Origin of the sequence: Mycobacterium conspicuum, from assembly GCF_010730195.1 — a bacterium.
GTDB lineage: Bacteria > Actinomycetota > Actinomycetes > Mycobacteriales > Mycobacteriaceae > Mycobacterium > Mycobacterium conspicuum.
Genome location: NZ_AP022613.1, coordinates 114,403 through 169,767, shown reverse-complemented (window position 1 = coordinate 169,767; position 55,365 = coordinate 114,403). Strand labels below are relative to the sequence as shown.

General features: G+C 66.6%; 60 protein-coding genes (1 of these 60 only partly in view). 19 read left to right on the top strand and 41 right to left on the bottom strand.

Annotated elements, in window-relative coordinates; genetic code table 11:
- Positions 1 to 625, top strand: the 3' portion of a protein-coding gene (locus G6N66_RS00780; protein ID WP_085233765.1) for a DUF2971 domain-containing protein. Its footprint begins 287 nt before the window's first position; the window shows 625 of its 912 coding nt (coding positions 288-912); the start codon falls outside the window, past its left edge; the stop codon is at positions 623 to 625.
- A gap of 25 nt (positions 626 to 650) precedes the next feature.
- On the opposite strand, the gene G6N66_RS00775 is transcribed toward G6N66_RS00780, so the two are convergent.
- From G6N66_RS00775 to G6N66_RS00760, 4 genes are all read right to left on the bottom strand, one after another.
- Positions 651 to 1,190 (bottom strand): hypothetical protein, encoded by a 540-nt coding sequence (locus G6N66_RS00775; protein WP_085233764.1) that lies wholly within the window; start codon positions 1,188 to 1,190, stop codon positions 651 to 653.
- Positions 1,187 to 1,834 carry a DUF5343 domain-containing protein gene (locus G6N66_RS00770; RefSeq protein WP_085233763.1) on the bottom strand — a complete coding sequence of 216 codons (648 nt, stop codon included), beginning with the start codon at positions 1,832 to 1,834 and terminating at the stop codon, positions 1,187 to 1,189. Before G6N66_RS00770 ends, G6N66_RS00775 begins: the two co-directional genes overlap by 4 nt.
- 149 nt (positions 1,835 to 1,983) lie before the next feature.
- The gene (locus G6N66_RS00765) at positions 1,984 to 2,325 is read right to left on the bottom strand and encodes a hypothetical protein (protein WP_139825285.1); all 342 of its coding nucleotides are present in this window, start codon (positions 2,323 to 2,325) and stop codon (positions 1,984 to 1,986) included.
- A gap of 59 nt (positions 2,326 to 2,384) precedes the next feature.
- Entirely contained in the window at positions 2,385 to 2,615 is a 231-nt protein-coding gene (locus tag G6N66_RS00760; RefSeq protein WP_085233761.1) for a hypothetical protein, read from the bottom strand.
- A 589-nt stretch (positions 2,616 to 3,204) separates the two neighbouring features.
- On the opposite strand from G6N66_RS00760, the gene G6N66_RS00755 reads away from it, so the two are divergent.
- A complete protein-coding gene (locus G6N66_RS00755; RefSeq protein ID WP_232079170.1) occupies positions 3,205 to 4,299 on the top strand; it encodes a Fic family protein in 1,095 nt (364 codons plus the stop codon).
- Positions 4,300 to 4,374: 75 nt separating this feature from the next.
- On the opposite strand, the gene G6N66_RS00750 is transcribed toward G6N66_RS00755, so the two are convergent.
- A complete protein-coding gene (locus G6N66_RS00750) occupies positions 4,375 to 5,217 on the bottom strand; it encodes a carotenoid biosynthesis protein (RefSeq protein WP_232079169.1) in 843 nt (280 codons plus the stop codon).
- Positions 5,218 to 5,672: 455 nt separating this feature from the next.
- Between G6N66_RS00750 and G6N66_RS00745 the strand changes: the two genes are divergently transcribed.
- Positions 5,673 to 5,852 (top strand): hypothetical protein, encoded by a 180-nt coding sequence (locus tag G6N66_RS00745; RefSeq protein WP_085233759.1) that lies wholly within the window; start codon positions 5,673 to 5,675, stop codon positions 5,850 to 5,852.
- 314 nt (positions 5,853 to 6,166) lie between these two features.
- Positions 6,167 to 6,805, top strand: a complete 639-nt coding sequence (locus tag G6N66_RS00740; protein ID WP_085233758.1) for a DUF732 domain-containing protein — start codon at positions 6,167 to 6,169, stop codon at positions 6,803 to 6,805.
- An 18-nt stretch (positions 6,806 to 6,823) separates the two neighbouring features.
- On the opposite strand, the gene G6N66_RS00735 is transcribed toward G6N66_RS00740, so the two are convergent.
- Together G6N66_RS00735 and G6N66_RS00730 are read right to left on the bottom strand one after the other, a co-directional pair.
- A complete protein-coding gene (locus tag G6N66_RS00735) occupies positions 6,824 to 7,441 on the bottom strand; it encodes a dihydrofolate reductase family protein (RefSeq protein ID WP_085233757.1) in 618 nt (205 codons plus the stop codon).
- Between the two features lie 46 nt (positions 7,442 to 7,487).
- The gene (locus G6N66_RS00730) at positions 7,488 to 7,970 is read right to left on the bottom strand and encodes a hypothetical protein (protein WP_085233756.1); all 483 of its coding nucleotides are present in this window, start codon (positions 7,968 to 7,970) and stop codon (positions 7,488 to 7,490) included.
- A gap of 43 nt (positions 7,971 to 8,013) precedes the next feature.
- Here G6N66_RS00730 and G6N66_RS00725 point away from each other — a divergent pair, with 43 nt between their 5' ends.
- Positions 8,014 to 8,559: a M15 family metallopeptidase gene (locus tag G6N66_RS00725; protein ID WP_139825284.1), complete on the top strand. Its 546-nt coding sequence runs from the start codon at positions 8,014 to 8,016 to the stop codon at positions 8,557 to 8,559.
- A gap of 62 nt (positions 8,560 to 8,621) precedes the next feature.
- Here the strand turns inward: G6N66_RS00725 and G6N66_RS00720 are convergent, their stop codons facing one another.
- The 13 genes from G6N66_RS00720 to G6N66_RS00660 all read right to left on the bottom strand — a co-directional run bounded on the left by G6N66_RS00720 (position 8,622) and on the right by G6N66_RS00660 (position 18,429).
- The gene (locus G6N66_RS00720) at positions 8,622 to 9,074 is read right to left on the bottom strand and encodes a cupin domain-containing protein (RefSeq protein WP_085233755.1); all 453 of its coding nucleotides are present in this window, start codon (positions 9,072 to 9,074) and stop codon (positions 8,622 to 8,624) included.
- Between the two features lie 12 nt (positions 9,075 to 9,086).
- On the bottom strand, positions 9,087 to 9,845 hold the full coding sequence (locus G6N66_RS00715; protein ID WP_085233754.1) for an SDR family oxidoreductase: 759 nt from the start codon (positions 9,843 to 9,845) through the stop codon (positions 9,087 to 9,089).
- A 49-nt stretch (positions 9,846 to 9,894) separates the two neighbouring features.
- Positions 9,895 to 10,464: a cupin domain-containing protein gene (locus tag G6N66_RS00710; RefSeq protein ID WP_232079168.1), complete on the bottom strand. Its 570-nt coding sequence runs from the start codon at positions 10,462 to 10,464 to the stop codon at positions 9,895 to 9,897.
- Between the two features lie 31 nt (positions 10,465 to 10,495).
- Complete coding sequence (locus tag G6N66_RS00705) at positions 10,496 to 11,266, bottom strand: SDR family NAD(P)-dependent oxidoreductase (protein WP_085233778.1); 771 nt, start codon at positions 11,264 to 11,266, stop codon at positions 10,496 to 10,498.
- A gap of 49 nt (positions 11,267 to 11,315) precedes the next feature.
- Complete coding sequence (locus tag G6N66_RS00700) at positions 11,316 to 11,696, bottom strand: nuclear transport factor 2 family protein (protein WP_085233753.1); 381 nt, start codon at positions 11,694 to 11,696, stop codon at positions 11,316 to 11,318.
- Positions 11,697 to 11,821: 125 nt separating this feature from the next.
- Entirely contained in the window at positions 11,822 to 13,291 is a 1,470-nt protein-coding gene (locus tag G6N66_RS00695; protein WP_085233752.1) for an MFS transporter, read from the bottom strand.
- A gap of 25 nt (positions 13,292 to 13,316) precedes the next feature.
- Positions 13,317 to 13,982, bottom strand: coding sequence for a nitroreductase family protein (locus G6N66_RS00690; RefSeq protein WP_085233751.1), 666 nt, complete (start codon positions 13,980 to 13,982; stop codon positions 13,317 to 13,319).
- On the bottom strand, positions 13,979 to 14,368 hold the full coding sequence (locus G6N66_RS00685) for a Rid family hydrolase (protein ID WP_085233750.1): 390 nt from the start codon (positions 14,366 to 14,368) through the stop codon (positions 13,979 to 13,981). The genes G6N66_RS00690 and G6N66_RS00685 overlap by 4 nt, the downstream gene beginning before the upstream one ends.
- Entirely contained in the window at positions 14,365 to 15,321 is a 957-nt protein-coding gene (locus G6N66_RS00680) for an NADP-dependent oxidoreductase (protein ID WP_232079440.1), read from the bottom strand. The genes G6N66_RS00685 and G6N66_RS00680 overlap by 4 nt, the downstream gene beginning before the upstream one ends.
- Before the next feature lie 2 nt (positions 15,322 to 15,323).
- Entirely contained in the window at positions 15,324 to 16,814 is a 1,491-nt protein-coding gene (locus tag G6N66_RS00675; RefSeq protein ID WP_085233748.1) for a dihydrolipoyl dehydrogenase family protein, read from the bottom strand.
- Positions 16,811 to 17,245, bottom strand: a complete 435-nt coding sequence (locus tag G6N66_RS00670; RefSeq protein ID WP_085233747.1) for a cupin domain-containing protein — start codon at positions 17,243 to 17,245, stop codon at positions 16,811 to 16,813. Before G6N66_RS00670 ends, G6N66_RS00675 begins: the two co-directional genes overlap by 4 nt.
- An 18-nt stretch (positions 17,246 to 17,263) precedes the next feature.
- The gene (locus tag G6N66_RS00665; RefSeq protein ID WP_085233746.1) at positions 17,264 to 18,184 is read right to left on the bottom strand and encodes an NADP-dependent oxidoreductase; all 921 of its coding nucleotides are present in this window, start codon (positions 18,182 to 18,184) and stop codon (positions 17,264 to 17,266) included.
- On the bottom strand, positions 18,184 to 18,429 hold the full coding sequence (locus G6N66_RS00660; RefSeq protein ID WP_085233745.1) for a hypothetical protein: 246 nt from the start codon (positions 18,427 to 18,429) through the stop codon (positions 18,184 to 18,186). Before G6N66_RS00660 ends, G6N66_RS00665 begins: the two co-directional genes overlap by 1 nt.
- Positions 18,430 to 18,680: 251 nt before the next feature.
- Between G6N66_RS00660 and pdxR the strand changes: the two genes are divergently transcribed.
- Together pdxR and G6N66_RS00650 are read left to right on the top strand one after the other, a co-directional pair.
- Positions 18,681 to 20,093, top strand: a complete 1,413-nt coding sequence (gene pdxR / locus G6N66_RS00655) for a MocR-like pyridoxine biosynthesis transcription factor PdxR (protein ID WP_085233744.1) — start codon at positions 18,681 to 18,683, stop codon at positions 20,091 to 20,093.
- Between the two features lie 81 nt (positions 20,094 to 20,174).
- Positions 20,175 to 21,698 (top strand): LuxR C-terminal-related transcriptional regulator, encoded by a 1,524-nt coding sequence (locus tag G6N66_RS00650; RefSeq protein ID WP_085233777.1) that lies wholly within the window; start codon positions 20,175 to 20,177, stop codon positions 21,696 to 21,698.
- Between the two features lie 60 nt (positions 21,699 to 21,758).
- Here the strand turns inward: G6N66_RS00650 and mtnA are convergent, their stop codons facing one another.
- Entirely contained in the window at positions 21,759 to 22,727 is a 969-nt protein-coding gene (gene mtnA / locus G6N66_RS00645; protein ID WP_085233743.1) for an S-methyl-5-thioribose-1-phosphate isomerase, read from the bottom strand.
- On the bottom strand, positions 22,727 to 24,598 hold the full coding sequence (locus tag G6N66_RS00640) for a propionyl-CoA synthetase (RefSeq protein ID WP_085233742.1): 1,872 nt from the start codon (positions 24,596 to 24,598) through the stop codon (positions 22,727 to 22,729). Before G6N66_RS00640 ends, mtnA begins: the two co-directional genes overlap by 1 nt.
- Positions 24,599 to 24,667: 69 nt before the next feature.
- Here G6N66_RS00640 and G6N66_RS00635 point away from each other — a divergent pair, with 69 nt between their 5' ends.
- The 3 genes from G6N66_RS00635 to G6N66_RS00625 all read left to right on the top strand — a co-directional run bounded on the left by G6N66_RS00635 (position 24,668) and on the right by G6N66_RS00625 (position 28,959).
- Entirely contained in the window at positions 24,668 to 26,014 is a 1,347-nt protein-coding gene (locus tag G6N66_RS00635) for an adenylate/guanylate cyclase domain-containing protein (protein WP_085233741.1), read from the top strand.
- A 55-nt stretch (positions 26,015 to 26,069) separates the two neighbouring features.
- Positions 26,070 to 27,728 carry a DUF7159 family protein gene (locus G6N66_RS00630; RefSeq protein ID WP_085233740.1) on the top strand — a complete coding sequence of 553 codons (1,659 nt, stop codon included), beginning with the start codon at positions 26,070 to 26,072 and terminating at the stop codon, positions 27,726 to 27,728.
- A gap of 142 nt (positions 27,729 to 27,870) precedes the next feature.
- Entirely contained in the window at positions 27,871 to 28,959 is a 1,089-nt protein-coding gene (locus G6N66_RS00625; protein ID WP_085233739.1) for an NAD(P)-dependent alcohol dehydrogenase, read from the top strand.
- Positions 28,960 to 29,028: 69 nt separating this feature from the next.
- Here G6N66_RS00625 and G6N66_RS00620 read toward each other — a convergent pair whose 3' ends face one another.
- The 5 genes from G6N66_RS00620 to G6N66_RS00600 all read right to left on the bottom strand — a co-directional run bounded on the left by G6N66_RS00620 (position 29,029) and on the right by G6N66_RS00600 (position 32,514).
- Positions 29,029 to 29,823, bottom strand: a complete 795-nt coding sequence (locus G6N66_RS00620) for a hypothetical protein (RefSeq protein ID WP_085233738.1) — start codon at positions 29,821 to 29,823, stop codon at positions 29,029 to 29,031.
- 178 nt (positions 29,824 to 30,001) lie between these two features.
- Positions 30,002 to 30,673, bottom strand: coding sequence for a GAP family protein (locus G6N66_RS00615; protein ID WP_085233737.1), 672 nt, complete (start codon positions 30,671 to 30,673; stop codon positions 30,002 to 30,004).
- Between the two features lie 26 nt (positions 30,674 to 30,699).
- Positions 30,700 to 31,371, bottom strand: coding sequence for a GAP family protein (locus G6N66_RS00610; RefSeq protein ID WP_085233736.1), 672 nt, complete (start codon positions 31,369 to 31,371; stop codon positions 30,700 to 30,702).
- 14 nt (positions 31,372 to 31,385) lie between these two features.
- The gene (locus G6N66_RS00605; RefSeq protein ID WP_085233735.1) at positions 31,386 to 31,697 is read right to left on the bottom strand and encodes a hypothetical protein; all 312 of its coding nucleotides are present in this window, start codon (positions 31,695 to 31,697) and stop codon (positions 31,386 to 31,388) included.
- A gap of 7 nt (positions 31,698 to 31,704) precedes the next feature.
- Positions 31,705 to 32,514 (bottom strand): DUF3159 domain-containing protein, encoded by an 810-nt coding sequence (locus G6N66_RS00600; protein ID WP_139825283.1) that lies wholly within the window; start codon positions 32,512 to 32,514, stop codon positions 31,705 to 31,707.
- 114 nt (positions 32,515 to 32,628) lie between these two features.
- On the opposite strand from G6N66_RS00600, the gene G6N66_RS00595 reads away from it, so the two are divergent.
- Positions 32,629 to 34,116: a glycosyltransferase family 39 protein gene (locus tag G6N66_RS00595; protein ID WP_179968239.1), complete on the top strand. Its 1,488-nt coding sequence runs from the start codon at positions 32,629 to 32,631 to the stop codon at positions 34,114 to 34,116.
- On the opposite strand, the gene G6N66_RS00590 is transcribed toward G6N66_RS00595, so the two are convergent.
- Entirely contained in the window at positions 34,117 to 34,905 is a 789-nt protein-coding gene (locus G6N66_RS00590) for a glycoside hydrolase family 16 protein (RefSeq protein WP_085233733.1), read from the bottom strand.
- Between the two features lie 234 nt (positions 34,906 to 35,139).
- Between G6N66_RS00590 and G6N66_RS00585 the strand changes: the two genes are divergently transcribed.
- Positions 35,140 to 35,691 (top strand): hypothetical protein, encoded by a 552-nt coding sequence (locus G6N66_RS00585; RefSeq protein WP_085233732.1) that lies wholly within the window; start codon positions 35,140 to 35,142, stop codon positions 35,689 to 35,691.
- On the opposite strand, the gene G6N66_RS00580 is transcribed toward G6N66_RS00585, so the two are convergent.
- Positions 35,688 to 36,695: an NADP-dependent oxidoreductase gene (locus G6N66_RS00580; protein ID WP_139825282.1), complete on the bottom strand. Its 1,008-nt coding sequence runs from the start codon at positions 36,693 to 36,695 to the stop codon at positions 35,688 to 35,690. The two genes, G6N66_RS00585 and G6N66_RS00580, sit on opposite strands and share 4 nt — an antisense overlap.
- Before the next feature lie 47 nt (positions 36,696 to 36,742).
- Between G6N66_RS00580 and G6N66_RS00575 the strand changes: the two genes are divergently transcribed.
- Positions 36,743 to 37,474 (top strand): DUF3060 domain-containing protein, encoded by a 732-nt coding sequence (locus G6N66_RS00575; protein ID WP_085233775.1) that lies wholly within the window; start codon positions 36,743 to 36,745, stop codon positions 37,472 to 37,474.
- Here the strand turns inward: G6N66_RS00575 and G6N66_RS00570 are convergent, their stop codons facing one another.
- The 4 genes from G6N66_RS00570 to G6N66_RS00555 form a co-directional block, all read right to left on the bottom strand.
- Positions 37,475 to 37,858, bottom strand: coding sequence for a hypothetical protein (locus tag G6N66_RS00570; RefSeq protein ID WP_085233730.1), 384 nt, complete (start codon positions 37,856 to 37,858; stop codon positions 37,475 to 37,477).
- Between the two features lie 79 nt (positions 37,859 to 37,937).
- Positions 37,938 to 39,308 (bottom strand): DUF7159 family protein, encoded by a 1,371-nt coding sequence (locus G6N66_RS00565; protein ID WP_163645752.1) that lies wholly within the window; start codon positions 39,306 to 39,308, stop codon positions 37,938 to 37,940.
- An 83-nt stretch (positions 39,309 to 39,391) separates the two neighbouring features.
- The gene (locus G6N66_RS00560) at positions 39,392 to 41,323 is read right to left on the bottom strand and encodes an Hsp70 family protein (protein ID WP_163645751.1); all 1,932 of its coding nucleotides are present in this window, start codon (positions 41,321 to 41,323) and stop codon (positions 39,392 to 39,394) included.
- A 176-nt stretch (positions 41,324 to 41,499) separates the two neighbouring features.
- The gene (locus tag G6N66_RS00555; protein WP_085231728.1) at positions 41,500 to 42,726 is read right to left on the bottom strand and encodes a hypothetical protein; all 1,227 of its coding nucleotides are present in this window, start codon (positions 42,724 to 42,726) and stop codon (positions 41,500 to 41,502) included.
- Between the two features lie 38 nt (positions 42,727 to 42,764).
- Between G6N66_RS00555 and G6N66_RS00550 the strand changes: the two genes are divergently transcribed.
- Both G6N66_RS00550 and G6N66_RS00545 read left to right on the top strand, forming a co-directional pair.
- Complete coding sequence (locus G6N66_RS00550; RefSeq protein ID WP_085231729.1) at positions 42,765 to 43,367, top strand: TetR/AcrR family transcriptional regulator; 603 nt, start codon at positions 42,765 to 42,767, stop codon at positions 43,365 to 43,367.
- Positions 43,368 to 43,481: 114 nt separating this feature from the next.
- The gene (locus G6N66_RS00545; protein WP_179968238.1) at positions 43,482 to 43,958 is read left to right on the top strand and encodes a nuclear transport factor 2 family protein; all 477 of its coding nucleotides are present in this window, start codon (positions 43,482 to 43,484) and stop codon (positions 43,956 to 43,958) included.
- Here G6N66_RS00545 and G6N66_RS00540 read toward each other — a convergent pair.
- Entirely contained in the window at positions 43,948 to 44,598 is a 651-nt protein-coding gene (locus tag G6N66_RS00540) for a L,D-transpeptidase family protein (RefSeq protein ID WP_085231730.1), read from the bottom strand. The two genes, G6N66_RS00545 and G6N66_RS00540, sit on opposite strands and share 11 nt — an antisense overlap.
- 95 nt (positions 44,599 to 44,693) lie before the next feature.
- On the opposite strand from G6N66_RS00540, the gene G6N66_RS00535 reads away from it, so the two are divergent.
- Positions 44,694 to 45,176, top strand: coding sequence for a mitochondrial porin family protein (locus tag G6N66_RS00535; protein ID WP_085231731.1), 483 nt, complete (start codon positions 44,694 to 44,696; stop codon positions 45,174 to 45,176).
- 94 nt (positions 45,177 to 45,270) lie between these two features.
- The gene (gene bluB, locus G6N66_RS00530; protein WP_139825089.1) at positions 45,271 to 45,975 is read left to right on the top strand and encodes a 5,6-dimethylbenzimidazole synthase; all 705 of its coding nucleotides are present in this window, start codon (positions 45,271 to 45,273) and stop codon (positions 45,973 to 45,975) included.
- On the opposite strand, the gene G6N66_RS00525 is transcribed toward bluB, so the two are convergent.
- A complete protein-coding gene (locus G6N66_RS00525) occupies positions 45,900 to 46,769 on the bottom strand; it encodes an SMP-30/gluconolactonase/LRE family protein (protein ID WP_139825087.1) in 870 nt (289 codons plus the stop codon). The two genes, bluB and G6N66_RS00525, sit on opposite strands and share 76 nt — an antisense overlap.
- A 56-nt stretch (positions 46,770 to 46,825) precedes the next feature.
- Here G6N66_RS00525 and G6N66_RS00520 point away from each other — a divergent pair, with 56 nt between their 5' ends.
- The gene (locus G6N66_RS00520) at positions 46,826 to 48,223 is read left to right on the top strand and encodes a sulfatase family protein (RefSeq protein ID WP_085231734.1); all 1,398 of its coding nucleotides are present in this window, start codon (positions 46,826 to 46,828) and stop codon (positions 48,221 to 48,223) included.
- A gap of 92 nt (positions 48,224 to 48,315) precedes the next feature.
- Here the strand turns inward: G6N66_RS00520 and G6N66_RS00515 are convergent, their stop codons facing one another.
- A complete protein-coding gene (locus G6N66_RS00515; protein ID WP_085231735.1) occupies positions 48,316 to 49,098 on the bottom strand; it encodes a trans-aconitate 2-methyltransferase in 783 nt (260 codons plus the stop codon).
- Positions 49,099 to 49,188: 90 nt separating this feature from the next.
- On the opposite strand from G6N66_RS00515, the gene G6N66_RS00510 reads away from it, so the two are divergent.
- A complete protein-coding gene (locus tag G6N66_RS00510; RefSeq protein WP_085231736.1) occupies positions 49,189 to 50,358 on the top strand; it encodes an alpha/beta hydrolase in 1,170 nt (389 codons plus the stop codon).
- Here the strand turns inward: G6N66_RS00510 and eccE are convergent.
- Genes eccE through G6N66_RS00485 form a run of 5 tightly spaced genes read right to left on the bottom strand, consistent with a single transcriptional unit; the run spans position 50,355 to position 55,365 of the window.
- Complete coding sequence (gene eccE / locus G6N66_RS00505; RefSeq protein ID WP_085231737.1) at positions 50,355 to 51,323, bottom strand: type VII secretion protein EccE; 969 nt, start codon at positions 51,321 to 51,323, stop codon at positions 50,355 to 50,357. The genes G6N66_RS00510 and eccE overlap by 4 nt on opposite strands.
- Entirely contained in the window at positions 51,320 to 52,726 is a 1,407-nt protein-coding gene (gene mycP, locus G6N66_RS00500) for a type VII secretion-associated serine protease mycosin (RefSeq protein WP_085231738.1), read from the bottom strand. Before mycP ends, eccE begins: the two co-directional genes overlap by 4 nt.
- Entirely contained in the window at positions 52,723 to 54,132 is a 1,410-nt protein-coding gene (gene eccD, locus G6N66_RS00495; protein WP_139825090.1) for a type VII secretion integral membrane protein EccD, read from the bottom strand. The genes mycP and eccD overlap by 4 nt, the downstream gene beginning before the upstream one ends.
- A gap of 60 nt (positions 54,133 to 54,192) precedes the next feature.
- Positions 54,193 to 55,053 carry an ESX secretion-associated protein EspG gene (locus G6N66_RS00490; RefSeq protein ID WP_085231740.1) on the bottom strand — a complete coding sequence of 287 codons (861 nt, stop codon included), beginning with the start codon at positions 55,051 to 55,053 and terminating at the stop codon, positions 54,193 to 54,195.
- A gap of 21 nt (positions 55,054 to 55,074) precedes the next feature.
- A complete protein-coding gene (locus tag G6N66_RS00485) occupies positions 55,075 to 55,365 on the bottom strand; it encodes a WXG100 family type VII secretion target (RefSeq protein WP_085231741.1) in 291 nt (96 codons plus the stop codon).

The window sequence follows — 55,365 nt, the reverse complement described above, 5'->3', positions numbered from 1 at the left end:
CTATGTCTCTTGCTTGTCGGCAATGGGTGACCAACTGAGCCAGTGGCAAGGCTACGCAGGTCAAGGTGGATATGCAATCCATTTCGATGCCAGAACTCTGCGCAACTCTGTGCGATTACACGGGCTAGAATCTGATGAGATTAAGCTCGATCGAACCCGATATGCACTATCGCAGATAGCGTACACCTCTGAAGATGCGGGCAGTTACGTTGCTGAATTACTTGACCGGCTGGTCATCGCAATTCGCGACCAATTCGAGGGGGACCCTGAACGCGGTGACTACGACCTCGGCCTTTCTTATGAGTTTGCGCTGATCGAACTTGAAGAAGCAGTTGCGAAGATGAAAAATTCAGCATTTGAAGGCGAACACGAATACCGCATAGTCGCCTATGTGCCGGAGAAAGCGTGGGACAATCGAAACAGCTTTCACGAGCCGTCGAGCATTGGTCTCATCCCGCGCATAAAGCTTGACTTTGAACCGAGTTGCATCACGGGGGTGACAGTGGGTCCGGGCGAAAATATGGGGATCCGACAAAATTCGCTTGAGCACTATTTCGATATGCACTGGGATAAATTTGGATACACGGAGGTCATACCTTCTGATGTATCACTCAGGCCGCTTTAGAAGCTTGGCGCCGGATCCAAATTCGTCACTTCGGGGTCTTCTGATTGATGCTCGGTATGCGATTGAGAAGCTCGGAGACGTAGCCGAGCGCCTCATTGAGCGTGGGTACGTATCCGCTCGGATGGGCGCATTCGTTGCGTTTGGACAAAAGTCCGTGAAGCGCCTTCATCTCGGACTTCTTCAACAGCTTGACTTTGTTTGAGGCCGCGACCAACTGATGCTCTGTAACGTTTTCTTTCAGATCGTCAACGGTTGTCCACGGCGACCAGGCGGGATACGCCGCATGAATGGCTACCAGATTGTCGGACGCCAGTTTCTCAATGAGGAAGTCCATGAACGCAGCCCAGCCCATGACTATCGCCGCCCTATACAGCTCGGCTTCCATCGCGCGGATCGACTCGTTCAACAGCACCGTCTGGTTCAGGTTGAGGATTGTAATCTGCTTGCGCGTCTCAGAGAGCGTGACGATGCGTGACGGCGCAGCCTCTTGCGTTGCCAGGAGGACGTGCGCAGCTCGCTCGAAGTTCGAGGCGCGGCGCCGAAAATCCTCAACCCCCAGGGTCACTCGGGGTCCGGAAAGAGATGAGTCTTCATGGCTTTGAAAAACGCCTCGAACGTCTGCTCGTCTGCGCCTTCAGGAAGCGTCAGCTGGACGTTGATATTGACCGTTAGCCCACCTGCGGTCGTGCTCGGCCTGGTTACGACCGTGGTGCCGCTCGATTCCGCAGGAGTTTGTTGGGTCGCGGTCTGGCCGGCCTCCCCCGTTGACGTTGCCCCGCTGTCAGCGCGCGAAAACTCGGCTTCACCCGCGAGGGCTTTGAATGTAGACACCATCTTGTCGACGGTCTGTTTTCCGGAGGTCGTTTGCGAGCTGAATACATGCGATAGATCAGCATTCGGCCGTTCATGAGCATCGGGATAAACGGCATACAGGCTTTCGTAACCGCTCTTCACCGCGCGACCGAGGATTTCCTTATAGTCGCGGCCCCGGTATTCCTTCCACACGGGCGTAGGCACTCCAGGCGAGTCGATGAAACCGATAGAGCGGAGCACGTTGAGCAACGACCCGTCGTTGCTGGAGGTGAATCCGATCGTCTTCAGCCATGCTTTTGTAGCCTTCGGCGGGACGCCAGTTTCTCGCATCTTCTTCAGTAGCGGTGCCAGCTTTCCGGGCACTGTGGTGTAAGTCGGATCGCTGTCTGCTGCCATTACTGCTCCCTGAGCTGCGTCAAATGAGGCTGTGGAGCTTACCTCACTTTGTGCTGCGGATTTGCTAACGACAGGCGGTCGGTCTCAGGGCATGCCGAATTACCAACCAGCCCCCACACCCCGAGGACGGGACGCAGGGCTGACTCGGTCTAGTTTCCCTCAAGTCGCTCCATGATGGCTTTACCGCACGTCTTGACATATCCAGGTGACGCGACCATTTGACCAACGACCCGGTGCACGATGGTGTCGGCGTGCATCGGGTTGCCGCTTTTGGTGCCGACGTAGCCAGGCATGTTCGAGCGGATCACGTTGACCCGCGCGGTGAGCTGCTTGTTGTCGATTCCCAGCGCGTTGCGCGCCCGGATGTACTCCGCGTCGTCCTCCGGCACGCCACGATTGGGGTCACCATCGTTGACCAGCAGTATCAACCGAGCGGCGACAAGGTTGTCATCCTCTTGCCACTTTTTTTGCGCCATTCGCCGTTGCGCCATTCGCTGACCCTAGCGAGGAGGGCCATCGCTTGGCATGCACGCTGACGCCGTTCTGGCTACTACGCCACCGGCGAAGGCGAGGAAGCTGGCCCCCGCTCGGCGGCCCATTTCGCGAAGCGAGCCTTGAGGGTGGGCACGTCCTTGCTGATAAACGAGTAGCGCGACCCCGACCCGACGGCCTGGTAGTCGTCAGAGGCGCGCAAGAACACGCGCAAAGTCTTGGGGTCGGTCCCGACCTTCTCGGCGACGTCCTTGGTCGACAGAGCCTCCGTGCTCTTGGGTGTGGTCATTGTCGTGCTCCTTTCGGTTGGGTCAGAGCACGATAAGAGACTTCGAGCGCGAACCTAACGCCTACCGGCGGTCAGGTTTTCGACGTGCGAGATTGTTGCACTCGATGTTGCAAGTCGACGTGAACGGCGTCGAATCGATCCGGACGCTGTCGGACGATACATGCAGGTAGCGAGTGTTTTCGCGAACTTGTTCGGATGTCGCCGAACGACCTCAGCCACCTTCCCAAGCTGAATACGCGGGTTCGATTCCCGTCATCGGCTCCACAACGACCTGCGGTGATAGTGTCGAACGCCGGTCCGGTCGTCACGGCGGTCCCGTAGGGGTCCCGTACTCCCCCAGCCTCGGCGTCGCCCCTTTAGCAGGTCGACCGCGCGTGCGGCCCATGGACGGTTGCTCTCGTAACCCGGACTAATGCGCTTCAAAGTCCGATTTATCGCCCTAAGTCGGACTAACGCTATAGTTAGTCCGAGTTAGGAGACAGCTATGCCACCCGGAGATCCGTGGCCCAGCCATAGGGCAGAGCGACGCCCGTGGGCACAGACCCGAAGGGGTGGCACCCGCGAGGACAGGACACTTCGTTCCGTCACGGTGTCGCTTCCCCCCTACATCGCCAAAATCGACGCCAACATCGACGCGGATATCGCTGTAGAACTCGAAGCCGCCATGAGCGAGATTTCTCGACTCGACAGCACGCACGGAACCCACCTCGCAGCGCTCAGCACCCTCCTACTGCGAACAGAATCGGTGGCGTCTTCGAAAATTGAGCGCGTTGAAGCGAGCTTGGACGACTACGCGCGCGCGTTGCACGGCGGAAGGGGCAATTCGAGCGCGGTCTCGATGGTGGCGGCGACCACCGCCCTAAACGAAATGATCGTGAGCGTCGATCGAGATGCCCCCGTACAGATGTCCGCGATTCTGCGCGCACATGAGGCGCTGATGCGAGAAGATCCGACAGAGGGGCAGCATGCTGGTCAAATAAGGACTGTCCAGAATTGGATCGGCGGAAGCGACTACTCGCCGCGAAACGCGCTGTACGTTCCGCCACCGCCAGACACGGTGCCCGCGTATATGGACGACCTGATGGAGTTCGCGAACCGAACCGACATTCCCGTTCTGATTCAGGCGGCCATCGCGCATGCACAGTTCGAATCAATCCACCCCTTCACCGACGGCAACGGCCGCATCGGCCGGGCACTCGTCAACACCATCTTTAGGCGGAGGGGAGCAACAACGCGCCTCGTTGTCCCTCTGGCATCGGCGCTTGTTGCTCACCGAGAGCGCTACTTCGGCGCGCTCAACACATACCGCGCCGGCGACCTTCGCCCACTGATCGTCACATTCGCGACCGCATCAAAGACTGCTGCCGCCGAATCACGCACTACTGCAGAGCGTCTGGCTGAGATACCAGTTGAATGGCGAAACGTGGTCGGACCGATTAGGCGTCACAGCGCGACCGAAAAAATACTCCTGCTATTGCCGTCGACGCCGATCGTTTCGTCCGACGACGTCGCATCACTTGTCGATGCACCTCGAAGCAGCGTGTTCGCCGCAATCAAACGACTACACGACACCGGCGTTCTACGCCCATTGACGGACCGCAAACGAGACCAGGTATGGGGAGCAAGCCTTGTACTCGACGAACTCGACGACTTGGGGCACAGGATCGAGCGAGCGAGCACTTGACTCGGTCCCGGACAACTTGGCGATCGAACGCACCGCCAAATGTGAAATGTGGGACGGCCGCCGCGGCAAGGGAAATCAGCGCACCGTCGGCTGACGGCTGTACAGGCGGACCAGCGCCATGATCCCGGTGAGCAGAATGGTGAATAGCGCTGCCGACGCGCCTGATTCGTACACGTCGGCGATCTGGATGGTTTTGCCGCCGCGGACCGCGACGCCGTCGGGCGGATGGATCAGGCTGGTGAAGACCTGGCTGGTGGTGGACAGCCAGAACAGGCACGGCAGCAGCCAGTAACCGCGGGTTCCGGTGGCGGGGCCTGCGGGGAATCGCGCTTCGACGAGCGCGACGAGCTGAAAGATCAACCAGCCCGTTAGCAGCCAGCCGAGAAAGTTGGTCAGCGGAACTCCCAGCGCGCCGGTCGGGTGGTCATAGGAATACCAGTCGTGCGCCGTCGCCCCGATGGGGTCGAATACGAGGTCATAACCGCCAAGAATGAAGGTCGCCACGAGGGGCGTGGTAAAGCGTTCGGCGCCCCCGACCGCCACACCGGGAACGGGTCGCAGGATCACCCGGGCCAGCGCCCAGGCCAGCCAGCCGAAGATGATCCAGCTGACGACGGCCACTGGGGGGACGCCCAGGGGTTTCGGACCGGGCAGGTGATGGGCGTAGGAGCCGAACGGGAAACCGGTCGCGACACCGATTGCCTCCAATGCGAACGCAACAACGCCGGCGATGACGACGAACGCGGCCATGCCCCGGGCGGAGTAGCCCAGCCACGCATGGACCGCGACAAACAGAATGAGAAAGCCCAATTGGGCGGCCCCGGCCTGAGCAGCCAGCGACGGACGCACCGCCATCACCACCGCGGCGAGCAGCGTGAGGACGAGCAAGACCCAGCATGACGCTTTGAGAATCCGCAACCGCGCCTCCGTTGGCCAGGCAATCGCGTCAGCGTAACCGCTGCTATGCGGCCTGTCGAGCGGGTGGTGACCGGCGAGTCGCTGGTCCGTGCTGACCCTGACCACTGGCTTAAGACTTACTGACAATTCTCGCCGGGACCCCCACCCGAGGGTAAACTTGCCGTTACGCAAAGATTGCGTAGAGATGGACAAGTTGGGGAGGCCGAGTGCGGCACTCCATAACTTTTAGGCTTTTGCGCGCCGGTATCGCCGCTGGCGTGGCGACATTAACCGCGTTCGCCGCGGCTCGCCGGTCATCAATTCACACCGAGACACTTCGGGCTACCGCCCCGCCGCGACGACGCCTTCGAGACTGGACGCGTTCGTGATGGCAGCCATTGGCCACGAGGGAACAAGGCGCCCCGCGATGACGACATCGCTGATGGAAATCCCTAGGCGCGATAGGAGGTGTTGCGATGAGTGAACAGCTGACCGCCGAGGTCAACCAATTGCGAAACCGGATGTATCGACAGGTCAACCAGGCGGGTAACTCGCCACTGAGCGTGCGGGACGAGGTGGCGATCGTCGACCTTCTCGCCAAAATCGCCGCCGAGCTGGAAGTGCTGGAAGGCAAGCCGGACCACATGTTGGCCTGATGAGCCGTGCGGAACCGGGCACTGATCCCGAGGGTGGAGTGCTTCCCGGAGCCCCGGCGCCATTGGAGGGCAGGCATCGCCAGTTCCCGTGGCGGCATGGGTGATTGCGAGTCATCGCATCATCTGACCGTCGACCACGACGTCCGCGACGGGCACCCGGCTCGAGGTACTGAAGACCGCGAATTCTTCGGACGTCACCAACCCATCGAAGGAGGTAACACGATGCGCAGAAAGCCAATTCGACCGCCGCGCAGTTGGCCAGATCGCTATCCACGCCCCGTCGGGCGCGGCCTAGCAGAAAGGAGACCCATGCCATGTCCACCGGCATCACCATCCACACCGGCTCCAGGGTCACCGCCATCGTGGCGCTAACCGGCGCCGCAATTCTTCAGGGCGGCACGGCATCAGCCGACCCAAACCAGGACGACCAGTTCCTGGCGCTGCTCAATCAACAAGGCGTCCCAGCCATTTCGGGCGTACCGGACCTCATCAAGACAGCCCATGAGGTTTGCGGCGAGCTCAACAGTGGTGTTCCCACGGGGGCCGTAGTGCAGCAATTTGAAGACTTCGCCGACACCGTCACCCCTGGTCGCGACCCTGGTCGTGTTCACCGGTCAGCGATCGGATTCGTCAGGGCATCAGCGGGAGCCTATTGCCCGAACCATCGGGTCGGCTTCACCAAGCGCAACGATTCACCACGGCGGGTGAAGCTGACCGCCTTTGTCGAAGGTGCCGATGTCACCGATCCGGTTCCGCCGCTGCCGCAGGTGCCGCACGCCCAACTGCTCCGACCGCCACAGGCGGTCGCGCCCTCCGCCCCGCCGAAGAAGGCACCTCCCGTTGTTGGTCCTCCGCCAGGCGGCGGCAACGGCGGGGGCGGCCATGGTGGTGGCACCGGCGGGGTGGCCCCGCCACCGCCCACGGAACCCGGCATCATCGCCCTCGCGCCATAACCGTCCGAGCCAGCCGCTTCAGCCGCCCATGTTGCCAGTCGCGGGCACGCCGTCGGCGAGCCCGTAGCGCAGGAACACGATGCCGGCCGGTCCCGCTACCGGCGCTTCGAGCAGCGTGACGTTCGTCGGGACCGCGCCACCGTCGAACACCTTCTTCCCGACGCCCAGCATCACCGGGTGCACCCAGAGATCGAGCCGGTCAAACAGCCGCTCGCGCAGCAGGGTCTGCACCAGGTTCAGGCTCCCGACGACCTTGACGTGCTCGTGGCGGTCACGAACCTCGCGCACCGCGCTCACCAGATCCGGGCCGAGCTGCGATGAGCCGGCCCACGACAGGTCGGGCCGACCGCGGGACGCCACGTATTTCGGGACGCTGTTGAAAAGCGTTGCGATTGAATCGTCTTCGCCGCCCTGCTGGTGCGGCCAGTAGCCGGCGAAGATGTCGTAGGTTCGTCGCCCGAGCAACAGGGCATCGGTGCCCTGGTAGGCGGCGCCGACCTGTGCGCCGGAGACCTCGTCGAACAGCGGCGCCTGCCAGCCGCCGAACGGGAACCCGATCGGATCCTCGTCCGGGCCCCCGGGCGCCTGCCCGACGAGGTCCAGGGTGGCGAACAATGCGATGTGAATGAGTCCCATGGCCTAGGTAGACCCACGGACCCACGCAAACTCATCGCCGCGGAGATCAGGCTGTCGTAGACGTCCCGGCGCGCGACGCCGTCCGGTAACCGGCGACTGCGACGGCCACGGCCGCGACGACCATCCCGAACGCCAGCACCACGTTCTGCGGCCGGGCGGCCATCAGGAACGCGGCGGCCAACGTGACGGCCGGAACACCCCATTGCACGGCGCCGAGAACACCGGCGCGACCGGGCGCTCCTCGGCGCAATCGGAGCCGCAGCCAGGCCGAGGCGAGCGCGATAATCAGCGTGGACAGCACTCCCGCGCCGACCCACGGGCCACGCCTGCTGCCGTCGGCGATCACGGCGATGCCGGTGATGAAGGTCAGCAGCGCCAGTATCGGCACCGACCACAGCGTTGCCCGCAGCGCCGGCGGGAAGGCCCCGCTGACTCGTAGGCGGGCCACCTCGGCGCTTTGTACTCCGACGACGATGGTCAGCGCGATCGCGATGGTGATGTGAGTGGCGAGCAGCAATGCGTTCGGCATGAATCTAGGACGAGGCGCGAAGCGCAAAAGTTACGGTGGTCGCATGCGATGGGTTGGGGCCGCTGTTGCGGTGGCGATGACGCTCTCCGTGTCGCCGGGCCCGTCGGTCAGCCTGGCAGACCACAGCGTTCCGCTGGCGCCGCCCGACGACGCCGGCGACGGCTCCGCGCCGCCCGACGGGCGCACGCTGACGCCGTTCGACGTGCAGTACGCGGCGGTCGGGCGCCTGAACCCCGCGCTATTGGCCGCGATTCAAAATGCCGCGACGGCAGCCACGGCGGACGGCATCACCATGACCGTCACGTCGGGCTGGCGGTCACCGGAGTTTCAGCAACGGTTGCTGGACAACGCAATTCAGACCTACGGAAGCTACGCGGCGGCGCGACAGTACGTGCAAACCCCGGAGGCCTCCAAACACGTCACCGGCGATGCGGTCGACATCGGAGGGCAGGGCGCCGATCAGTGGCTCATCGCCAACGGATCCCGCTTCGGGCTGTGCCAGATTTACGCCAACGAGCTCTGGCACTTCGAGTTGGCCACTGATGCCGAAGGCAGATGCCCGGCATTGCTCCCCAACGCGGCGGGTTAACGCGGCCGGTAGCGGCCGTGCTCGGTGACGACGGCGGAGATCAGCCCACATCAAAGGCGAGGTTATGGGAAATGTCCGCTTCCGGCGTCGGTGATCTCGGCGCCGGTACTGTTGACGCGCAATCCCTTTCGCTCTTCGAGCTCCTCTTCGCTAACCCGCTCGAGCATCGGTAGCCCTGGCGCGCACAACAACGTGAGGACGAAGCTGCAAGGAATGTCGGTGCGGTTGTTAGCGTCCTGATAGTGGATCACGTCGCCGCCGGGTCCCCAGAACGCGTCTCCAGCGCGAAGGACGCGTGGCGGCGCACCCTCGAGCTCGAACAACATCTCGCCGTCAATCATGTAGCCGAATCCCGGGCCACCGGGAAGGCGATGTGGCGGGTAGCCCGGAGCGCCCGGTGGATGGTTGATGAGAACGGTCATCACGTAGGCATCGTCAGGGATCAACGCCGACCGTACTTCCTGCACCACGGTTATTGTTGATCCTGATTCGGAGTCAGTCGTGTCGTGCAACATTCGTTATCCCTCTTATGGTTGCGAAACGGAGTGTGCGTCGATCCAGTCGGAGTATCGAGTAGTGAAGATGGTGGCGTTCTCGTCGGGCGCAAGGGTGTGATCGTCAATGACCGCACCAAAATACGGTGCCTGGGCGTCACTGACGACGCGACGTCGATCACCAATGGCGGCAAGACCCGCACGGACGAAATCATCCATCCCCATGGCGTCGGGTCCAGCGATCTCCGTTTCTCCGTTGATAGGCCGCCCGACGGCGGCGTGGGCCACGGCGGTGGCGACGTCGTCGGCCGCGATAGGACGGAACAACGCGTGCGGCAATCTGACAACGTCTCCGTCTGTCGCGGAATCGGCCAAGCCGACCGCGAATTCGTAGAACGGGGTTGCTCGCACGATCGAATACGGCCGGCCCGAATCCCTGATCAGGTTTTCCTGAGCTGCCTTCGCGGTGTTGTAGCCACTATCTGGCATAACCTGCGCACCCACCACGGACAACGCGACATGGTGTTTGACTCCCGCTTCCTGTTCAGCGGCAAGCAGATTCGTGGTCGTCGTGGTGAAGAAGCGCATCACAGGTTCGTCGTCGAACAACGGTGAATCGGCGACGTCGACGAGGACATCCGCACCGGCGACGGCGTCGGCGAGGCCTTCCCCGGTGAGCGTATCGACACCTGATCGCCGTGAGGCGACGATCACGTTGTGTCCTTGCGCACCGAGCTTGGCCGCTACCTTCGAGCCGATCAGCCCACGGCCGCCAATGACCACGATCTTCATGATGAACCTTTCAGAGTTGCGCTTGACCGGTCACCGCGGCCGTCAATTATCAAATTGGTTCACCGGGGAATCTCAACCCGAAGCGTTTGCATAGTTCGGGGACACTGTCGACATCCATCTCCAGGTCGTACCGCGCACAGAGTTCGTCTAGGTTCTCTGTCGATATCTTGTCCACACCGCCGAGGTCAGACAGTTCGTCGAAGAACTGCTCAAATCCTGCGGGGGAAATGATTTCAAGGATGCGGGCGGGCTCATCGTCCGCGTTCCAGAACGTATGCCATTGGCCTCGTGGCTTGAAAATGAAGTCGCCAGGGCCGCCGTAGATCACTTCATCACCAAGCAAAGCGCCCACGCGTCCCTCGATGATCCAGCTGTACTCGTCTTCGTTGTGGTGGCGATGAAGCGCCGAGGCCAGCGCTCGCGGCGACATCGGATGCTCGAGTACGGAGAAGCGCCCTTCCGCCTGAACCTTGTCGACGATGTGGCGGACACCGATACTGCCGAGGAACACAGACTTGCCTTCGGTGCGGCCGACGGATTTAGCCGGCGGGCCGCCTGGCCTCAAGATGTCGTCTGTCGCACCGACCGCGGCCGGGTTCTGGTTGTATTCGTGTGACACGGATGCTCCTTGGCTGAGTGTGCGATCCGGGTTAATTGCGGCCGGCCATGAAGCCACCGTCGACGTTGAGAATCGCGCCGGTGACCCAGCTGGCCGCATCCGAGAGCAGATAGGTGACGGCGTTCGCGACGTCGGCGGGGGTGCCCACTCGTCCCAGGGGATGAAGCGGCGCGAAAGTGTCAAGCGTGGCGTCGATCTCGTCCTTCGGGATCCACCGCTCGAGGGCGGGGGTCTTGACGGCGGCCGGTGCCACCGCGTTGACTCGAATCTGATGCTCGGCAAGCTCGATGGCCAGGTTATGGGTGAGCGCATGCAGCCCGGCTTTTTGCATCGAGTGCCCACACGATGGGGTCGCACCGATCGCCTGATGTGCCCACATGCTGCCGATGTTGACGATGGAGCCGCCCTCCCCGCGGGCGATCATGCCCTCAACGACGGTCTGCGTCAGGAAGAACAGGGCATAGTTGAGTTCCATGAACGAGTCGTAGAACTGGTCGTCGTACTCGAGAAACGGCCTAGGGATGAAGATTCCGGCCGAGTTGACCAACAGGGTCGCATCGCCGTGTTGCTCGGAAAGCGCGCGCTGGACATCGGCGATAGCGGCGCGATCCGTCAGCTCGGCGGCGATGCCCCAGGCTTCGCCGCGCCGGCTCTCCAGCTCAGCGACGGTGTCGTCGACACGGGCTTTCGAGCGTCCGACGATCACCGCGCCGCCGCCGTGATCGACGACGTCGATCGCGACCTGCCGACCGATGCCGGCACTGCCGCCGATGACAATGACCTTCTTGTCCTGAAAATGCATATTCGGGATCCTTTCGAAGAATTCGCGCTTGGACATGCGGGTGCGCGGGTTACGCCCCGGGAGCGATTGCGCAGGCCGCGACGCAGACCCAGGTGCCCTCCCGCTTCTGATATGTGTCCGTGCACAGGGCTTCTTGGTCCACTCCATCGGCGAGCGTGGTGTATGTGGCGCGGGCGTGGATCAGGGCAACGTCACTCAGGATTCGGATGTTGACGTCGTGCACAGCAAGATCCTTGAAGGGACGCGGCTTAGCGATGTAGTCGAGGAACTCTTCACGATTCCGGGTGACGCCCGGGGTCTGCACGATGAAGTCTTCGGCGAGGAACTCGCTGAAGCGCTTGACATCGTTGAACTGGTCGGAGTGGACGTAGTCGTTGTTGAGCTGTTCGAGGATTGTCAGATCTTCGGTGGACTGCTTGGTGTCGATCACTTTCGTGTTCCGTTCGCTGCAGGTTCTGTTCGCATCGAGACTGCCGCCAGGCGGGGTGAGCTGTCATCACCCGACCACCTATTCACCCGGGTGAGTCACGCGAGTTACGTTGAACGAGTGCATGATTACTCCGGAAAGGACGGTTCAGCCGCGGCCGATGGGCTGCTGGCCACAGCGGGCTGCACACCGGGCCGGTCGCGGCACAAGGCCGCGACGTCGCAGGGCACAGGTTGGCATCCGCCGGGGGGGTTCTTTATCAACAGCGCGGCGCACAACGCGCCCAGGCCGAATAGCGCGGCGCTGACCTCTAACACGTGCGCGAATCCGGTGGCGCTCGCTGTGCCAACACTGATCATGCCCATGGACCCGATCGATATCAGCGCGGCGAGCCGCGAGACGGCGTTGTTGATCGCCGACGCCAGGCCGCTGTGTTCGGTTGGCACCGAGGCCAGCGTCAGCGACACAAGCGGTGTGACAGTCGCGACCAGCCCGATGGCCAGCACCGTCATCCCGGGGACCAGGTCGGTGATCGCGTGAAATCCCTTAGGTTTCGGGCGGACCAGGAGCAGCCCGATTCCCGCCAGGGCGGGGCCGGCGATCAGGAAGACGCGCGGGCCCACCCGCGCGGCGACCCGGCCGACATGACGCGCGAATGCGAACGACAGCGCCGGGATCGGCAGGGTGGCCAGGCCGGCCGCGGTGGCGGAATAGCCGCCGATCTCTTGGGTGTAGAGGGTGATGGCCAGCGATCCCAGCGTTAACGCGCCGTAGACGAACACGGTGACGAGGTTGGCGGCCGCGAAGTTGCGAAAGGTGAACAGCGACAACGGAAGCATCGGGTCCCTGCTGCGGCGCTGCCAGCGCACGAACGCGGCCAGTGCGACAATGCCGACCACCGCTGGCCCGATGACCATCGGATCGGTCCAGCCGTCGCGTTGCGATTCGATCAGCGCATACACCGTCGCGGCCAACCCCACCGCCGATAGGCCCACCCCTGCGGTATCGACGCGGGCGCCGTCGACGCGCCCCGACATCGGGCACAGCCAGAACGTTAGCGCATACCCGACCGCCATGGGGATCGCTGACAACACGAAGATCCAACGCCAGCCCAGGAAATCGACGCACAGTCCGCCCAACAGGGGGCCCAACGCGAAAGCGGTTCCCGTCCACCCGGTCCAGACGCCGATCGCCGCGGATTGGTGCGCTTTGTCGAACACCGTGTTGATCAGCGCCAGCGAGCCGGGCACCAGGAACGCCGCACCCAGGCCCTGGATGACGCGCGCGGTGATCAGCACCGCCGGCGAGGTCGCAACCGCCGCCAGAACCGAGCCCGCCCCGAAAGCCAACAGCCCGAACCGCATCACCGGAACGCGACCGAACAGATCCGAAATGGACCCGCCGGGCAGAATCGCGGCCACCATCGCCAGCAGGTAGCCGTCGATGATCCATTGCTGCAATGCGAGGCCGCCGCCGAGGTCGCGCTCGGTGGCTGGCAAAGCCAGGTTGATCACGGTGGAGTCGAGGAACGCGACCATCGACACCATCACGGCGACGACCATCGCGCGACTGGTCGGCGCCGCGTCGCGCAACGTCATGACCGGACACCAGATCCGTTGCGGCTCACCATCGGTCGAAATGCAGCACGTCGTCGAGCGGAATGCGTCGGGCACGGCGGAAGGTGGTGCCGGTGTAGTAGGCCGTCGGGATGGTCGTGGCGTGGTAGACGTTGTCGGGCAGGCCGAGGATGGCCCGCATCTCCTCGTCGGCCATTATGGTCACCCCAGTCCACGTTGTTCCCAAGCCCCGAGAATGCGCGGCGAGCATGTAGCTCCACGTGGCGGGCATGATCGAACTCCAATACTGGTTGGCGTTTTCGCCCGTGAGGACGCCGTCACCGTCGGTGACCTCGACGCACGGGATCATCAAGACGGGGACTTCGCTGATGTGCTCGGCGAGATACGCCGCACTGTCGGACACTTTGCGCTGCTCGCTATTGCGTGCGGGGTCGTCATTGAACCGATCGGCGACTGCGAAAGGGGATGCGGCGATCAGGTCCCATGTGCGGCGGTACACATCGGCGATCGCGCGACGCTGGTCGGCATCGGTCACGATGAGGAAGCTCCAGTTCTGCACGTTGGCCGACGTCGGTGCCTGCACCGCGATCTCAAGGCATTCCCGGATCAAGCCGGTAGGAACAGGTTTGGTCAAATCGAGACGTTTGCGCACCGAGCGGGTCGTGGTCAGCAGTGCGTCGGTGGACAAGTCGACGATCGGGTAAGCGCTCATGACGGCACGATGGCGGTGACTTCGACTTCCACGCGCAGGTTGGGCCACACCAGCCCGTCGATGATGCTGAGCATGGCGGCCGGTCGGTGCCGGATGATCTCTCTGCTGACCGCCAGGTAGGCGGACACATTGTCACGGCTGGTGAGCCATTGGCGTATGTAGACAATGTCGGTCAGCGTGGCGTCGGCTTTGCCGAGAGCTTCTTCGACGTTGGCCCAGCACTGCCGGGCTTCGTCGACGAAGTCCTCGGGCGGCGTGCCGTCTTCGCGCAGCCCCGGCGTTCCGGAGACGAAAATCTGTGTGCCGCCGGCGGATACGGTGACAGCGTCGGCGTAGCTGCCGATGTGGGCGGCTACTCCGGTGAAGATCGGGGTAACGGTGGTCATCTCGAGACTCCTTGGTGGTGTGGGGTGATCTGGTTCGTGATGACGAGTCCGCTGGACTCGCGGCCGGCGACAACTTGCGCGAGGGCGTCGGCGGCGTGATCCAGGTCGCAGGACCGCGGGGTCGGTATCCTCAATTGACCGGAGGCAAGTAGCGCGGTCAGCCGCTCGAGTTGAGCCCCGTCAGAACGGACGTAGACCGCGGTCACACAAATCCCGCGGGTGGGTGCCGGTGGGTCGGGGGTAATGGTGGCCAACCGCCCACCGTCGGCATGCGCCGTCATCGCCGCAGCAGCACCCCCGGGAGCGGCGTTGGCGACGGCGTCGATGGAACCTTTCGCGAGCTCCCTTGCGTGTTGTGGCCACATCGGATCGCGGTAATCGACGACTTCGCGGGCGCCATACCCGCGGACCCGGTCGGCGCTGCCGGGGCCGGCCGTGGCGAGCACATCGACTCCGCGCAGGACGGCCAGCTGGACAATGAGGCCGCCGGTGATTCCACCCGCGCCGTGAACGAGCAACGTGTCCCCACCCCGCAGGGCCAACGCCTCGCCGACTACCTGCTCGGCGGTCAACGCCGGCACCGGAATGATTGCCGCGGTCTCCCATGAGATCTCGGGCGGCTTGCGGGCGAGCGATCCGGCGGGTGCGATCACCAGCGGCGCCCACGTCCCTTGGTCGCGCAGCGGCACCGGGTGACACAGCACCTCGTCGTTCACATTGAATCCGCTTGGTTCGGAGCCGACGGCCTTGATGACCCCGGCCGCCTCGACGCCGAGCGCCAGTGGCGGCCTGGTGCCAACGTCCCAACCGCCAGTACGAATGATGTTGTCCCAGTTCCCAACCCCAGCGCTGCGAATCTCGATGAGAACCTCGTCGGCCGCCAACGCTCGCGGCTCGTTCACCGCGAGCGTCTCCACTTTGCCGCCGAACGCCCGAACCCCCGCGACCAGCATGGTCACAGTGAGGCGACTAGGTCGGCGGCAGGGTCCGGTGCCTCGCTTTTCAGCAGCGGGGCAAGTTCGGACTCTTGGGCGAGTAGCGGATCCCAGACTTGATTGACCGTCGGATGTGGCGCGACAGCGTGGCGTAACAGGCTGACTGGGACCTTCGCGACGATAGCTAGGGTGGCTGCTTGGACCAGTTCGGAGAACTGCGGGCCGACAAATGTTGCTCCGAGCAGTGTGTTGGTGTCGTCGTTAATGACCAGTTTCGCCCATCCCTGGAAGCCGTCCCGGTAAAGGGCTAGGAATGACACTGCGCCGGGGTAGTGGGCAGTTCGCGTCCGTACCGCGAACCCTTCTGCTCGGGCTTGGCTTTCGGTGCGCCCCACCCAGGCCACCTGAGGGTCAGTGTGGATAACCTGCGCGAGACTGCCGGCATCACGCACAGTCAACTCGTTTTCGGACAGTTCTCGCCCCGCGGCTCGGGCCGCGATGATGTCGGCCACGACGCGGCCGTGGTAGGTGGAGATATGCGACAGCCGAGCACGTCCGGTGGTATCTCCCAGCGCGTAGAGCCAACTGCCTGCGACGCCGACCGCCTGGAGATGGTCGTTCACAGAAACGATCCCGCCGCTTGGCAGGCCAAGGGTTTCCAATCCGATGTTGTCGGTGTTGGTGCGCCGTCCCGCGGCCAGGACGACCTCGTCTACCTCGATGGTCTGGCGGTGGAAAGTTGCGTCGACGGGCCCTCCTGGCACGGGGCGGTTGACCGCGGACAACTCCGTCTCAAAGCGAATCGTGACGCCTTTGGTTCGCAGTGACTGCGCGACTAGCTCGCGGGCTTCGGGTTCGCAGGCGGGAAGCAGCGCGCTCTCACGTACCAAAAGTGTTACCGCGGAGCCCAATCCAGCCAAGATGGTCGCGAACTCGACACCGACGGGTCCGCCACCCACCACCAGCGCACGAGATGGCACCCTTGTCATGGTCGTCAAGTCCCGATTGGTCCACGGGCGTGCTTGCGCCAACCCGGGTATCTCCGGCACGTTAGGACGAGTGCCGGTGGCCAGCACGATGGCGTGGCGTGCACTCAAGAGGGTTTCGGTGGTATCTCCCAGGGCGTAGGCCACGCGCACTGTTCGTTCGCCGCTCAACCGGCCGAACCCATGAAACACTGCTACGCCGGCTTGCCGCAGCGATGCTGTTCGGTCTTGGTCCGACAGGTGCTCGATGATCGCGTCGCGCTTCGCGAAGACTGCCGCTACGTCCAACCTGTTGTCCGCAATCGCTTCTCGCACACCGGGAACCGCCTTCGCGAGGTTGAACACCTCGATCGGCCGAAGCAGTGTTTTGCTCGGGTTGCAGCCCCAGTAATGACACTCCCCACCGACCAGGCGATCCTCAACGAGCGCAACGGAAAGGCCGACGGACGCGAGCTTCCGCACGGCGGCCACACCGCCCACCCCGCCACCCACGACGACCACGTCGAAGTCTTTGCCCGCTTTCACTTTTGCGCGTCGTCGTCCGTGGTGAGCGGGCCGTCCCCGGTATCGACCAGGAAGACCGCGAGTAGTTCGGCGGGCTCAGTGGAACTGACATTTTCGCTGATCGTGTGGTGGGCGCCTGGGACTTCAGCCCACGTCTCCCCGGCGTGATAGACGCGGGCCGGCTCACCCTCAACTTGGCTGCGGATCGACCCGGAGATCACGTACGCCATGATGAACGCCGATTTCGCGTGGTGGTGCGCTGCGCTTCTGGCTCCGGGCGGATAGCTGACGGCCACTGCTTCAAGTGATTTGCCCGGAACATTGGTGGGCTGATTGAAAACTGGCCGGACAACCGGGATTTGATGCGAATCCTGCGGCGTCGGCTCGGCGTGAGCCGCGGGCGTGAGCATCACCGCAAGCGTCAGTGCGCCGAACGGTATCCTGAGGAACATTTTGGCTGCCTTTCCTTTTCACTCTTCGGCGACGCGAAGGATCGTCTTGCCGGGGATGCGCTTGCCAGGAGCGAACGCGGCGGGAGCTTCAGCGAGTGGCAGCACGGCGCCCACCACCGGCTTGAGGCGTCCATCCCGTACCCGCGTAGCAAGCTGGGCGAGCTGGGCGCGATCGGCCTCGACGAGGAAGAAGATCGCCCGCGCATCGTGCGGCTGGGCCTTCGGCGGCTCGGCGATGGTCACGAGCGTTCCGCCGGCCCGCACCAGAGCTGCCGATCGGGCGAGGATGTCACCGCCAATCACGTCGAACACGACGTCGACTTCACCGGCGTCCTCTAGCCTTTCGGTCTCCAGGTCGAGGAAGGTGTGGGCGCCGATCTCCAACGCCCGGTCTCGGTCTGCTGTCCGGCCGGTGCCGATGACCCGCGCACCGATCTCACGAGCCAGCTGCACCGCGATCGACCCCACTCCACCCGCGGCACCGTGAATCAGAACCGTTTGTCCGGCGGCGAGGCGGCCGTGGTCGAACAGGCCCTGCCAGGCGGCGAGTCCAGAGATCGGCAGCGCCGCGGCGACGGTATGGTCGATGTCCATCGGCAGCGGTGCGAGATTGCGGGCTTCCATGGCGGTGTACTCCGCCAGCGTGCCGTTGCGGGCCCAGTCGGCGAGCCCGAACACCCGCTGACCGACGGTCAAAAGCGTTGTCCCGTAGCCCAGCTCGACCACGACGCCCGACAGCTCATGGCCCGGTACGCTCGGCGTCCGGTCATGACCCGCACGGTCGATCCAAGTGTGCGGCCAGTCAAGCTCGCCCGGCGTGAAACCCGCCGCGTGTACTCGCACAACGACGTCGTTGTCGGCCGCCTGGGGGTAGGGCAGGTCGCGCAGCGACAGACCGGCGACACCGGCGTCGCGGTCTGAAACGGTGATGGCCTTCATTACAGGTCCTTCCTGATGTGTGTTGTTGTTGTCGAGTCGGCCTCGGGCTGCGGTTGTACGCTGACGAGTTCCAGACCTAGGTCACGGACCCGGTCGAGGAGCCCGTAAAGCTGTGACTGGTCGCGGATTTCACCACTGAAAACGGTGTCGGTGGTACCGCCCTCGAGGTGCATCCCTTCGAGTGCGGACCCGAGCCGCTCGGTTACCCGCCCCCGAATGCAGATTTGGTAAATCGTCGGCTGCACTTAGCCCTCCGCTTGCTCTCTGCTGAGCCAGCTTTCACCGACGCGGGGTGAGTCGTCATCACCCGGCGAGCCAATTCACCCGGGTGAGTAAGAAGGTGTTCACGGGGCGGATCGTCGGCGTGCTTGCTCGCTAGTCGCGAAGCGCAGCGATGCGGCGAACATGGCCCGCGTATCCTTAAGTACTCCTTCTAGGAGAGATGACGCCATGGACGGGATCGCCGACGTGGGGAGCGTCGTGGGTCGAGCATGACATGAGTGCAATAACCGAATCACAAAGCTCGGTCGCCGGGTTGGATCTCTACTTGGACCGCCCCGGCGGCAAGGTACGTGACGGTGTGATGGAAGCCATTCGCGACGCGATCCGATCGGGGCGATTGGTGCCGGGCGTCCAGTTGCCCTCAAGTCGTGCGCTGGCCGCCGACCTCGGTGTCGCGAGAAACACCGTTGCCCGCGCGTACGCCGAACTCATCGCCGAGGGCTGGCTGACATCACAGCATGGCTCAGGCACGCAGGTTGCCCAACGCGCGGCCCAGGTCGTCCGGTCCGTCGCTTCATCCCCCAAGCCACGGACGCCGCGCCAGTTGGACCACGACTTCCGGCCGGGACATCCGGACCTGTCGTCGTTTCCACGGACGGAGTGGAGCCGTGCGGTCAAGCGCGCGTTGAACGTCGCACCGTTCGAGGCGTTCGGCTACGCCGATCCCCACGGGCGCCCGGAGCTTCGCACCGCCCTTGCCGAGTATCTTGCGCGTGCGCGGGGAGTCCGGGCCCGACCGGGCAACATCATCATCTGCAGCGGCGCCGCCGAAGGATTGAATCTGGTCGCCGGCGCGCTGGCGGCAGCCGGGGTAGCCGCCGTTGCCGTCGAGGCTTTTGGCCTGCGCGCACAGCGGGCGTCGCTCGTTCGTGCGCAGTTGCGTTGCCCGCCGCTGACAGTGGACTCACGGGGCGCTGATGTCATGGCCTTGGACGGCATGGCAGATGTGGGCTGTGTGCTGCTCACGCCGTCACACCAGTTTCCCCTCGGCGTGCCTTTGCATTCCGACCGCCGGGCGGCCGTTGTTGATTGGGCGCGACGTACCGGCGGACTGATCATCGAAGATGATTACGACGGCGAATTTCGGTACGACCGCGCCCCTGTCGGTGCGCTGCAAGGCATCGACCCCGAACATGTCATCTACATGGGAACGGCGAGCAAGTCGCTGGCACCGGGGCTGCGGCTCGGGTGGCTGGTGCTGCCGGACCGACTCGTCCATGCAGTGGCCCAGCAGAGGGGTGAGCGCGAGGAGACCTCCAGTTTCGTTGACCAGTTGGCGATGGCCGAATTCATCGTGTCCGGTTCCTACGACCGACACATCCGCACGATGCGCGCCCAGTACCAGCGCCGCCGCGAGCAACTCGTCGCAGCTGTTGCCAAGTCATCCCAGAAGACCACCGTCGCAGGAATGCCTGCAGGTCTGCACGTGATGCTTGAGCTTGCCGATGCCGACGAGAGCCAGCTGTGTCATCAACGCGCGTGGCGACGGCTCGGCGTGGAGGGTCTTGATCTGTTTCGCCATCCGGAAGCCGGCCGCGAGCGGAACGGCTTGGTGGTCGGGTTCGCAGCGCCCGCGCCGAGCGCGTGGTCGGCGGCGTTGGACGCCCTGATCGGACTGCTGCCCTGAAAACGTCGGGCTCAATTGGCCCCTTCTCACCGCACCCAAGTGGCCCACGATCAGCGCGATACCGCGACTAACGTTCAAAGCATGCTCGTCGCAGGCAGCTCCAATATCTCCGATCTGCTGTGCACCCCGCCTTCCCTCTTCGAGGTCGAGGGCGAAGCAGGCACTGATGCCGGCGAACCCGCGCTGCTGCTTGCCGCCAAGTCGGCGGCACCGGCCATCCGCGCCCCGCTCATCGAACGGACAGCTCTAGTCGAAATCCTCTCGGCGGAACCCTCTCTCAAGCTCACGTTGCTCAGTGCGCCGGCGGGCTGGGGCAAGACGACGCTGTTGGCCCAATGGGTGAGCGGCGTCGATGACCGCCGCCGGCGGTGCTGGCTTTCCCTTGATGCGTTCGACAATGATCCGGCGCGATTTTGGGCCTACGTGCTCGCGGCGCTGGATAAGGCCAGCCCGGGAGCGGCGCCGCGTGCGATCGAGCTCATCAAGATGGGTGCCGACCCTCGACACGTGGTCTTGCCGACACTGCTCGACGAGTTGGCTGGGATCGACCACCAGATCGCGTTGATCCTCGACGACTATCACCTGGTTACAAATCGGGCCGTGCACGAGCAGGTCGGTTTCGTCGTCGAACGGATGCCGCCGACCTTCCAGTTGGTCATCGCCACCCGTTCGGATCCCATGCTGCCGTTGGCACGGTTGCGGGCCCGCGGCGAGCTGCTGGAGCTGCGAGCCGAGGAGCTGCGGTTTCAAGTCGGCGAAGCCGCAGACCTGCTCGGCGGCGTGCTCGGTTGGGAGTTGACCGACGGGGACGTCCAGCTGTTGTGTCACCGTACGGAGGGGTGGGCCGCGGGTCTGTATCTCGCCGGGCTGTCGCTGGCAGGTCGCACCGATGCGGCAGCATTTATCACCACGTTCGCCGGCGATAACCGTCACATCGTCGACTATTTGATGGCCGAGGTGCTCGACGGTCAGCCACCGGAACTGCGTGACTTTTTGCTACATACCTCGGTTTTGGGCCGACTCTGCGGTGAGCTGTGCGACGCGGTGCTGCAAACGTCCGGCTCGGCCGCGGTCTTGCATAAGATCGAGCGCGAAAACCTATTCGTGATGCCGCTGGACATGTCGCGCCACTGGTACCGGTATCACCAGCTGTTCGGAGAGTTACTGCGCACCGAGCTGCAGCGCAGCGAGCCGGATCTCGTCGCCGATCTGCACCGGCGAGCCGCAACCTGGCTCGAGACTGAGGGCCTCATAGATGAGGCGGAGCGCCATCTGGTCGCTGGCGGTGACATCGCGCGCAGTGCTGATCTGATCGCCGCAGACTGGTGCGACAAGTTCAATCGGGGTGTCCAGTCGGGCGAGCGGAGCACGGCCGTCGCGGTGACTTCGCGCAACCCGGGGTGCGCGGCCGGTGAGGAGCTGACCCCCAAGGAGCTTGAGGTCCTTCGGCTGCTCCCAAGCCGGCTATCGCGAAGTGAGATCGCTGCGCGGCTATACGTCTCGCTGAATACCGTGAAGACCCACCAGCGAGCCGTGTACCGCAAGCTCCGCGTTGAATGCCGCAGCACGGCGGTCAGCCGGGCACGGGAACTCGGCCTGTTGTAATTCGGCGGCGCGCGCCCATGCCGAGCGGGAACCCACCGGATCCTCGTCGGGGCCGGCCGGCTAGCGCGGCCGGTAGCGGCCGTGTTCGGTGACGACGGCGGAGATCAGCTCGGCCGGGGTCACGTCGAAGGCCGGGTTGAAAACGCCGGCGTCCGGCGGGGTGATCGCGGCGCCGGCCAGCGTCCTGAGTTCGTCGGGCGCGCGTTCCTCGATGGCGATCTGCGCGCCGGTGGCCAGCGACGCGTCGACCGTGGACGACGGCGCGACCACCACGAACGGCACGCCGTGATGACGCGCCGCGATCGCCAGGCCGTAGGTGCCGATCTTGTTGGCGACGTCGCCATTGGCCGCGATCCGATCGGCGCCGACGAGTACGCAGTCCACCAGTCCCCGTGCCATCGCCGCCGCCGCGGCGCCGTCCGGCTGCACCTGGTAGGGCACGCCCGCCTGCGCCAGCTCCCACGCCGTGAGCCGGGCGCCCTGCAGCAGCGGACGCGTCTCGTCGACCAGCACCGACTCCACCAGGCCGCGCTCGTGCAGGTGCCACACGACGCCGAGCGCGCTGCCCCAGGCCACGGTGGCCAGGTGACCGGCGTTGCAGTGCGACAGCAGCCGCAGCGGGCGCCGATTGCACAGTGCGAGAACGATTTCCGCGGCGTGCGCGGATGCGGCGCGGTTGAGCCGTTCATCCTCGTCGAGGATCTCCAGCGCCTCGGCGAGGACGGCTTCAGCGCCGTCGTCGAGCTTCTCCAGTGCGCGCGCGACGCCCCAGCTGAGGTTGACGGCGGTCGGTCGGGCCTTGGCGACGCGGTCGGCCGAAGCTCGGACGTCGCCCCCCTCCCGCGTCGCGAGCACAACGCCCAGCGCGCCCGCCGCGCCCAGCGCCGGGGCACCGCGGACGGCCAGGCGGCGGATCGCGTCGATCAGTTCGTCGACGGTGCGCAGCGTGAGAACGCGGTAATCGGCCGGCAGCGCGGTCTGGTCGATGATCGTGACCGCGTCGCCGTCCCAGTCGATCGTCCTGCGCACTATGACCGCAGAATCGGGCGAATCAACTGCAGCACGTTGGGATCCTCGATGGTCGACGGCACCGGCCCGTCTGTGCCCTGGGTCATGTCGCGCATGGTCTTTCGCAAGATCTTTCCCGATCGGGTCTTCGGTAACGCGGGCACGACATCGACCTGTTTGAAGCAGGCCACCGCTCCGATCTCGTTGCGCACCGTCGCGATCAGGTCCTCGGCGAGACCGTCGGCCGACGCGCCGCGCTTGAGCACCACGAGTGCGCGCGGAACCTGCCCCTTGATCTCGTCGGCGACCCCGATCACCGCGCACTCGGCGACCGCCGGGTGCGCGGCCACCAGAGCCTCCATCGGGCCGGTGGCGAAACGATGTCCGGCGACGTTGATCACGTCGTCGATGCGGCCCAGCACGTACAGATAGCCGTCCTCGTCGAGGTACCCGCCGTCCCCGGTGAGGTAGTGACCGCGGTGCTCGCACAGATAGGCGGCCTCGAAGCGGGCGTCGTCACCCCACAGCGTGGGCAGCGCGCCCGGCGGCAGCGGCAATCTGACGCAGATCGCGCCCTCCTCGCCGGGCTCGCACGCCGAGCCGTCGGCGCGCAGGACGCGTACGTCGTAGCCGGGCATCGGCAACGTCGGTGAGCCCGGCTTGATCGAAAACTGTTCCACGCCCATGGGATTGGCCGCGATGGCCCAGCCGGTTTCGGTTTGCCACCAGTGATCGACGACCGGGATGCCGAGCTTCTCGGAGGCCCACAGGTAGGTATCGGGGTCGAGGCGTTCACCGGCTTGAAACAGATACCGCAGCGCGGACAGGTCGTACTTGCCCAGGTGTGCGCCACCCGGGTCTTCTTTGCGGATCGCGCGGATCGCGGTCGGCGCGGTGAACAGCGCCTTGACCCGGTGTTCGGCCGCCACGCGCCAAAACGCGCCGGGATCCGGGGTACCGACGGGCTTGCCCTCGTACAGCACCGTCGTCGCTCCGAGGAGCAGCGGCCCGTAGACGATGTAGGAGTGCCCGACGACCCAACCCACATCCGAAGCCGCCCAAAAGACGTCGCCGGGCTGGATGTCGTAGATGTGCCGCATGCTCCACAACAACGCCACCGCGTGTCCGCCGTTGTCGCGCACGATGCCCTTCGGCTTGCCGGTCGTGCCCGAGGTGTAGAGCACATACAACGGGTCGGTGGCCGCCACCGGCACCGCGTCGGCGGGCGCTGAATTAGCCATCAGCTCATGCCATTCCACGTCGCGCCCGGCGGTCAGCGCGCAGCGGTGCTGATCCCGCTGCACCACGACGCAGCTGCGCGGCTTGTGCCGAGCCGACTCGAGCGCCGCGTCGAGCATCGGCTTGTAGTGCACCGGCCCCGACGGCTCGATGCCGCAGGAGGCGGAGACGATGACGGTCGGGTGCGCGTCGTCGATCCGGGTGGCCAGCTCGTGCGCGGCGAAGCCGCCGAACACCACCGAGTGCACCGCACCGAGCCGGGCGCACGCCAGCATCGCGATGACGGCCTCGGGAATCATCGGCATGTAGAGCACCACCCGGTCGCCCTTGGCCACGCCGAGGTCCCGCAGCGCGCCGGCGAACCGGGCGGTCTGGTCCAGCAGCTCGCCGTAGGTGTAGCTGCGCTTGACACCGGTCACCGGCGAGTCGTAGATCAGCGCCGCCTGTTCGGCGCGCCCGCCGGCGACGTGGCGGTCGAGCGCATTGGCGCAGGTGTTGAGTGTCGCGTCGGGAAACCACCGGTAGAAAGGCGAGCGGCTGTCGTCCAGCACCCGCTGCGGCGGATCAAGCCACGTCACGTCTCTCGCGGCCTGCGCCCAGAAGGTTTCGGGGTCGTTGAGGCTCGCGCTGAACAGTTCCCGGTAGCCGCCCATGCCCGCTCGCTTCCTTATTTTGTGATGCACGCTACCCCGCGGCGGCTCCGGTGATGCCAAGATGTCGGAATGACCGACCGACGGGTCCGCTATGCGCGCAACGGCTCCGTCCGGCTCGCCTACCGCGAGTTCGGCCAGGGTGACACGACGCTGGTGTGGAACCCCGGCTGGTTCAGCAACGTCGATCTCGCCGACGACCCCGCAAGTCCGGTCGCGGCCGTCGTCGAACAACTGGCGGAGGTCACCCGGGTCATTGTGTGGGACAAACGCGGCACCGGCCTCTCGGACCCGGCCACCCGCGTCCCCCCTTTGGACGAGCGAATGGATGATCTGCACGCCGTACTCGACGACGCGAAAGTTGATCGCCCAGCGTTTTTCGGGATGTCCGAGGGTGGCCCGATGAGCGTGTTGTTCGCCGCCACGTATCCGGAGCGCGTTCAATCGCTGGTGATGTATGGCGTGATGGCACGGTTCTCCCAGGAGCTGCCGGATTACCCCTGGGGATTCACCGCCCAAGAGAAGGCCAAGCATCTCGAGGCCATCGAAAGTCATTGGGGTGACGGCGTGCTCGCTGAACTGTTCTTCGGCGAGCTTGCCAACATACCAGGATTTCGGGACCTCTATGGCCGGTATCAACGGACGAGCGCGAGCCCGACGATGGCCACCTGGCTGTGGCAGGCGCTGCTCGAGATCGACGTCCGCGGCATTCTTGGTTCCATCCGAGCCCCCACTCTTGTGCTCGCGAGGCCCGGGGATCAAATGGCTTCAGTGGAGGGCGCGAGAGCATTGGCGGCCGGCATTCCCGGATCCCAGTTCAAGACACTCCCCGAGGGGCCGCACGCGCTGGTGGATGACGCGGTGGGTTCGGCGATCCTCGACTTCGTCTGCGGCACATCGAGTGCCGCCGTCGACGAACGGGTGTTTAAGACGGTGCTGTTCACCGACATCGTCAGTTCCACCGAGTTGCTCAGCGCTCGTGGCGATGCTCAGTGGCGTCGCCAGCTCGACGCACATGACAAGGCCGTCGACTGGTTGTTGGAGAAGTACGGCGGCCGCCGCGCGAAACACACCGGAGACGGGGTCTTCGCGCTTTTCGACGGGCCCACCAAGGCGGCCCGCTGCGCGTTGGAACTGATCCCGGCCCTCGCCACGCGTGGTCTCCGGATCCGAGCGGGCGTGCACACCGGTGAATGCGAGCGACGCGGCGACGAGTGGAGCGGCATGGCCGTGCACACCGGGGCTCGCATCGGCGCGTTGGCGGGCACGGGTGAGGTGCTGGCCAGCCGCACGGTGCGCGACCTCTCCGCCGGATCGGGCCTGATCTTTGAAAGCCTTGGAGCACAACACCTTAAAGGCCTGCCCGAGGAGGTCGACGTCTACCGGGTGACGACTCCGACGGGCGGCCCGGCTTCATAAACACCGCATAACTGCGGCAGGACCCGGACACAGCTTGCTCGGCGAGGATCGGTGGATGGATATCGTGCTCGGAGTCTCGATGGCACCGGCCTCGGTACAGATGGTGCTGCTGCAGGGCGAAAACGGCGACGGCACGACGGTAGACACGAATGCGTTCGCCGTCACCGCCGACGACGGCGCGCCCACCGTCAGCGCATCTGATCGGGTGCTCGCCGCCCTCCTGGCGACCCGCGAAGACGCGGCCCGCGCCGGCCTCGAGCTGTCGGCCGTCGGCGTCGCCTGCACCGACCAGCTTGAAGCGCCGGCGCTACGCGACGCGCTGACGGCCCACAAGATGGAAAACGTGATGCTGGTGTCGGCGTTTCTGGCCGCCTCCGCCTTCACTCAATCCGTGGGTGGCGCACTGGGTTACGAACAGACCGCGATGCTGTTCGTCGAGCCGGACACCGCGACCCTCGCCGTCATCGACACCTCCGACGGTTCCGTCACCGATGTCCAGCACGCGGCCAGCGCCGAGCTGTTGAAGCTGGTCGCCGAGCTCGATGGGTTGCCGACGCGCCCGGGCGGCCTGGTTCTGGTCGGCCGCGACGTTGACGTCGCCGCTCTCAAGCCGGATCTGGAAGCGGCGACGTCGCTCATCGTGAACGTGCCCGAAGAGCCGGAGACGGCATTGGCCCGCGGAGCGGCCCTGGCCTCGGCGAATGCGCCGTTGTTCGCGTCGTCCACGGCGGCGCTGGCTTACGCCCTGGACTTCGGCGACCCGGACGACGACGGCATTGCCGGCAGCGCCGCGACCGACGACGAGGCGGGTGCCCCGACTGTCGTCATCGCGGCTAGGCCGCGTCGCAGGCCGGTCCTGCTAGTCGGAACCGCGTTGGCGGTCGCCGGCTTTACCGCGGTGATCGCCCTTGAGGTAGCAATGACGCTCGGCGTCCACAGCACGGTCGGTTTGCTGCCGGCCCCGCTTCGCGGCATCATCGCCCCGTTTGAGCAGGCGTCGGCCGCGCCCGCCCCTGCGCCGGTGGCGGCGACAAATGCGGTGGCGCCCAAGCCATTAAGCCCGCCGGCTCCCCCGGCGGCTCCGGCTCCCGCGGCGGCTCCGGCTCCGGCGGCGCCCGTTCCGGTTCCCGCTGCGCCCGCTCAGGCTCCCGCAGCGCCGCTCCCGGTGGTGATCCCCCCGATAGTGCAGGCTCCCGCGCCGCCGATTCAATTGCCCGACCCGCCGGTGGTCGTGGTCCCGCCGCCGGTACACGTCCCACCCCCAATCCACGTTCCACCGCCGATCCACCTCCCACCGACGCATTGGCCGCCATCCCACGAACCTCCCCCGGGGCAAGGTTCGTGGCCGAATCCCGGTGGACATGGCGGACCCGTCAACGGCCCCGGCCCGAGCCACGGAACTCCCGGCGGAGGATCGCCTGAGGGCGGGACGCCACCCGGTGCCGGTACGCCTCCCGAGCATGGCGGGCCGGCCAGCGGCGGCGAAACCCCAAGCAGCGGTGGGCCTTCCGAGCACGGTGGACCGGTCGGCGGCAGCGAAACGCCCAGCGGAGGTGCGCCTTCCGACCATGGCGGCCCGGCCGTCGGCAGCGAAACGCCCAGCGGCGGCGCACCTTCGGCCGGCAGCGAACCCTCCAGCGGCGGCGCACCTTCGGCCGGCAGCGAACCCTCCAGCGGCAGTGCCGGCTCCAGCGAAAGCGGCGGCCACCACTAGACCCAAGGCGAGCCGCGTCCTCCGGTGCCGCCGTCGCCGATCAGCACGCTTCGGACGCCGTTGTTAATGCCTCGGAACCCGCGGGAACATGGTATTTCTGCACATGGCTGAATGGCCACGTTCCAATGAGGCAGGAGAATCAATGAAGACCACCGTGGCGATTGTCAACCAGCAGGGCGACGACTTCTCGCTTCAAGACGTGGAGCTCGACGGTCCGCGCGACGACGAAATCCTCGTCCGGATCGTCGCGACGGGGCTCTGCCACACCGACATTCACCTCAAGGACACCCTGCCGGAACTGATGTTCCCGCGGGTCTTCGGCCACGAGGGCGCCGGCGTCGTGGAGGCGGTCGGCCCAAGCGTCAAGAACGTCACCGTCGGCGACCACGTGGTGCTCAGCTTCCGCTCCTGCCGTGCCTGCACAGACTGCGCCAACGGACTGGTCGGTTATTGCGGGAACGCGATGGCGCTGAACTACATGGGCATGCGCACCGACGGCTCGACCACATACACCCGCGACGGCTCCCCCGTCTACGGCAACTTCTTCGGGCAGTCCAGCCTCTCGATGCACGCGATCGCGTACGCCGACAACTGCGTCGTCGTCGACAAGGCGGTGGACCTGACGAAGGTGGCGCCGTACGGGTGTGGCTTCCAAACCGGCGCCGGCACCGTGCTCAACGTGCTCAAGCCGGGTCCGGCCGACAGCCTGGTGGTGTACGGCGTCGGCGCCGTCGGGCTGGCCGCGCTGGCCGCCGCCAAGCACCTGAAGGTCGGCACCATCGTCGCCGTTGACCCGCTGCAGAGCCGCCGTGACGCCGCGGCCAAGTTCGGCGCGATCGGCGTAAACCCAAGCAGCACAGACGTTGTCGAGCAGGTGAAGCAGCTGACCGGCGGCGGCGCGAGCTACGCGATCGACACCACCGCGATCTCGGCCGTCGTCAAGCAGGCCCAGCAATCGCTGCGGAGCCGGGGCACGCTGATCGCGCTCGGCCTCGGCGCCGAGGAGTACACGATCGACGCCATCGACCTGCTGCAGTCGGGCAAGGTCATCAGATCGAGCATCGAGGGCGACTCCGATCCGCACGAGATGGTGCCACGCCTGATCGCACTGAACGCGGCCGGCGAGTTCGACGTCGATGACCTGATCGCGACCTATCCGTTCAGCGAGATCAACACCGCCGTCGCCGACGTGCTCGCCGGCAAGGTCGTCAAGCCGGTGTTCGTCTGGTGACGACAAGCGTATGACTTGCGCGCCAACGCGGAACTTGTTGGGCGCCAAGCGATAAAACGGAATTCGTGGCTAGCCGGTGAAATCCTGTGTGAACACCGAACCACCGTTGTCGCTTCGGCAGTCAATGGCCACGTGGTATGTGGTGTTTAGCGGCAGCCCGGGAAATGGCAGCTTCTGGGTGTCGCCCGATTTCAGGGAAAAGCTTTTGGTGATGCCGCCGGGCCAATTAAAAGGACCCTTGACTTTGGTCGCCTGATACTTGCATTGAACGTCCACCCCCGCCGGAGATTTGTTCGTGACGACAAAGTTCATTGCGTTGTTTTCCTGGTCGGGGGCCACCACGACGTTCGGCCCCGGCGGAGGCGCAGGCCGATTGGGATTGGGCGTCTTGGAGCAATCCGAGCCCGGCGGCAGGGTGTACCCGCCTGCCGTGCAGCGAACGGGCTTGTCCGAGTTTGGCACCGGGGCAGGCGCCGCGGCAGCCGGTGGCGTGTACGTGTAGTTCGACCAGGCGCCGCAATCATCGCTGCTCAATGAATGCTTGCGGCAGCCCTGGACCGCGTAGCTGAACCCCGAGGATGTGTTGACGGTTTCGGTTGCGGTGCTGTTGCACGCCTTTCCGATCTCATTTTGGGGCAGGGCATTGACCCTGGTATGCACCACGTCGCCGGCCTCGTCTTCCTTCACGCGCGGGCAACCGCTGATGGAGCACGTCACTTGGGTTGGGTTGACTTGCTTGCAGGACACGTCGTAGCCATTGGGCATCGGGTCCGCGGATGCAATTGGGAGCAGCGAGCTCCCGGCAACGCAAATCAGCGCTACCGTGATCGGTGCGCCGGGCTGAATGATCATGAGCTTGGACATGAAAGCTCCTTTCGGGTGCACTTTCTCGACGACTGGTCGTTCCATTTCGGGCGTGACCAGGCGTGAAGTCCGACATTATGGAGCGGGCCAGGCTCAGCGCATCAGGGTTTTCACTACATTTTCGAAGCCGATCGACCGCGGTAAAGCAGGTCAGTTACTTCCAGATCGGGGCGGCCGGCTACAGGGCGTGAACACCGTGATACAGCACCATCGCGCCGATCACCACCAGGATGGCCGCCATCAACGCGGCGTTGTTGTTGTCCATCCAATTTTTGAGCCGTGCCATGGTGTCGTCGAGGCGGGAGCCGGCCGCGGCATACGCCAGGATCGGGACCGCGACCGACGACGCCGCGACGGCGATGAAGAACGCGGCCGCCACCCAGTCGTCGGCGACGTCCAACCCGCTCGAACCGATGGCCAATCCGGCTGGAATGCAGATCAACAACACGTCGGGTCGTATCACCGCCAGCGCGGCCCCCGTCATCGCCGCGCGCGCCGGCGTGATGGTGGCGAACGAACGCATCCAGCCGGGCGACTCGCTGTGGCTATGCCGGGTGAACCACTTGTAGATGCCGTAGCCGATGAGGGCCGCCCCAAAGATCACGCGCAGCCAAGACGACCACGCCGGCGGCGACTTGTGCAGACCGCCGAGCAGGCCGGAGCCCGCGACCGAGGCCGCCGTCAGCGCGGCCAGGCTCAGCACCCAGCCGGCGAGGAATGCCAGACCGCTCGGCCGCGGCCGCGGTGCTTGCAACACCAGCACCGCCGGGATAACCGTGATCGGTGAGAGCGCGACGACCAACCCCAGCGGGATGAGCGTGCTCACCACCGTCCCCCAACTTTCCGCCACGGGCAGCAATCTATCGTGCCGACTCGCTACAGAGCGTGAATTCCGTTGTACAGAACGATCAATCCGATCACGACCAGGATGACCGCCATCATCGCGGCATGGTTGTCTTCCATCCAGACCTTGAGTCGTTCCAACGGCTCGTCAAGGCGGTCGCCGGCCGCGAGGAACGCCACAATGGGAACGGCCACCGTCGATGCGGACACGGCGACGAAGACGAGGCCGGACGCCCAGACGCCCGCGACGGTCAGCCCGGCGGTACCAATGGCCAGGCCGGCCGCCGCGCACATGGCCACCACCTCGAGCCGCACCACCGCCAGCACCGCCCCGGTCACCCCCGCACGCACGGGGGTGAGTTTGGAAAACGAACGCAGCCACACCGGCGTCCTGCGGGGGCGTCGTCGGGTCAGCCAGGTGTAGATGCCGAACGCCAGCAGCGCCGAGCCCAGCACCAGGCGCAGCAGCGACGCCCACCTCGGGGGCTGGTGCTGCAGACCGGTGAGCAGGTTGGAGGCCCCGACGAACGCGGCGGTGAGGGCGACCAGGCCCAGCACCCAGCCGATGAGCAACGCGAGGCTGGCGGGCCTCGGTCGCGGCGTGTGTAGCACCAGCACCGCCGGAATGACAGTGATCGGTGAGATCGCGATAACCAGTCCGAGCGGCACGAGCTTGCTCAGCACAGAAACCCAGTCGCCTGTCACCGCAGCATCATCGCCTACTGGCTTTTCCGGCGCAGCGTCCAGGCGGGTATCCAGTGCGTCACGGTTTTCCGCTGGGATCCGTAGGCGATCGGATAGGTCACCAGGCCCCACCAGTCGCCCTGCTCGCAGACGCCCCAGCAGCTCAGTTGCCCCTCCACCACCTTGTGCAGCTGCAGGCCGTTGGGCTGATACCGGCCCGAGCGGTGCGGCTCGCGCGGGAAGACGACGGTCAGGTCGACCAGCACCGTGATCGGCGGGCGGACCACCCGAAACGGGCTGCGGACCGGCTGACCGTTGTACCCGATCGACCCGAGCGGAGGAGCCATCCATCGATCATACGTTCGAATCAGCTTCCGGGGAGAGCCTTCCGACCAGCACACTTCCCCCGATCCCCGCCACGATCATGCCGATGCCGACCACGTCCTCGAGCGCGCCGCTGGACCAGCCCAAGATCCCCGCGACGAGCACGAAGCTCGGCAACCAATCGACGAGCTTGACCGCCGACGGCGCGGCCTCGTCGGGGCTCTCCCCCGCCGCCGCGGCCGCCTTGGCCGTGGCGTGGCCCGGGTAGAACTCCGTGAACGCGACCGCGAAGAAGATCGCCGCCAACTGCAACACCCAGCCGGTCCAGAAATCCTCGACGCCCTTCAGTACCGCGATGCCGATGAATCCGACGACGGCGGCGAACACGAACGCGCCGGCCCACACCGCGGAGATGACGTAATTGATCCGCCGGAACAGCGGGCTGTCCCAGTGCTCCTCGGGCGTCTCCTCCTTGGCGTAGGGGATCGTAAACGGTTTGCGCGCAATCAATGTCGCGACCACAAACGTCGCCAGCGCGATGTTGACCAGCTCGCCCGCCCACAGTTCCAGCCAGCGGATCACGCCCGGCTTGGCCAGCAAGCCCACCACCGCCAGCGCGGCGAAGACGGCCGCGCCGAAGACGTCGAGCGCATGGATCTTGATGCGGCGAACCGACGACAGCAACATCGTCAGCAGGGACACGCCCAGGGCGACGCAGACGCCGATCTCGAAGCGGCCGGAGGACGAGATCACCGATAGCAGCACCCACGGCGCGAGGCCGGAGAACGGGGACTTGAGGAAGCCGTCGATCGCGCTTCCGAGGTTGTTGCGATTGGGCACGAGACGAACCTACGCACGACCGCATGAAAGTTCGGTGATTTTGCGGACACTCATTGGATTCGCTAATGGCCGCGAGAGCCCGGCATTGTGGTCTGCGTCTGGCACCATTGCGGTGTGTCGCGGCGCCTGGACCCGTTGATCGTTGGACTGCTGGCCGCCGCGGTGAGCCTCGTCGGCGCCGCCCGCCCGTCGTTCTGGTATGACGAGGCCGCCACGATTTCGGCCGCATACAGCCGGTCGCTGCCTCAGTTGTGGCAGATGCTGGGCCACGTCGACGCGGTGCACGGTTTGTACTACCTGGTGATGCACGGCTGGTTCCAGATCTTCCCGCCCACGGAGTTCTGGTCGCGGGTGCCCAGCGGGCTGGCCGCCGGCGCTGCGGCGGCGGGAGTTGTCGTGTTGGGCAAGCAGTTCTCGTCGCGGACCGTCGCATTGAGCGCGGGCGTGCTGTGCGGGATCTTGCCGCGCACGACATGGGCCGGCATCGAGGCCCGGCCCTACGCCATGTCGATGATGGCCGCGGTATGGCTGACGGTGTTGCTGGTGGCCGCCGCGCGGCGTGAAAGCCGGTGGTACTGGCTGTCTTACGGGGTTGTTCTGGCGCTGTCAGTTCTGCTGGATATGTATCTGGCGCTGGTGCTATTGGCGCACGTGGTCTTCGTGTTCGTTTTCCGACGCGCTCGAAAGGTTCTGATTCCCTTCGTCGTTGCTTCGGGTCTGACCGTGTGCGCCGTGGCGCCGTTCGTGTTCGAGGTCGTCGGGCAGGTTCAGCAGATCAAGTGGATCGCACCGATCGGGCACCGGACCATCGAAGACGTGGTGGTGCAGCAGTACTTCGAGCGGAGTCCGCCGTTCGCGGTGCTCTCGGCGGTGGTCGTCGTGGCGGCAATTGCGCTGTGGCGCTGGACATCTCCTAAACTCGATCCGCAGCTCATCGTCTTGGCGGTGGCATGGATCGTGATACCGACCGCGCAGATCGCGCTTGCCGCCGTGCTCGTTCACCCGGTGTACACGCCGCGGTATCTGTCCTTCACCGCACCGGCGATGGCGCTTATCCTGGGGGCCTGCGTCGGTGCGTTGGCGGCAAAACCCTGGCAGGCGGCCGCCTTGGTTGCTCTTTTCGCCGTCGCAGCGGCGTCGAATTATGTTCGTGCACAACGTAACCCGTACGCCAAGTACGGCATGGACTACAGTCAGGTCGCCGACCTGATCACCGCGAAGGCCGCGCCGGGCGATTGCCTACTGGTCAACGACACGGTGACGTTCATGCCCGCCCCGATGCGGCCGTTGCTGGCGGCACGCCCCGATGCCTATCGCAAGCTGATCGACCTCACCCTGTGGCAGCGGGCCACCGACCGCCACGATGTCTTCGACACCAACCTCATCCCCGAGGTCGTCGCCACGCCCCTGAGCCACTGCGGCGTCGTATGGATCATCACCCAGGCCGACGATGCGGTGCCCGCGCACGAACAGGGTGCCGCGATCCCGCCCGGCCCGCGCTACGGCGCAACGCCCGCCTTCGCGGTGCCACGCGACCTGGGTTTCCGGCTGGTCGAACGCTGGCAGTTCAACCTGGTTCAGGTGATCAAGGCGACGCGGTAGTCACCAGATGCGCAGGTAGTCGACGAGCATCGTCGCCGGGTAGGTACCCGCGGCCGGATCGCCGGCGCCGACCCCGCCGACGGCAAGGGTGAACATGGGCGTCATCCAGTAGCCGGGGTTGTTGAACGGCCACCGCAGGTCGCTGGGATTGCCGTGGACCGGGATGGGCTTGTTGGGCACGCTGAAGTATTGAGACCCGTCGCGCGAGAATTGGAATCCTTCGGTCCCCCAATGCATTCGCCACGTGTGCCAGCCGCCGTCCACCAGACCGGGAATCGATCGCCCCTCCCAGGTCTTCCCGTTGGACGCCGCGTGCACCGTGGTTCCCGGCGGCCAGGAGCCGTTGCCGTACCACTCGAAGATGTCGACTTCGCCGTCGGGCAGCGGGTCCTCGTTGACGCCCCAGAACGAGGGCCACAGGCCGGGGAACAGGCAGTCCAGCTTGATCCGCGCTTCCCAGGTCTGGTTGATCATGCTGCGGAAGTTGCCGCGCAGTTTCCCGCTGAAATAGTCGCCGTTTTCTTGGGTCGCGGCCAGGACGAGGTTGGAGTTGCCGTCGACGAACACGTTTCGGCGATCGTCGCGATAGATGCCGGCAACCGGCGGGAACACGTCGTCCTGCCAGGTCTGGATCGTCCACTTGGCCGGATCGGGCGGCGAACCCGCCGGGCCGTCGAATTCGTCGGCGAAGATGTAGGGCCCGGCGTGGGCCTCCGGGACCTCCGGGACGCGGACCGCAGCAGCAAGCATGCCCATTCCCGCCATCATCAACATGCTGCGACGATCCATTCACACACCACCAATCCACCAGGACGCCGGCCCTGGCGGCCTCGGCGTCGTCCCCCAAGCAGTTTTCCGTAAACGGTGTCATGAAACCACGCGACAGGCCGCCGCGCACCCCGCCAACAGGTCCGCGGCGACGATATCAGCCACCCGCCACCATCAAGTTGGTTGACATGCCGGCAACCGGTGGTATCAAGGAAGTTGATACTCCACTGGTCTCATGGAAAGGAAACGACAACGATGTCTGGTGGCGGATTTTTCGGCGGGTTCGGCGGCTCTGGCGGGCCCGGCTTCGGAGGTTTTGGCGGCTTCGGCGGTCCCTTCGGCAAACATGGCCCGCGGCGGCTGAAGCGGGCGACGTTGGCGACCGCGGCGATGCTGCTCGACGGGCCGGCCGACGCCGCGCAGGTGGTGCAGCGGGTGTCGGAGAAGACCGGCGGTGCCTTCACCCCGCCGCATGAGGTCGCGGAGCTTGCCATCGGGCTGCTCGCCGGCCGCGGCGCGGTGACCGTCGACAACGGCGTGGCCACGCTGACCGAGCTTGGCAAGAACTTCCTGGCGTGGAAGGGCATTAGCGCCGAGACCGCGCAGGCGTTCCTCAAGCGGGCCGCTCAATTCGGCGACGTGTTCAAGATCCGCCGGGAGCTCTTCGAAATCGCCGGGCTGGCCCGCACGATCGCCTGGACCGGCACCGACGAGCAGAAGCAACTGCTCGCCGAGACCCGGACCAAGGTCCTGGAGGCCCTGACCGAGGCCAAGAAGACGCTGCACCGCGCCCTGGGCGAGGGTTAACTGAGCCGGACCAGCATCTTGCCGATGTTGGCGCCGGTGAACAGGCCGTTGAGGGCATCGACGCAGGATTCGATGCCCTCAAAAACGGTCTCGCGGTGTTTGAGCCGGCCGTCGAGCTCCCACTGGCGTAGCGCGACGAAGGCTTCGTCGAAGCGGCTCCATTCCTCCAGCGCGTTGAACCCCTGCATGAGCGCCGATTTGGCCAGCAGGCTCACGTAGTTGGCCGGCCCGGGGTGCTCGCCGGTCAGGTAGCTGGAGATGACACCGCAGAGCACGACCCGCGCCTTGTGCGCGAGCCGGCCCAGCACCGCGTCCAGGATCGGCCCGCCGACGTTGTCGAAATAGACGTCGACCCCGCGAGGGCAGTGCTTTTTCAGGGCCGCCGGCAGGCCGTCCTCGCGGTAGTCGATGCAGGCGTCGAAGCCGAAATCCTCGACCACCGCGTGGCACTTCTCCGGTCCGCCCGCGATGCCGACCACGCGGGCGCCGGCGATCTTGGCGATCTGCCCCGCCACCGACCCGGTGGCGCCGGCGGCGGCCGACACGACCACCGTCTCCCCCGGCTGCGGCCGGCCGATGCCGGTCATCCCGAAGTAGGCGGTGGCGCCGGTCGGGCCGTACACCGACATCACGGCGAGTTGGTCGGCGTCGCGATCGGCGACGGGCGTGGTGAACAGGTCGTCGCGGACGATCACGTATTCCTGGAATCCGGTCAGCGTGGTGACGATGTCGCCGACGGCGTACGCGTCGCAGCGCGACGCCACCACCTCGCCGATCCCGGCGGCCCGGATGACGTCGCCCAGTTCGACGGGCGGCAGGTAGCCCGGTTGCCCGTCGAGCCAGGTGCGTGCGGCGGCGTCGACGCCCACGTAGGTCGTTCGGACCAGCGCCTCCCCGTCGGCCGGCTCGGGTGCCGGAGCGGTGATCAGCTCGGTGTCATCGGGCTTCACCAGCCCGCTGGGGCGGCGGCGCAACAGGATTTGACGATTCGGCAAGTCGGACACAGTGCTGAAACTACCCATTGATCGCGATCCGATGGGAGCATCGGTCCATGAACGCAGAGGAGGACCCGGAACGCCGGATCCGCGAGCTGGAGCAGCCCCTGTCCGACGCGGCCCGCGCATCGGAGTTGGGCGGCCCGCAACCGGCCGACGGTTATAGCTATCAGGCCCCGCCGTGGGCCGGCGCGCCGGTCCCGCCGGCCGGAAATTTCGGGCCGCCGGGGAGTTACGGCGCCCCGTATCCCGGGACGACGCCACGACCTCCGTCGGGCAACCGCGTGTGGTGGATCCTGGGCGCGCTGTTGGTGGTCGGCGTGCTGGCTCTGGTCGGCGGCATCGCCGCCTTTACCGCCCACCAGTTTTCCCGCGGCGGCTCGGCGGTGATCTCGACCCCGACCAGCAGCTCCCGCATGACCACGGCGCCCAGGACAGCGCCGAGGACGACGACACCCCGCACGGCACCGAGCCTGACCATCACCTTGGCCCCGCCTCCACCCGCGTCGTCGACCGCACCGCCCGGCGGCAACCTCACCGTCGCCGGCATCAACGAGAACCAGACGATCGCGTGCAACGACAACACCGTCGACGTCAGCGGAGTGTCGAACACCGTCGTGATCACCGGCCACTGCGCCAGCCTCACGGTCTCCGGCGTGCAGAACGTGATCACGGTCGATGCCGTCGACACCATCGACGCGTCCGGCTTCAACAACAAGGTCACGTATCACACCGGCTCGCCGAAGGTCAGCAAGTCCGGCTCGGGAAACGTGGTGCAGCAGGGGTGACTAGGCGGACTCTTCGGAGTCGTCGAGGACGCTGACGGCAATGCCGTACGGCAGGAAACGCACCTTGCGTTTCGGGTCGACGTTGTTCTTGTTCGCGCGCAGCGCGTCCAGCTCGCTGGCGTAGACCTCTTCGACGCGCGCGGCGCCGTCCTCGCCCACCGTGTAGATGGCCCACACCCCGTCACCGGTCTCCCCGGTGGTTTCCGGGCCGGGCCGCGGGCGCCGCGACAGGTCCTCGAACACCGCCGACCAGCCCGCGCGACCGCCGGGGCCGCCCAAGAATCTGCCGAGCCGGTCGAACACGTCGCGCAGTCCCTCGCTGCCCTCCCGGATCACTCGATCCAGGTCCTCGGGGTCAAATCCGAACCCGCCGTACTCGCCCACGCGACCTCCCTACCGCACCTACCGATATCGACCAGTGTGCGCTTACTCGACACGGTCCGCCACGCACTTCGCTGACGGCCTACGGAGCGGGCGGCTGGGGCGGGGGCGGCGGGGGTGGCGGGGTGATCGGAATCGGCACTGTGACGAACGGGAAGTGCAGGTACATCGTCATCGGCGGGCGCGCGGGCACCGCGGCGGGCGCGGGTTGGGGCGGCGGCGCGGCCGGGGGCGGAGCGACCGGGGTGGGGGCGGGCGCGGCCTGCGGCACCGGGGTCGGGACGGGCGCGGGCGCCCGCGGCGTCGGTGCGTGATGCACCGGGGGCGGGGTGTACGGCGTGTGCGCCGGTGGCGGGGTGTGCGGCGCGTACGCCGGTGGCGGGGTGTACGCCGGCGGCGGCGGGGCGGCGGCCGCCGTCGGGCCGGGTGCCGGGGCGGGGGGTGGCGGCGGCGAGCTGGGCGGCGGCAGCTGTGCCTGCGGCGGCTGGGACGGGACTTGCGCCGGATTGGCGACGCGGGCGCGGGGGTACTGCCGCGCGGCCGACGGCCTGTCCGCGGTCAAAACCAGCAGCACCCCCGCCACGACGGCGAGGATCGCGGCGAGCGCGCTGGCGGCCACCAGGACCGACATCCGCCGCGGTGCGCCGTGGTCCACGTCGACCTCGTCCTTGACGGCGCTGTAGGCGAGGTCGGTCGCGGCGAAGGAGCCGGTGCTCAGCTCACCCGTGGCCGGATCCAGCGCGTAGGCCAGGGCGGCCGTCGACGACGCGAACAGCGGCGCGTCCGCCGACGCCAGCGCCGTCCCGCGGGCCAGCGCCATGTCGGGCTCTTCGGGCGCGCTGACCTGAAGCGACGTCACCGCCTCCAGCGCGGGCTTGATCGACACGATGTCGGCGCCGCAGCCGATGAGGAATATGCCGTCGGGCTGTGGGCCGCGCGCGTCCAGCCCGGCGACCATCGTCGCCAGGTGGGCCGCCCGCCGCGACGCGCTCAGCCCGGGCTGCAGCCGCTGCCGGTGCAGTTCGGCGATCGACCCGTCGGCGACCTCGACGACGGCCAACGTGGCGTTGTTTTGCTCGATGAACAACATGGCGACGCGCTGGTAGCCGATTGCGGAACCCACCGTCTGCGCGAGCGCGGCCGCGGCCAAAAGCGGGGAGACGAGCATCACGTCGGCGAGGCCGCGGGCGGCGAGCTCGTCGCGCAGCGCCCCGATCTCGGCGGGATCGGCCGGGTCCGTCCAGGTCACGCCGGTGGAGGTGAGCCGGTGGCCGGCCTCGAACGCGGCCTCACGGGTGCCGACGATCGCCGCAACCAGCTGGCTGGCCAGCCGCTCGCCGGCGACCACCTCGATATTGTCCTGTTCCACGGTGGCGCCGTCGGCGTTCTCGCCTTCGATCAGCAGCAGTCGGACCGCCGTGGGCGCCACCGATACCCCAAGTACAATGTCCACTTGCTCTCCGAATCCCCCCGACGCGGATACATCAACGCTACCCGCGGGCGGGCGGCCTCGCCGAGGCCGCAACTAGCGGAGAGTCAGTAGGAGCCCGAGTACGGGTACTGCCCGTAGCCACCGCCGCCCGGATATTCGGGGTACTGCGGGGACTGGGGGTACTGCGGGTACTGCGGAGCCGGGTACTGCGGAGCCGGGTTCGCCGGCGCCTGACTCTTCGGCACGGGAACCGGTATCGGCAGCGGCAGCAGCGGAACGTGGATCCACTCGGTCGTCATCGGCACCGTCGTGCTGGTGGTCGTCGGCGGCGGGGGCGGCGTGGTCGTCGTGTCCGACGGCGGCGGCGGAGGCGGCGCCGTCGTGGTCACCGCCGTCGTGGGCGGGGGCGTCACGGTGTGGGTGATCACCGGCGGCGGGGCCACGGTCGTGACCACCACCGGGGGCGGCGGGGGTTGCGACGGCGGCGGTGGCGGTGGTGGTGGCGGCTCGGCGCTGGGGATCGGCGCCACGGTGGGAACCGGGGCCGCCGACGGCGGCGGCGGGACGACGGTGGGCACCGCGGAGGGGGGCGGCGGTGACGGCCGGGGCGCGACGCTCGGCACGACGGGAGACTGGCGGTTCTCGATGCCGGTCAGCGTGTAGGCCACCCCGCCGATGGCGGTCATGGCCACCAGGGCACACAGGCCAACGATGAACTGCGACAACCGAAGTCGGCGCCACGCGGGTTCCCTCGGTTCGTCGATCACGTTGAGGCGCATCGACCAGCCGGCGGCACCGTCGTCGTCGTAGGCGTGGTCGGCGTAGCGCACCGGCACTTCGCCCAATTCGGTCTGCGACCAGGCCAACTCGCGATCCGTCATGGCATCGTGGTCGATCACCAGCACGTCGCCGGCGGGCAGTTCGATGGCGCCGCTGCCGGCAAACGCCGTGAAAAGGCCAATGGACGACCGCGTGCGCAGATCCAGCTTCTCGCCCCGCGAGGCCAACGCCAATGCACCGGTGGCCGCCGCCAGCGCAGGTTGCGACACAGTCAGGACGGACGTCCGACCATGCCTCGAAAGCCGTTGTGCGACAAGAGGAATGCTGGCGCCGCCGCCGACCGTGACCACCGCGGCGAGATCGCCCCAGGTCTTCTTGTTGCGCCGCAGCAGGTCATCGAAGGAATAGATGAAGCTGTTCAACCGGTCTTGGATCAGGTCTTCGAGCTCGCCACGCGTCACCGTCATGCTGCACCGGCGCCTCCCGAGCACACCCTCCAACTCGGTCACCGTATCGGTGGACAGCCGCTCTTTGGCGGCGCGGCACTGCTCCCTCAGTTCGGCGAGCTGCCCGACGCCGGCGGTGCTGTCCGGGTCGATGCCGCTGCCGTGGCCCAACTCTTCGAAGACCCGCAGCAGCAACGCCTGGTCGATCTCGCTACCCGAGAAGTCGGTGCAACGCATTGTGGCGCAAATGGGTTCGAAGTCGGTTCCGGCGTTCATGGCCTCCAGCAAGGTGGCCGAGGTGCCGCCGCCGCCGAAGTCCAGCAGTCCGAACACCCCTTCGTCGGGGAGTTCCAGTTCGGCGTTCGCCGCGGTCAACGACGCGACCGCGTCCGAGACCAGGCGCGGTGCCATACCGCTGCGGACGAAGCCCACATGCGTGCGCAAGCCGTTGCGCAAAGCCTGTATCTTCGCCGGCTTCCAGTGTGCCGGAACAGCGATCGTGATCTCCGAAGAACTCGAATCGGCGCCAACGGCAACCACCATCGCGTCCAGCGCCTCGACCATCAACAGGTCGGGGTCGTGGCTGGATCCGTCGCCAGACACCAGCGCCACGGAGTCGCCGATGCGCTCGACGAAGCCGCTCATCGGCACTCCGGGCTCGATGAAGCCCGAATCATCCGCACACACACCGATTTTCGGTGCGCAGTGCGGATACAGCGTCAGCACAGCCCGGCGAGCTACCGGCGGACTGCCGTCACGAGCCGCGACCAGGTTGGTGGTCCCGATCGACAACCCAAGCGGGTCGTACATAGAGCGAATACCTTCGTCTATTAGGGGCGTCTGTTAGGGGTCTGCGGGGGTCTGGGCCGCGTTAACCATAACGGCAGACACGTTGAATCCGGCCTGGCCACAACCTCATTGGTATCCGCTCGATGCCGTGTCGTCATCAAAACGGTATCGACGACGCCTTGACAGCGTGCGCCGGATTAAACGACAGTGAGCGGCAGCGAACGCCTGGGCTCGAACTGAAATGTCGATCCCCCGCTGAACTTCGCCACCGCCACCTCCGGCAATTCGTCGGCCGGAGAATCGGTTTCGACCAGCTCGGCGGTCCATTTGGTGTCCGTGCCGCTGACCCGAACCCCGATGCGCGGGTCCACGCCGGTGGCGATCGCCTGCAAAGGTTGCACCGATCCCGGTGAGCACAGGGCGATCCAGGCGTTGTCGTCGTGCGCCGGCGAACGGTGGACGATCAGCCGGTTGCCCGCCAATTCGGCCGACACGTAGCCGGCGGGATTGAGCAGGGGATGCAGCTCGAGAACCCGCATGGCTCCGTCGATTCCGCCCGGCAGCCCCAGCGCGCGGTGGATCCGCTCGGCGGCCAGCCCGGCCACACCCGTCAGTCCCTTGGTGCAGATCGTGACGGCCTGGGCGTCGTCGGTGGCGCGGGCGCGCACCGCGATCGCAAACGACAGGTACAGCAGGTGCATCTGCAGGCAGACCTCGTCGGCCAGCCGGACCAGCGCCGAGTGCGAGTAGGCGTCGAAGTCGAAGTCGGACAGCACGGGGCCGGTGTAGTCCGCCTTGCCCTCGTCGGACCGATCGATTGGATCTAATTCCCATGTCGCGGCGCGGGTTTGGCGGACGATCTCGAGCGCCGGAATGCTTTGGGCCTCGGGATAGGACTCGTCGATGATGACGGTCCAGGCACAGTGCGGGTGCCGGTCCGCCGGCGTGCGGGGCGGTCGGTGGATGGGCCGAACCTGTGCGCGTGCGTTCGTGGCCACCGCGGTGGCGTCGAAGGTCGGGTCCTCGATGGTGTGGCACATGCCGAAGACGTACTGCTCGCCCATCGGCTCGACATCGAGCAGCGCGCCGCAGTGGTCGAGATGGAACTCCCCGTGCCAGCGGTCGTGGATGGTGTACCGGAAATCCATGAATTGCGGTGGGGCGCCGATATCGAGCTGCAGGCCCTTGAAGATGGTGGGCACGTCGTTGCCCTCGAAGTTGAGCGCCCGTTGCATGCGCCGGGTGTAGATCGGGCTGGCGCCCGCCCACTCCTCGATGGCGATCTGGACCATCTCGTCGCGGCCGAACGAACTGATGCACCAGCCCATCGCGGACCGATCGATCATCTGCCCGATCAACAGCAGCTCCGGCACCAAGACGGCGAGCTCGGAACGGGACAGCTGCGCGTATCGAGACGACGTCACCCGCCAAAAATAGACTCGACTATGTTATAAAGTCAACAATGAAGTCGATCGGGTCCATCGCTCCCACCCGGCGTACCACCGCGCCGCGCAAGCGCGGCGATGACACCCGCGCGAAGATCATCGACGAGACGGTGCGCTGCATCATCGAGGAAGGCTTCGCCGCCGCCACCGCCAAACACGTGGCCGAACGCGCGGGCGTGACCTGGGGCGTCATCCAGTACCACTTCGGCGACCGCAACGGCCTGCTGATGGCCGTGGTCGACGACGGGGTGGCCAGGCTGGTCGACAGCCTGTCGGCGGCGCACGTCAGCGAACTACCGCTGCGCGAACGCATCGAGGTCGTCGTCGACACCGCCTGGAGCTGCTACAGCAGCCCCACCTCCATGGCGGCCTTCGAAATCCTGCGGGCCACCCGCGGGGGCCTGGGCGACTCCTCGCGACGCCATCTGCTCGAAATGAACTCCGCGATCGGCGGGCTGGGTCGGTTGATCACCGATGACCCGGCCAATGCCGGTGTGGCCGAGGTGATTTGGGCCACGCTGCGGGGTGTGGTGCTGGCGCAGATGGTGACCGGGACCGACATCGACTGGAGCCTGGAGCGCAGCGCCCTGATCGACATGGTCACCCGTGCGCTGCAATGACGCCGACACTTAACCCACGCACGCGACACGCCGGGCCGAGTGTGCCAGGTTGCAATCTCGACGAAAGGCCAAGCCGGGCCGAAGGCCTACTTTCCCGTGTGCTGCAATGACGGGATGACCCCCCAAGATTTCGCCGATTTCGAAGCCATCAAGCAGGTCAAGTACCGCTACCTGCGCGCCTTGGACACCAAAAACTGGGACGAGTACGCCGACACGCTCACCGAGGACATCAAGGGCGACTACGGCCCGTCGCTCGGCAACGAGCTGCACTTCACCAACCGCACCGAGCTGGTGGACTACATGCGCTCGGCGCTTCCCGCGAACATCATCACCGAACACCGGGTCACCCATCCCGAGATCGCCGTCACCGGCGATACCGCAACGGGCACCTGGTACCTGCAGGACCGCGTCATCGTGGCGGACCTCGACTTCATGCTGATCGGTGCGGCGTTCTACCACGACACCTACCGGCGCACCGAGAACGGCTGGAAGATCAGCGTCACCGGCTACGACAGAACCTATGACGCCACAATGTCGTTGAAGGGCTTGGACTTTAAGATCAAGCCCGGCCGCGCGCTGGCTACTTCGTAATCGCGATCACCGCGCCGGGCTGTAGCCAGCGCATGATCGACACCAGGGTGGCGTCGTCGATCGCGACGCACCCCTCGGTGGGTCCGCCGTCGGTGGTGTGAAAGAAGAACGCCGCCCCGCCGCCGGGAACCTTGTTCTTGTTGACGCCCATCACCACCGCGTGCTTGTACTGCGGAATGTCGAGGTTCTCACTGGCGGCCGTGCTGAACGGGCACTGCGACTTCTGGCATACCTGCATGGTGTTGAAGGTGGGGCTATGGTCGTCGCCGCTCCACCAATGGTTCGGCCCGACTTGGGTATACGGCAATCCCGTACCGGGATTGGGCGCGGTGCCGAATGCGGAGTCCAGGCTGTAGACCCCCATCGGGGTGGCCGGAACCTCGCTCTTGGCCTGCGGCGCCATGCCCTGAGAACCGACGTGGGTGGGGATGCCGGTCTTGAGCGTCTGCCAGCCGGCAGCGGTGCGCTGATAGATGTCCATCTGCGCGTTCGATCCGCCGGTACTGACCACCGAAACCACTTGCGTGGCATTGCCAACCGAGTTCGCGAACCACGGGGCGGCGGCGCCACCGTCCGGAGCCAGCGCGACCGACGCCCATCCCAGAACGGCAGCGCACAGCAGAGCTATCAGTCCGCGCATGCAAATCATCGTCGGGCGGCGCCACCCGGGGGTCAAGTCAAGGTTTAGACCCGGTTCGATCACTGCCCCGTGATGCCGCCAGCCATACTGGCCTCATGGCGGTCTTCGTTCGCAAGTTGTTCGGAATCGGCAAGCTTCCCGCCGACCTGCGCGCTCAGGTCGAAGCGGAGGGGCTCATCCATCTCGCCGAGTACGTCGCCGTCACCCGGCGATTCAGCGGCGCCATTCCCGGGCTGCGGTCCGCCGGCACCGTCGGGAGTTACGCGGGCTCGTTGGTGTTCACCTCGCAGCGGGTGCTGGGCACGCTGTCGGTGGTCCCGAAGTTGGCCGGCCGGGCCATCGACGTGCGCTGGGACCAGGCGGAGGCCGGCGCCGCGACGGCCGAGATCTCTTCGACGGGCCTGCAACTCGAGCTCGACGTCGCCAAGGTCGACCCCAAGTTCAGCGGCCAGCTGTCGCTGCACTACAAGGACGCCATCCCCGACGAGGTGCTCGCTCGGTTGCCGCGCCGCTCCCTGGCCTTCGATGTGCCGCCCGAGTACGTCTTCCGCGCGGTCGGCGTCACCTATCACCCGTGATCGTGATACGCGGCGGCCAGCGGGCCGGCGAAACGTCACGCGCTTCCCGCTGACCGCAACCCGGCCTTCCTAGGATGGCCGTGTGGACGACCATGTGTTCACCGCGCAGGAACGGCGGGCCGTATACCGGGTGATTTCCGAACGGCGCGACATGCGCCGGTTCGTGCCCGGCGGCGTGGTGTCCGAGGAGGTGCTGGCGCGCCTGCTGCAGGCCGCGCACGCCGCTCCGAGCGTCGGGTTGATGCAGCCGTGGCGCTTCATCCGGATCACCGATCAGCAGCTGCGCGAACGCATTCACGCCCTGGTCGACGACGAGCGCGCGCTCACCGCCCAGGCGCTCGGGGAGCGCGGCGACGAATTTCTGCGGCTCAAGGTCGAGGGCATCCTCGAATGCGCCGAGCTGCTGGTCGTCGCTTTGTGCGATGACCGCGACCGGCACGTTTTCGGCCGGCGCACGCTGCCGCAGATGGATCTCGCGTCGGTGTCGTGCGCGATTCAGAACCTGTGGCTGGCGGCCCGGTCGGAAGGACTCGGCATGGGCTGGGTGTCGCTGTTCGATCCGCGACGGCTGGCTGCCCTGCTGGCGATGCCGGGCGATGCCGAGCCGGTGGCCGTGCTGTGCCTGGGCCCGGTACCCGAGTTCCCGGAGCGGCCGGCCCTAGAACTGGACGGCTGGGCCTTCGCGCGACCCCTGAAGGACTTCGTCTGCGAAAACCGGTGGAATCAGCCGGAGCCCGGCCAACCCGCCGACGCGGCCGGTGCGCGAGTGGCCACCACCATGCCGTCCCAGCCGGTGTAATCCTGCAACCGCTGTGGCCCGGGCCAGTGCGCCGCGGCCACGAACAGCGTCGATCCCTTCCGCCCGCCGAGCATGCACGCGAAGGCGCCGCGATCGAGTTGGACGCGCTGCAACGCCTCGCCGCCCTCGGCGACCCGCACGCAGCAGCAGTCGCCGACGTCGGCGTACCACGCGGCCCCGTCGCGGTCCAGGCAGATTCCGTCGGGTGAGTGCGAACCCAGGTCCGCCCAGACCCGGCGATTCGACAGCGAACCGTCGGCGCCGATGTCGAAGGCGGTCAGCCGGTGCCGGTAGGACTCGGCGACGACGAGCGTCGCGTTGTCCGCGGTGACCGCCATCCCATTTGGGAAGGCCAGATCGTCGGCGACCACCCGGGCGCGCCCTTCGTGCACGAGCGCGACAAACCCCGGGGCCGGGTCGCCCGTTGGTGGTCTGGCGGCGAAGTCGAAGTTCACGTTGTTGACGTAGGCGTTGCCACGCCCGTCGATCACGATGTCGTTGTAGCGCTGCTGCGACAATCCCGACAAGTCGGCATACCTGCTCAGCGTCCCGTCCCCCGACAGTCGAAGCAGCGCCCGCTCGCTGCTGGACGTCAGCAGCAAACCCCCGTTTGCCGGTAGGCCCGGGAGAAAATCGAAGCACAGCGGCAGGGACTCGTGTTCGACCATGATCTCGGCACGGCCCGCGGCGTCGATCGCGCGGATCAACCCGGCCGTCCAGTCCGCCACCCACAGCCGCCCGTCGTGCCAGCGTGGCGACTCCAGCAGACCGAGCCCGCCGATCAGCTTGTCCACACGTCTCAGTTATCACAGGCAACGCGCTTTCCGCTGCGGTATCGTCGCCGATCGGGATGACGCAGATGACTGGTGACGGAGTGGCCGCAGAGCCGAAAAGCGTAGAGAACGTGCTGATCGTGCATTGGCACGATTTGGGACGCCAACTCGGCGCCTACGGTCACCCGGACGTCGTCAGCCCGCGACTGGACCGGCTGGCCGCCGAGGGCATTCTGTTCACCAGCGCGCATGCCACCGCGCCGCTGTGTTCACCGTCGCGCGGGTCGCTTTTCACCGGGCGCTACCCGCAGAGCAACGGGCTCGTCGGGCTGGCCCATCACGGCTGGGAATACCGCCCCGGGGTGCGGACCCTTCCGCATCTGTTGTCCGAAAATGGTTGGTATTCAGCTCTTTTCGGTATGCAGCACGAGACTTCCTATCCGAATCGGCTGGGCTACAACGAATTCGATGTTTCGAACTCCTACTGCGAGTACGTCACGGAGCAGGCCCAGCGGTGGCTGCGCGAGGAAGCCCCGGCTCGTTCCGGGCAACCATTCCTATTGACCGCCGGGTTCTTCGAAGTCCACCGGCCCTACCCGCCGGAGCGCTATCAACCCGCCGACACCGCGACCATCGAGCTGCCCGACTATCTGCCCGATACGCCCGAGGTACGCGAGGACTGGGCCGCCTTCTACGGCTCCATCACCACCGCCGACGCGGCCGTCGGCCGACTGCTGGACACGCTGGCCGAGACGGGACTGGACGCCACCACCTGGGTGGTGTTCCTCACCGATCACGGCCCGGCGTTCCCCCGCGCGAAATCCACGCTGTACGACGCCGGTACGGGCATCGCCATGGTGCTGCGCCCACCCACCAACCGGGCGGTGCCGCCGCGCGTCTACGACGAATTGTTCAGCGGCGTCGACCTGGTGCCCACGCTGTTGGATCTGCTGGGTGTCGACGTGCCGGCGGACATCGAGGGCCTGTCACATGCCGCCAGCGTGCTCGGTTCCGACACCGGTCCGGTGCGCGATCACGTGTACGCCGCGAAGACCTATCACGACGCCTTCGATCCCATTCGCGCCATCCGTACCAAGGACTACTGCTACATCGAGAACTATGTGCCCCGCCCGATGCTGGACCTGCCGTGGGACATCGAGGAGAGCCCGTCCGGCATGGCCGTCGCGCCGTCGGTCAAAGCACCGCGCCCGCAACGCGAGCTCTACGATCTGCGCGCCGACCCCGGCGAGACCAACAACCTGCTTGCCAATGACCACAGCGGGGAAATAGCGGCGATCGCGGCCGATCTGGCCGCCCGGCTGCAGGACTGGCGGCAACGCACCGCCGACGTGATCCCGTCAGACTTCACCGGCACGCAGGTCGCCACGCGCTACACCGAGACGTATCTGCGTATCCATCACCGCGCGCCGACCAGCCGGTCGCCGCTGGCCGCCGACCGCGGCATCGAGGAATGAGTTGGTGTTTCGGGTCATCGTGAAGGTAATTGGCTCATGCGGTGGCCCAACGGTCGCAAGCACGGTGCAGCCGGGCGCAGCGGGCCGTCGGCTCAGGCCGACCGGAGGGCGCCGCCCACTTCGGCCACAATGAACACCCGCTTGAACGGGAAGATCGTGGTGCCGTCGGCCCTGGGCGGGTAGGCATCGTCGAGCAGCGGGATCAGTTCTTGACGAAACTGCTCCCACCCCTCGTCGTCGAGCCGCTCGCGCACCGGAACGAGCGCGGTCCCGGTGATCCAGTCCAGCACCGGGTGCTCGCCGGTCAGCTGGTGCAGATACGTCGTTTCCCAGACGTCGACCTTGCACCCGGCGTCGAGCAGCAGGTTGGCGTATTTCTCCGGCGGATGAACGACGGCGCCGACTCGAAATGGTATGTCGGCCATGGTTTTTGCATACGAATCGCGACGGGCCAAGGTGCGCACCGTGGCGTGCGATGGCGTGTCGAAGTTGTTTGGGAGCTGAACGGCGATCCACGATCCCGGCGCCAGCTCGCCGGCCCACCGGACCAGTAGGTCGGCGTGCTCGGGCACCCAGTGCAGCGCCGCATTGCTGACCACCACGTCGGTGTCGGGCTTGGGCTTCCAGTCGCGCAAATCGGCGGTGCTCGCATCGACCCCACGTTCGCGGGCGGCGGCGACCATCTCCGGGGAGCTGTCCAGCGCCTCGATCACCGCGTCGGGCCAGCGCTTGGCCAAAAACTTGGTCAGGTTGCCCGGCCCGCAGCCGAGGTCGACCACCCGGCGTGCGCGCTCGGTGCCGACCCGCGACACCAGGTCGTAAAAGGGGCGGCCGCGATGGTCGGCGAACGCCAGGTACACGTCCGGATCCCACATATCGATCCTCCAGATCAGCCGCTGCTACCGACAACCGTATTACGCCCGGTTGAGCCCCATTAAGCCACGGTCGCGGGATACCATCCGGCTATGTCCGAGATGCCGTTACTGGGTGCCGAGGGCGCGGATGTGGCGCCGGCCGCCGGGTTACCCGCCCGCTCGGACCTGTCCCCCGGTCAGCGCGCGGTGGTCGACATGTTCGCGATCGGCGACCTCGCGTTGCGGACGGCGGCCTCGTCGCTGCTGTCCACGACGGTGGCGCCGTCCGTCCTGGCCCACGCCATGCGTCACCCGGGCAGCGAGCGACGCAATCTGGCCTTCTACGCCGAGCTGGCGGCCGAGCGGGACATCGCGACGTCCTTCCCGGCTCCAACCGAACTGCCCGAGGTCCGGTCGCGGCGGGCCAGCCCGCTCGCCGAGTGGCTGGCGCACGGGACGGTCGACAACATCTCGTTCCGCAGCAGCTTTACCCCGATCAACCCGGCGATGCGAACGCAGTGGAACACCTTCAGCGCCAATAGCGTTGCGCGCGCTCAGCATTGGCGTCACGACGACGGACCGCGCCCGACGCTGTGTGTGATCCACGGCTTCATGGGTTCGTCGTACTTCTTCAACGGATTGTTCTTCTCGCTGCCGTGGTACTACCGCTCGGGCTACGACGTGTTGTTGTACACCTTGCCTTTTCACGGTCGGCGGGCCGAACGGTTGTCACCGTTCAGCGGCTATGGCTACTTCGCCAGCGGGCTGGCCGGCTTCGCCGAGTCGATGGCGCAGGCGGTGCACGACTTCCGCTCCGTCGTGGATTATCTGCGCCACACCGGTGTTCAGCGCGTGGCACTGACCGGGATTTCGCTGGGCGGCTACACCACGGCGCTGTTGGCGGCGGTCGAAGACCGGCTCGAGGCCGTGATCCCCAACTGTCCCGTCGTCACGCCCGCGAAGTTGTTCGACGAATGGTTCCCGGCCAACGCCTTGGTCGGGCTGGGCCTGCGGCTGGCCAACATCGACCGCGACGAGCTCAACGCCGGGTTGGCCTACCACTGCCCGCTGAACTATGTCCCAGTGATAGCCAAGGACCGCCGGATGATCATCACCGGGCTCGGCGATCGGATGGCGCCGCCGGACCAGGCCGTAAAGCTTTGGGAGCATTGGGATCACTGCGCGCTGCACTGGTTCCCCGGCAGCCACGTCGCGCACGTCAGCCAGCTGGACTACCTGCGGCGGATGACGCCGTTCCTGCACGAGGTCATGTTTAACTAGGTGCCGGCTTCGGCCAGCGGTGCCCGGTGGGCGCCGGCGACCGGGCAGGGCCAGTCCAGCCGCTTGAGCAGATCGTCCGACGCGGCCGTGTGCCCGTCCAGTCGTTCGGTGGACAACAGATCCAGGGCCGCCAGCGCGGGCCGCTGGTTTCCGCGCTGCGCGGTCAGACCCGCCAGCGGGGCGGCCGCCGATGGTGGCGCATCGGTCAGCAGGGCGCAGGCGACCGCGACCGTTCCCTCGGCGATCTCGAGCGCCACCCATGCCTCCCGCGCCTGCAGCGACGCGATCGCGTCCAGGGTCTGCGGCAACGCGTCGTCCGCGCTGACCCGGTATGCCGCAAGGTAACCCGAGCCGGCCTGCACCGCGCGCCACGATTCGCGGCCGGCCGAGTCGAGCAGCCGGGGCACCACGTCGGGCTCGGAAACAGTTGCCTCCCAACCGACCTCGCGCAGGTGGTCGGCCAGTCGGCGCACGGCGACCCGGGTCGTCTCGTGCATCGGGATCGCCGACGAGCGGGCCCGCAGCGCGGGCAGGTTGTCCGCGGCCGAGACGGTCAGCGCGATCCAGGTCTGGCGGGGCGCGGATGTGCTCGCTGGGTTGGTGCGACTGGTGATTCGGACCCTGTCGGCGCGGATGCCGTAGCGGTCGAGATATCCGGCGATCAGCGGCAGCGGGAGCACACCCTGGTCGCCGGTCGGCGGCCCGAGCCGCAGCAGCGCCGTTGTCCGCGCCGGCGACCCGGCCTGGTGGCTGGGCCGGCGCATCATCGCCAGCCGGCGGCGCAGGATCGTCGTGAAATGCAGCCCGCCCCACCAGCCGAACAGCACGATGACGACGGCGACGGCGACGCCCAACACCCATTGCTCGCGCGGCGTGCGCCAGGGGTAGGCCATCACCGCGGGCACCACGGCCAACAGCGCCAGGGTAATCCGGCCGGCTCCCGGCACCGGAACGGTTCGGCTCATCGGGTGAACTCCTTTCGCTGGCGCGCGGCAATCGCAGTGGTCGCGGCGACCGCGCCCACCACCAGGGCCAGCACGGCCGTCCCGACGAACGCCACGGTCCGCGGGTGGTTGTCCTTGCGTGCCGGCGCCGGCGGGGCGGCGACCGGCTTTACCTGTGCCACAGGGGCTTCCGGGTTGGCGGGCAGTTGCCAGGTCAGCGCGGCCACCGGGTCCACGATGCCGGCGCCGACGACGTTGGACGGCGCCCGGGCGCCGTTGTGCGCGGTCGCGGTGATCCGGCGCACCACCTGCGTGGCGGTCAGCGCCGGGTATTTGCTGCGGACCAGCGCCGCAACCCCCGACACATAGCCGGACGCGTAGCTGGTGCCGCTGAGGGCGACCTGCTGGTTGTGGTCGTTGGGCAGCCCGTTGGCCAGGCCGCCGCCGTCGCGGTTGCTGACCGATGCGATGTTTTCACCGGGCGCGGCCACCCCCACCCACGGGCCGGCCATGGTGAATTTCGACGGCTGCCCCTCCGGGGTCAGCGAAGCCGTCGAGAGCACATACGGTTGCCACCACGACGGACTGGAGATCGACGTGACGCCGGCCCAGTTGCGCGGATCGTCGGGGCGACCCAAATCGGTGAGCGGATTCGACTCGCACGACGTTCCGCCGGCCAGCGACCCGGTCGACCCGGTGTTGCCCGCGGCCGCCACGATCACCGCGTCCTTGTCCACCGCGGCGTACTTGAGCGCCGCGCCCAGCGCGGCCTGGTCGACGGGCCGGTCGGCGGGCACGCAGGTGGCCGCGGAGATGTTGATCACCCGCGCCCCAAGATCGGCCGCATGCACGATGGCCCGGCTCAGCGTGGCCACCTCCAGCGAGGCCTGCGCTAGCTGCGGATCGCCGCCCGGCGTTCGAGGCGAGAACTTGGCCGACGTGACCCTGATGGACAGCACCCGCGCGCCGGGCGCGACCCCGGAAAAGCCGTCCTCCTGGCCGGGCGGGGCGGGCTGGCCCGCGATGATCCCGGCAACCAAAGTGCCGTGCCCGTCGCAATCGGTCAGGCCGTCGGTCGACTCGACAAAGTCACCACCGGGGTCGACATTCGGTAGCCGCGAGCTGGGCCGCACCCCGGTGTCGAGGACCGCCACCAGCTGCCCGTCGCCGCGCGAGAACTGCCACGCCGCAGGGAGATTCAGTAACGTCTGGCTGGGTGTTGGGGCGCCGGGATCGGTGCCCGGAATGACTCCGGTGACGCTGCACGGGCCGCGTTGCTCCATCGGTTGCACGGCCCCCGGCGCGCCGCTCGGCGGCGGCACGCCCGGATCGACCACCGGCTTCGCGATCGCCCATGCCGACGGAGCGGCAGCCAGCCCTGCGGCTAAAACCGCTGTGCAGCAGGCTGTTAACGCCCGTTTCATCGATTGAGCACCCAGGTGAACAAACCGACCAGGTAGGCCATGACAGGGATCAGCGAAGCATCCAGACCCACGGCGACAAAGCCCAACAGCCGGCGCACGGGCAGCGAATAGCTTTCCGCCGACGCGATGCGCGGGTTCAGCGCCACCACAACCCACACCGATGCCAGGACGATCAACACCACCACCGCCCCCAAGGCGGCGGCGTAGCGGCCCGTCGCGGCGTAAATCACCAACAGGGCCCCGGCCACCAGGTACGGCTGGGCAAGCAGCCACGCCTTGCACGCGGCCGAATCCCACACTCGCGCACGCAGGATGGCCGTGACCGCGCTGGCGGCCACCACATACCAGCCCACGACGCTGAGCGCCTCGGGGCGCAACGCGATCGCCACCGACCCAAGCACGCTGAGCAGCACGGCGGCGGCGATGAATCCGTTCTGGTGGGCGTCGCCGACGCGCACCCGGCGGGGCAGATCCTCGAGCACCCGCAACGGCGGCGCCGACGGGGTGGGGTCACCCGGTGCGGGAATGACGGGCAGCGGGAAGCGCGCCCACAACGCCGACAGGTGCGCCGCCTCGACGATGACCAGCAAGGCCGCCACGATCAGCCCGCAGCCGATGGTCAATATCGGGAGCTGCCAGAGCAATTCGGCACCGGCCGCCAGTGCCACGCCGGCGCCGACCACCGCCGCCGCGGTGAAGCAGGCAACCACCCGTTCGCGCCCGGGGGCGGGGATGATGAGCACGATCATCGACCACGCGGCGACGCCGGCAGCGGCGAGCAGCAGCTGCGCCGCCCCGAACCGCCCGGGCACCTCGAGCGCCAACACCGCCGCGATCGGTGCCAGCGCGGTGATCGACAGGGCGTGCGCGGCACGCGCCGATCGCGAGCCGATCAGCAGGCTCGTCACGGCGACGAGCACCGCGACGGCGGCGACGGCCACCAGGCCACCCAGCGCGCCGGTGGCCGCCCGATAGGCGACCCCCAGACCTGTCGCCAGGAGCGCAACCACGATCGCCGCCGCCAGCGCCCCGCGCTGGATGTGCGCCGTGCCCCAAGGCTTGCGCCGCGAGGTCGAGAAGATCATCGCGGCGTCGGCGATGTCCTCGACGATGCCCGGGGCGGCCGGTCCGGTCGGCACCGGCCGCAGGGCCAGCAGGTCACCGTCGACGACACCGACGGTGTCCAGGCTGGCGTCCAGGCTGAACGGAGCGCCGCCGATCGGCGCCAGGGTCAGCTGCGACGCCGCGCCCGCGTCGCTGCCCGCCTCGCCGTTGGACGCGACCTCTTCCGAGGGCGCCGCCAGACGCTGAATGGCCGGCAGTATTTCGCGCAACGGCAACTCCGCGGGCAGGGCCATCTCCGTGAGCCTGTTGTCGGTGAGGATCGCTATGCGCACAATCGGCATCACGGACGTCACTGGGCGCTCCAATCCTGGGGCATGGTGTTTCTCTCTCTATTGGTTCTGTTACATCGTTTGGGCAGAAAAGTCTCGAACCAGCCGATGGTCCGAGAACCATTGGCCGTCGGGCAAATTGGCGGTTAGCTGCTCGACCGCGACGGCGATGGCGAAGGGCGTGCCGGGACTGAACGTCGAGACCCACTCGCCGTCGAACGCGCACGACGGGCTGACCAGTACCCGCCCCGCGGTGGTGTCGACGATGCTCATCCCCACCTCGGTGGTGGCGTGCTGCCCGTCGCGGTGGCAGCCGGCGACGATCTCGACGTAGCTGCGCGGACCGTTGAACACCGACTCCACCACCGGTCGCGCAGATGCCGGGATCCCCAGGTAATCAAGGACTTCGGGGAGCGGCGTGCCGCCGCGGAGCCGCTCGTCGGCTCTGGCACCGACCCGCGTCGGCATGCTGAACTCGTCAAACTTCGCCGGCGGCCGCTGGGCAAGCCCGACACAGAGGACGGGGACGAGTGCCCGGGCATCGTCGACATCGATTGCGGTGAACGTGATCAGCTGCGCGCTGCGCAGCGCGACGACCGTTTTGCCATCACGCTGGGCAACGATGCCGCGCAGCAGCTCGCCGGAGCCGGTGGCCGAATTGGGGCCCAAGTAGCGTAGGTCCAGCCACCGGTCCGGGAAGCACACCGTTTTGATCCAGCCCGCAACGGCCGGGTTGATCACCCCACCATCGGACAACACGCCCATCCGGGTCAGGTCGGCCCGCTGTTGCGCGAAGAACGCGTCCCGCTGCGCCGCATCGCAGTAGGGCGGGGTGATCGCCAATACCCACGGGAAGCTGCCTGCCCCAGTGGTTTCGGCGATGAACCACGCGTGATCGACCGTCAGCTCGACGGCGTTTGGTTGCGTGTCCATCTACGGTCGTCTAGGCACTAACTAGCCGCCCCATTTGGCGGCTTCGGCCGTGTCGCGGGCGTACATCGCCAGCGTGTTGGCCTCGTGAGTGCTGGCCATCGACTGATACGCGCGCACCAGCTGTTCCATGGCCTCGTTCCACTGGCCCTGCCAGACCTGATAGGTCATGCCGGTGTCACCTTGCCAGGCATTGGACAGCGCGGCCTGTTCGCTGGCGATATCAGCGCCCAGCCCCTGCAGCGTGCCGGCGTAGCCCGACATGTCCCCGGCGTGCCCGAGCATCGCCGGGTAGTTGTACATAATCTGCGACAT

What these genes read in the sequence shown, in the direction of transcription:
- G6N66_RS00770 (WP_085233763.1), bottom strand. Translation starts at nt 1,834, where the DNA reads ATGGCAGCAGACAGCGATCCGACTTACACCACAGTGCCCGGAAAGCTG.
- G6N66_RS00765 (WP_139825285.1), bottom strand. Translation starts at nt 2,325, where the DNA reads ATGGCGCAACGGCGAATGGCGCAAAAAAAGTGGCAAGAGGATGACAAC.
- G6N66_RS00760 (WP_085233761.1), bottom strand. Translation starts at nt 2,615, where the DNA reads ATGACCACACCCAAGAGCACGGAGGCTCTGTCGACCAAGGACGTCGCC.
- G6N66_RS00745 (WP_085233759.1), top strand. Translation starts at nt 5,673, where the DNA reads ATGAGTGAACAGCTGACCGCCGAGGTCAACCAATTGCGAAACCGGATG.
- G6N66_RS00740 (WP_085233758.1), top strand. Translation starts at nt 6,167, where the DNA reads ATGTCCACCGGCATCACCATCCACACCGGCTCCAGGGTCACCGCCATC.
- G6N66_RS00735 (WP_085233757.1), bottom strand. Translation starts at nt 7,441, where the DNA reads ATGGGACTCATTCACATCGCATTGTTCGCCACCCTGGACCTCGTCGGG.
- G6N66_RS00730 (WP_085233756.1), bottom strand. Translation starts at nt 7,970, where the DNA reads ATGCCGAACGCATTGCTGCTCGCCACTCACATCACCATCGCGATCGCG.
- G6N66_RS00725 (WP_139825284.1), top strand. Translation starts at nt 8,014, where the DNA reads ATGCGATGGGTTGGGGCCGCTGTTGCGGTGGCGATGACGCTCTCCGTG.
- G6N66_RS00720 (WP_085233755.1), bottom strand. Translation starts at nt 9,074, where the DNA reads ATGTTGCACGACACGACTGACTCCGAATCAGGATCAACAATAACCGTG.
- G6N66_RS00715 (WP_085233754.1), bottom strand. Translation starts at nt 9,845, where the DNA reads ATGAAGATCGTGGTCATTGGCGGCCGTGGGCTGATCGGCTCGAAGGTA.
- G6N66_RS00705 (WP_085233778.1), bottom strand. Translation starts at nt 11,266, where the DNA reads ATGCATTTTCAGGACAAGAAGGTCATTGTCATCGGCGGCAGTGCCGGC.
- G6N66_RS00695 (WP_085233752.1), bottom strand. Translation starts at nt 13,291, where the DNA reads ATGACGTTGCGCGACGCGGCGCCGACCAGTCGCGCGATGGTCGTCGCC.
- G6N66_RS00690 (WP_085233751.1), bottom strand. Translation starts at nt 13,982, where the DNA reads ATGAGCGCTTACCCGATCGTCGACTTGTCCACCGACGCACTGCTGACC.
- G6N66_RS00685 (WP_085233750.1), bottom strand. Translation starts at nt 14,368, where the DNA reads ATGACCACCGTTACCCCGATCTTCACCGGAGTAGCCGCCCACATCGGC.
- G6N66_RS00680 (WP_232079440.1), bottom strand. Translation starts at nt 15,321, where the DNA reads ATGCTGGTCGCGGGGGTTCGGGCGTTCGGCGGCAAAGTGGAGACGCTC.
- G6N66_RS00670 (WP_085233747.1), bottom strand. Translation starts at nt 17,245, where the DNA reads ATGTTCCTCAGGATACCGTTCGGCGCACTGACGCTTGCGGTGATGCTC.
- G6N66_RS00665 (WP_085233746.1), bottom strand. Translation starts at nt 18,184, where the DNA reads ATGAAGGCCATCACCGTTTCAGACCGCGACGCCGGTGTCGCCGGTCTG.
- pdxR (WP_085233744.1), top strand. Translation starts at nt 18,681, where the DNA reads ATGAGTGCAATAACCGAATCACAAAGCTCGGTCGCCGGGTTGGATCTC.
- G6N66_RS00650 (WP_085233777.1), top strand. Translation starts at nt 20,175, where the DNA reads ATGCTCGTCGCAGGCAGCTCCAATATCTCCGATCTGCTGTGCACCCCG.
- G6N66_RS00640 (WP_085233742.1), bottom strand. Translation starts at nt 24,598, where the DNA reads ATGGGCGGCTACCGGGAACTGTTCAGCGCGAGCCTCAACGACCCCGAA.
- G6N66_RS00635 (WP_085233741.1), top strand. Translation starts at nt 24,668, where the DNA reads ATGACCGACCGACGGGTCCGCTATGCGCGCAACGGCTCCGTCCGGCTC.
- G6N66_RS00630 (WP_085233740.1), top strand. Translation starts at nt 26,070, where the DNA reads ATGGATATCGTGCTCGGAGTCTCGATGGCACCGGCCTCGGTACAGATG.
- G6N66_RS00625 (WP_085233739.1), top strand. Translation starts at nt 27,871, where the DNA reads ATGAAGACCACCGTGGCGATTGTCAACCAGCAGGGCGACGACTTCTCG.
- G6N66_RS00620 (WP_085233738.1), bottom strand. Translation starts at nt 29,823, where the DNA reads ATGTCCAAGCTCATGATCATTCAGCCCGGCGCACCGATCACGGTAGCG.
- G6N66_RS00605 (WP_085233735.1), bottom strand. Translation starts at nt 31,697, where the DNA reads ATGGCTCCTCCGCTCGGGTCGATCGGGTACAACGGTCAGCCGGTCCGC.
- G6N66_RS00590 (WP_085233733.1), bottom strand. Translation starts at nt 34,905, where the DNA reads ATGGATCGTCGCAGCATGTTGATGATGGCGGGAATGGGCATGCTTGCT.
- G6N66_RS00585 (WP_085233732.1), top strand. Translation starts at nt 35,140, where the DNA reads ATGTCTGGTGGCGGATTTTTCGGCGGGTTCGGCGGCTCTGGCGGGCCC.
- G6N66_RS00575 (WP_085233775.1), top strand. Translation starts at nt 36,743, where the DNA reads ATGAACGCAGAGGAGGACCCGGAACGCCGGATCCGCGAGCTGGAGCAG.
- G6N66_RS00560 (WP_163645751.1), bottom strand. Translation starts at nt 41,323, where the DNA reads ATGTACGACCCGCTTGGGTTGTCGATCGGGACCACCAACCTGGTCGCG.
- G6N66_RS00550 (WP_085231729.1), top strand. Translation starts at nt 42,765, where the DNA reads ATGAAGTCGATCGGGTCCATCGCTCCCACCCGGCGTACCACCGCGCCG.
- G6N66_RS00545 (WP_179968238.1), top strand. Translation starts at nt 43,482, where the DNA reads ATGACCCCCCAAGATTTCGCCGATTTCGAAGCCATCAAGCAGGTCAAG.
- G6N66_RS00540 (WP_085231730.1), bottom strand. Translation starts at nt 44,598, where the DNA reads ATGCGCGGACTGATAGCTCTGCTGTGCGCTGCCGTTCTGGGATGGGCG.
- G6N66_RS00535 (WP_085231731.1), top strand. Translation starts at nt 44,694, where the DNA reads ATGGCGGTCTTCGTTCGCAAGTTGTTCGGAATCGGCAAGCTTCCCGCC.
- G6N66_RS00520 (WP_085231734.1), top strand. Translation starts at nt 46,826, where the DNA reads ATGACGCAGATGACTGGTGACGGAGTGGCCGCAGAGCCGAAAAGCGTA.
- G6N66_RS00515 (WP_085231735.1), bottom strand. Translation starts at nt 49,098, where the DNA reads ATGTGGGATCCGGACGTGTACCTGGCGTTCGCCGACCATCGCGGCCGC.
- G6N66_RS00510 (WP_085231736.1), top strand. Translation starts at nt 49,189, where the DNA reads ATGTCCGAGATGCCGTTACTGGGTGCCGAGGGCGCGGATGTGGCGCCG.
- eccE (WP_085231737.1), bottom strand. Translation starts at nt 51,323, where the DNA reads ATGAGCCGAACCGTTCCGGTGCCGGGAGCCGGCCGGATTACCCTGGCG.
- mycP (WP_085231738.1), bottom strand. Translation starts at nt 52,726, where the DNA reads ATGAAACGGGCGTTAACAGCCTGCTGCACAGCGGTTTTAGCCGCAGGG.
- eccD (WP_139825090.1), bottom strand. Translation starts at nt 54,132, where the DNA reads ATGCCGATTGTGCGCATAGCGATCCTCACCGACAACAGGCTCACGGAG.
- G6N66_RS00490 (WP_085231740.1), bottom strand. Translation starts at nt 55,053, where the DNA reads ATGGACACGCAACCAAACGCCGTCGAGCTGACGGTCGATCACGCGTGG.
- G6N66_RS00485 (WP_085231741.1), bottom strand. Translation starts at nt 55,365, where the DNA reads ATGTCGCAGATTATGTACAACTACCCGGCGATGCTCGGGCACGCCGGG.